We start from the raw sequence: 57,671 nt of genomic DNA on the forward strand, positions 1-57,671 counted from the left end.
AAGGATTAAGGAAAAGGATCAGGAGATGATAAATCGCTGTTTTGCGTTCGTACCAGGTATTAAGCACTTAGTTGCTTTAAGGGCGACGTGTCTTGCGATTTCTTCTCTTATGAACATCGCGTTTGTGTACATTTGCGTAGGCATGCTTTCGCCGGTGTTGCGACCAGTGCGCTCGGTAGGAACTTCGTTGATGAATTCGGTGGAATTTACCTCCTACATCATTGCCTTAGTAGCTGTTATCGTGTTTAAATACGCGGCTTTTCATACTTCATGTACCATTGCGACCGATATTGAGTCGCGTGTGGCTATGCGATTGCGGCCTAAGATGTTGCACGCTTTGCTGTCCTTGCGTTCTGCGGGAATTGAAGAACCTCAAGAGCTTGCTTCGCTTTCTGTTAACGATGATATTAATGCGTTGCAACGTTTTATTGGCGTACTTGTGCCGCAGATTGTAGCTTCTGTGCCTATTCCGGTGGTTATTGCAGCCGTGCTGTTTACTGTTAATCCGTTGATTGCTGGAATTTGTGCAGTTTCTTCTATATTTAGTGTTATTTCGTTACTGTTGGTGCTGCTGTTACGTTCGGTTGTATGGCGTTGTGTCAGCGCGTGGTGCGCATACGCCATATCTTGTGTGGCTATTGTGGCTACGGTGTGGTTGTCTTCGGTAAAAGGCGTTGGGCTTGCTGCAGCGTTGTTAACTATGCCACTGCTTATGTTGAGTGTGCAGCCGATTCGAGAAGTTGGTAAGCACCTCCACGTCGTTCAGCATGCTGTTCACGGCATGCACCATGTTGAGTCGTTGCTGCAGACGGTGAGCGCATCGTCGGCACCAATATCCTTTAGTGATGATGGCGCTACGCTCTCTCTGCCGGATGGTGCTACGGATATTGCGTTACGAATGCGTTGCGATATTGCTGATGAGCATGCTGGTAAAGACAATGAGAGACTGCGCATATCGATGATTGCGCGTTCTGGTGAGTTGCAGATAGTTCCAAGTCAGTATCAGTCAGTAATGCGCACAAATATTCTTTCCGGATGTGGATTTAATAAGACCGCTGATGTGCTGCTTTCTTATAACGATCGTTACGGAGTACACGAGGACGATATTGCTCCTTTCGTTGTGTCGGACGCTTTCGACGCAACTGAACATTCATCTTATCTGACTCTTCACGACGCAACTGTGGGGGCATTGGCGGATGTCGTTACTGTAGTGAGTGAAAGAAGCCACTTATTTGCAACTACGCTGCGTGAAAACCTGCTACTTGCGTCTCCTACGGCTACTACTACCGCAATGTGGGATGCGTTGAGAGCGGCTCGCGTAGATGGCGTTGTGTACGCAGATTATGACGGTTTAGATATGCCAATTGACCGTCTGCTTCACAATCCTGACGCGACGTACAATGCTGAAGATATTGCTCGCCGTATTATTCTTGCAAGAGCCTTACTTCGTCACACTCCCGTCTACATTTTCGATTACGCTGCGCAAACAATAAGTGAGTCTGAAGCTGCAGTGCTTACTCGAGTTTTGAGACGTTTAGCGCGTTCGGCAACGGTTATTGCATTAATGCCGAATGATGTCGGAGTTGATTCTCATGATGCGAGGATTACAGTAGAAGCGTATAAGCGTATTGCTCACGAAACTATGCGAGGTACTACAGCAGCCAAGGAATCTGTTTCTGAAGTTGTTCAACGGGATGGCAGTCGAGTACCTGCTGAAAAAATGTTAGCTTCTGCGCGCGTTGAACGCCCTGTAAGTGCTATGGCAACGGTAGTTGCTTCTACTTCCCAAGAGCACACTGTTTCGCGTCTCAAACGTGCGTTTTTTGCCATTATCTCTATGGTGGTAACCGCAATTAGTGTTGCTGCAACCGTATGTATTCCAGTAGCTATGGTGGCTGCAATGTTTGCCGTTGCCGGAAGACCTATTTTTGGTTTTGTTATGCAACAATGTGTACTGGTTGCAGTGGCTTGCATGTTCGTTCGTGCTTTTACGCTGGTACTGTTGTTTGCTGGGGTCGATATGCACCACGAGCATTTGCATAAAGCCCACATAAGTATGAATGTTGGCATGGTTTGTGCAGTTTTGCCATTACTGGTGGTGCTGTACTTCCTGGATGTTGATTTGTTGTATGTTGCAATAGTTTCTTGCGTACTTTTGGTGTTTGTGCTTCCTCGTTACCTTCTTATGCGATCGCGGCATATTGTGCAAAAAGTTCGCGTTGAACAGCATGAGGTCGAGTGTGAAGTAAGTGATATCGAGCTTGGAATTGATGAGGTACTTGCCTTCCGACAAGGTGAACATTGCGTAAAACACATGGTTGCTTCCATGAAGAAAGTGTCACAGCAGAATATGCGATTGTCGCGTAAAATTGGCGGAATCTCAGCCTTCGTGCTGGTGTTGTCATTGGTGAGTATTGCTACTTCGGCATTGTTGGTTGCTCATACTATTCATCCAGTGCCGACTAATATTCCTGCTTGGAATACGGTGTATGCTGTTATGGCCATGGTGCTGCTGGTGAGTATGATTCAGCAGGTATCCGGTGTGGTGTTGCAGCGCATACCTTCTATGGTGAAGGTTAAGTGATATTTGTTTAACAATGGTGAGCAAACGAAATTAAGCGGAAATGTTATTTACACGATACGTAGATTAGGTTGGGGGGCTGAATATGCGTTATCGCTGTACCCGGTTGGGGCATAATCGAAGTAATCAGCGCGGAAGACGTCCGCATAATCGCAGTGTTGTTGCGTTACTGTGGCTTATTGCGTGCGCGGCTTTATGCGGGGTTATTATTGGTCTGCTACTTCCTAAAATCAACCATACGGCTGGCCAGATTACGGGAGAGTATGAGGCGAGCGGTGAGGCTGCTCGTATTTTGCAACATCTTAAAGTGGCTCGAGCGCACCATGGCGGGTATGAGCGGCAAGTCTTTGGGTATCGTACTACTGACGAAGATGGCAACGGTTGTGATGTGAGAGAAGACGTATTAGCCCGAGATTTGAAGGATGTGCGATACAAGTATGCGGGATCCTGCCAGGTGAGTCTGGGGTTGTTACACGATCCTTATACGGGGCTTTTGATTCATTTTGTAAGGGGTCGTAAAACAAGTTCGCTAGTGCAAATTGATCACGTTGTTGCTTTACAAAACGCCTGGGAGTCGGGGGCTTGGAATTGGCGGCAAACTAAGCGTCTTAAATTTGGTAACGACATGCTTAATTTACTTGCTGTGCAGGGTGCTGCGAATCAAGAAAAAGGTTCCGCTTCAGCAGCATACTGGTTACCTTCAAACAAATCGTTTAGATGCGCGTATGTAGCTAGGCAGATTGCGGTGAAATATAAGTATGGTTTGTCGGTGACGCGCGAAGAAAAGCGAAGTATGGCAGGAATATTGCATAACTGCCATGCGCAAAAGCTACCAAAGTAAAAGCGACAATTCCTATACAAACATGTAAAGAAAAAATCGAAATCTCGCCAAAAACTGACAAAAACTTTACAAGCGTGTACAGAAAATGTCGAAATATCGCCAAAAAGCGATTAATACTTTACGTGAGTGTAAAGAAAATAACGAATGCGCGCGATTTAGTAGTGATGATGAGTGTGATCGTGCATAACGTCGTGATGCTCGGTTGCGTGTGGAATATGCAGTACCCGCATACGATCAATTGCTCTGCGGGCAAGATTATGCGCCGATCCAGTGCCTTCACCTTTTACTGCGACAATAACTAGTATTGCCATTACAGCGGTAATAAGCGCGCTGATGCGGAGCGTCCACTGTACGCCGAAAATACTTGCTGCAACGTCTGCAGCGTGGCCTGAACCGGTAAAGCTGTGGCGCCAAGTAGTGAGTACCGTCATGGTTACCACCAGCACTGGAGCACCTATAGCACCCCATAACTGACGCATAGTATTGGTTACTGCGGAACCGTCACCAAGTTCGTCTTTACGCAAGCAATTCAGCGACCAAGTGGTTATAGGCATCAGCAGAAAGCCCATGCCGATTTGACGCGTAAATTGCCAAATGGAAATCCACCAAATCCACGTATCCATATCGATAAGGCTCATCATTACTGTGCCAAACAGCAGGATAATAGAGCCTGCCATAGCAACCGGTCGGACACCAAAACGATCGAGCATACGGCCGCCAAAATACTGGGAAATAGCCATGCCTAGCGCGCCCGGTAGCAGTATCAGTCCGCTCATAGTGGCAGAAAAACCGCGATCAGACTGAATATACAACGGAATTAACACCATAATGGAACTGAACGCAAAAAACGTAAGGCAAGCGCAAACTGTACCAACCATAAAGTAACGGTTCTTTAATACGCTCAAACCAAGCAGCGGAACTTTACCAAGTTTTTGATGACGGAGTTGACGAATCACGAACCAAGCGATACCAAAAGCACCAATCGTCATAGGTCCCCACGACAGTGGACTATTAATACCGCAGCCCTCAATATTGGTAAAACCAAACATTAATCCGCCAAAACCAATCACTGACAGTCCAACTGAGAAAAAGTCAGCGTGTGCGTTAGGATCGTGTTCGCCAAAGTTATGTAAGAATAATGTCGCTACAATAACGGAAATCACACCGATAATAGTGAGCGAACAGAAAATAGAACGCCACCCGTTCATGTCGGTTTGTAAGCCGCCGATAGTAGGACCGATTGCCGGAGCAATACTCATAGCCATACCGACACTGCCCATGGCCATGCCTCGTCGTGTCACCGGGTACACAGAAAATACAGTAATTTGTAGAACAGGCCACATTACGCCAGTGCCAATTGCTTCCAAAGTGCGTCCTAACAACGCCATCATAAAATCGCTACTCAACCAAGCCAAAACTGAGCCGAGCGTAAAAAGAACCATAGAAGTAATAACGATTTGGCGCGTAGAAAAACGTCTCGTAAGGAACGCCGTAAGCGGCACCATAATAGCCATAATCAGCTGAAAAATAGAAGTAAGCCATTGGCCGGTGGTGACGCTAATACCAAATTCGTGAACGATAGTTGGCAGGGCGGCAGTGAGCTGAAGTTGCGCGAAATTGCCGATAAAGGTAATAAAAGTGAGAATAGCTAACGAAATAAGTGCCGGTCGTGTAAGTCGATTATTGCGATACGCTTCCTCTCCAGTCAGTGCGTGACTGAGATTATGACTGCTAGTAAGCCACGATACGTGTGTCACAATAAACATCCTTTGCTATCGTTATTTTTTTCTTAATTGTAATGTGGCAATGCTTGTGCAGGGCTGCGTTACTAATGGGATTCTTGCCAACGCGAATCACTATTTATCACTGTTTGCCACTGGTTGCCAATCACTGTTTATCACTATTCTTAATCACTGCCAACTTAGACAGCGGTCATTATATGCGCCGCTTTATATGCCGTTGCAATCATACCAATAATACGCGCAACACAAAGCACGCCTATTCCGCGCAAATGTCGCGTTTGAAAAAGTAACGACAGTTGAAATAAGTCAACAGAAATAAATTGCGGACAGTTAACTTAGTAGTTCGGTAATAGTAGCTCAGTAACTGCGGTAAGTGCGCCAATGATTGTAAGCGCCCTGGATGGAACCGTAGCGGCCGTTGCAGTAATTCCAGAACCAACGAAGCTGCGTTTGATAGTTGGTGGCCCAATCAGCGCCGGCAGAAGCCATTTTTCCACCCGGCAACGCCTGTGGCAAGCCATAAGCGCCAGAAGGATTCATAGCGTTTACGCGCCAACCTGACTCGTGCGTAATAATAAACACCGTAGCGCTAAAATCAGCCTCGCTGTAACCGTTGGAAATCAGCCAATCGTGCGCCCACTGCTGCATTTCGCCAGCAGGAACTGTGGTGCCAATAGAAGCTGCAAAACCATGTCCCGCAGAAGCGCCACCAGTACCAACAAGAATCACCTTATCTTTTGGCGCCTTTTTTACGTAAGAAGCGAAGATGTTAGAAGTAACAACCTTACCCTTAGCGCGTGTAACGATTTTCGCAGTTTCCATAACGCCATTAACGCCTTCGGACTGTACTTTCTCAGTGCCCTTTGGCAAAGCGGCAGTTTCCTTCTTTACTACGTTAAAAGCGATTGAATCGTCGGCAGTTTCCAACTTTGCTCCCACACGATTAATAGTGATAACCGTGGATTCGTCAACTTTAGCGGTTAATGAAGGAGATACCACATCGTGTGGTTCAAGCGTAATATCGCCAGCTTCAAGCACAGACTTAACGTTGGTAAAATGAGTGCCCAAAACTGTGCGACGGTGGCCATTAATAACCACTGTTACATAGGATGTGCCGCTTTTACGAAGCGCATCACGAAAAGCGCTACGGGAAACTTCCTGAGAAGTATCAGTAGCTGAATAAGCAGTAACAGGGGCCGCGTGCCCTTGCGTTGAAGTATAAAAATTGCGTGAGGCAAAGCCGAGCGTCACCAAAGCTAACACACCAACAACAACCATGCCAACCTTAGCCCACTGACGTGAACTCAGTGAACTTAATGTAGCAGTATGCTTACGGTGACTGGCCATAGCCCTCCTTACTTCTTCAATGCAATCAGTCCGCAATCGCCTGCGAACTTTCCATAACCAAGGAGCGAATAGAGTCGCTCACTTATACAAAACCGTATTCGATTATAATCCGTGGTCTAGTCCACAAGAAAATAAGTAACCAAACCTACGAGAATCCTGCCTGTATAAAAGTTGTATAAAAGTTATATAAAACCTGCTTAAATAAGACCTATATAAATCTATACAAATCTATACGAATCTATGCAAAAGCTAGTTGTTTTCCGAATCTTCAGACGGCTCGTAAGCCTGAGCTTGCTCAACTAAATCTTCCAAATCAGAAGCAAGCAAGGATCCAGCCTGACGATAAATAACCTCACCGCGCTTAATTACCATAAGTGTTGGAACTGCTTGAATCTGCGCAGCTTCAGCAATTGTGGCGCACTCATCCACGTCAACCTTAACGAAAGGAATGTCAGGATACTTGTCGCTCACTTTTTCAAAAACAGGGCCAAATGCGCGGCACGGACCGCACCAAGTCGCCCAAAAATCGACTACGACAATCTCGTGCGTTGATGCAATTTGTTCAAAATTCTCTGAACTGGCGTGTATTGCTGCCATATATTCCCCTTCATCGCGTGGATTTTTTATTCGTTCTATTATACCCTGCGGAGTGCATAAGTTTTGTACTTTGCGAATAGTTGTGCACATAAATCTGTCGCCTTGCGGCACTAGGCTAGGGTTCATGCTTGATATCCAATTTATTCGTGAACATGCCGATGTAGTCAAGGAATCCCAGCGTAAGCGTGGCGAATCCGTTGAACTTGTCGATGAAGTCTTACGTAACGACGATTTGCGTCGTACCGCACTCAAAGCTTTTGAAGCTGCCCGTGCTGAGCAGAAAGCTATTGGTAAGAAAGTTGCAACTGCTCCAGCCGAAGAGAAGGCTGCGCTTATCGCAGAAACTAAGGAACTCGCTTCGAAAGTAGCTGAGTACAAGGCTGAATCCGAAAAAGCTACTGCCGACTACACAACCGCAATGTGGAAGCTTTCCAACATCGTAGAAGATGAAGCTCCAGAAGGCGGCGAAGACGACTACGTTGTAGTTAAGAAAGTTGGGACTCCACGCGATTTTGCGGCCGAAGGTTTTGAGCCAAAGGATCATTTGACGCTTGGCACTGGCGTTGCTGGTATTGATATGCGTCGTGGTGTGAAAGTTGCCGGCTCTCGCTTCTACTTCTTGCGTGGCGCTGTGGCGCGCTTGCAAATCGCAATGCTTACTATGGCTGTAGATCAGGCGGAAGAGCACGGATTTACGCTTGCAATTACGCCAACTTTGGTGCGTCCTGAAGTAATGCGTGGCACGGGCTTTTTGAACTCGCATGCTGACGAGATTTACCGTTTGCGTGAGCCAGACGACCAGTATTTGGTTGGTACTTCCGAAGTTGCTTTGGCGGGTATGCATGAGGATGAGATTCTTGACTTAAGTAACGGTGCTTTGCGTTACTGCGGTTGGTCTAGCTGCTATCGTCGCGAGGCTGGTGCTGCTGGTAAGGATACTTCCGGCATTATTCGCGTGCACCAGTTCGATAAGGTGGAAATGTTCGTGTACTGCAAGCAGGAAGATTCGCGCGCTGAGCATCAGAAGTTGCTTGGCATGGAGCAGGAAATGCTTGCGAAGGTGGAAGTGCCTTACCGCATTATTGATACTGCTGCCGGCGATCTTGGTTCTTCTGCTGCGCGTAAGTTTGACTGCGAGGCTTGGGTGCCAACTCAGGGTCGCTACCGTGAGCTTACTTCTACTTCTAACTGCACTGAGTATCAGGCTCGTCGTTTGAATGTGCGCGAGCGTTTGGACGATGGTGCTACGCGTGCAGTGAGCACATTGAACGGTACGTTGGCTACTACGCGCTGGCTTGTGGCTATTTTGGAGAACCATCAGCATGAGGATGGTTCGATTGATATTCCAAAGGCAATGCAGGCTTATATGGGCGGCAAGGAAGTTATTGAGCCGACAAAGTGGGAAGCGTGAGCTGACGCGGTTTGAGCTGTGGTTTGCTTCGCAGTTTGAACTGCGTTTGAACTGTGGTTGAACTGATTGTTCGTATTTGCGTGCGTAAGTTTTGTGCTTACGCACGTTTTTTATTTGTTGTGTTGGTTGTGTGTTTGTGGTGTGTGTTGGTGAGGGCTGTGTTTGTGTGTTGCGTTGGTGGTGTGTGTTGTGTTCTATGCGTGCTGATATGCTTAACCCCTGTGTGCTGAAGGCGATTTAATTGTTTTCGCGCGCAGACTGGATGGGTGTCCGAGCGGTCTAAGGAGACGGTCTTGAAAACCGTTGTAGGGAAACCTACCGCGAGTTCGAATCTCGCCTCATCCGCGAATTAACCAAGCCTAAAGCATATAAAAATTGCTTTAGGCTTTTTTAATTCGCCGAGCTTGCTCAGGTTGGAAGTCCGGGGGACTTCCAACGCAAGCTCGGTCTGCCTGCGTCTCGATTGACGCAGGCAGGGCAGGTTAACGTTGCTTTGCTTAAGCTCGGTCTGCCTGCGTCTCGATTGAGCATTGCCATTTTGTGGAACATTTGCCGGAGTTTTTTCTCCGGTGTTTGCGCGACGACCTGCCGAAGCGCTTAAAGCGTAGCGCGCGAAGGCAACTCGGAGCGGAAACTCGCTTAAGTTGGAAGTCCGGGGGACTTCCAACGCGAGTTTTGTAGCGAGCGCGTTATCCGCGCGAGCGTTTTGGCCAATTTGTGGAACATTTGCGGGAAGAATTTCTCCGGCGTTTGTTGTTGTTTTAGCCGTTTTTTGGAACATTTGCTGGAGATAGTTCCGACGGTTTCTTTACATGGTTGTATAGGAATTGTCGTTTTTTGGCCGGATTTCGATTTTTTCTTTACGTTACTGTAAAGGAATAATCACTTTTCGGCTTAATTTCGATTTTTTCTTTACAAGGCTGTAAAGGAATTGTCGGTTTGGCGCTGATATGAAACATTTACGGGAGAATTTTGGCGTTCGCTTTTAGCGCGCGGAATAATGGCGCTCTTGTGAGGCGATTGCGTCGAGGAAGAAGCGCGCACCTTCGCGGTGGGATGTGCTACTTACGAAATCTTCCGGAGCGTAAGGTGCGACGCTAGAAAACATCTCCTCGTAATCGGCAACGCTTAAGCGTTCGCGCGAATCGAGCATATCAGCGTGCTCCTTAGCAAACAGCGCGTTCTTAAATCCTGGAACAAGAGTTGCACTAAATAACTCGCCAACAGCGCCGGAACCGTAAGAAAATAGCCCAATCCTATCGCCATCTTTAAGCGGAGGAATGTTACTATTTTCGTGAGTGCCGCCGTCCAACTCAAGTCCGTCTAACTCAAGCAAAGACAACAAACCCAAGTACAACGATCCCGTATAAATATTGCCAACGCGACGACTGTACTTTGTGCTGGTTTCGTAGCGAGAAAGCAAGCGCTCGCGCACGTCGTATGGGGTGTTATCGCAATCTGGGGTGTTATCGCAATCCATCGCGGCCTTAAGCGCCTTCAAACCCATTTTCGTATACGGCAAGTGGAAGCATATGGCTGCAAAATCGTTGAAATCGCAGCCGTTTTGAGCACAATATTTTTGCCACACGTCGCAGAAAAACTCTATGTACTGCTCGCTAGAAAACTTACCGCGGGCGAGTGCAGTATCCTGGTATACCGGTCGCCAAAAGTCTTGAATATCAGCGGATTTTACAACGCTATCGTCATTGATCTTAAGAACGCTCGGATTCGCGCTTACCAGCATTGCCACGGCACCAGCGCCTTGCGTAACTTCGCCGGGAGTGTTAAGTCCGTAGCGCGCAATGTCTGCCGCAATCACCAGCACTTGTGGCTGCGAATCGGCATGCGCTCGCACGTAGTCACATGCCATCATGAGTGCCGCGGTGCCGCCGTAGCAGGCTTCCTTCACTTCAGCGCAACGCAGCCATGGCGTGAGTTTTAGCAGACTTTGAACGTATAGCGCGCTGGATTTGCTGGCGTCCACGCCGCTTTCCGTACCGACGATTAGCATTTTGAGGCGATTGCTGTCGATGTATGGCAGGAGGGGGAGTGCGGCTTCGGCTGCGAGTGTTACGATGTCTTGGTGATTTGGCGGCACTGCCTGCTGGCTTTGGCCGATGCCGATGGTGAATTTGTTGGGGTCTATGCTGCGCGCGTGTGCAAGGTCAGTGAGGTCGAGGTAGCAGTGCGGGGTTGCGAAGTTGATGCGGTCGATGCCGACGGCGAGTGGGGAGGTTTTTGCGTTATTTGTAGTGTTCATTTTTCTCAATTTTTTCTCAATTTTTTCTTAATTTCTTAATTTCTTAATTTCTTAATTTCTTGATTTCTTGATTTCTTCTTAATTTCTTATTTTTTAATTTTTATCTGATTCGCGCAATTGTTTAAGCAGTTGCGCAACTTTTTCAGTGGTGCGTTCTGCCGTGGTAAGTTGTAGAAGATTGTGCGCGATTTTTACAATTTCGTCGCCTTTGGCGCCGGCTGCGATTGCTAGATTTGACGCGTGTAGTTTCATGTGACCAGCTTGTATGCCTGAGCTTGCGAGCGCGCGGAGAGCTGCAAGATTTTGTACGAGACCGAGGGCTGCAAGTGTGTTGCGAAAATCGTTCGCGTTTTTGTATTTTCCGATTTTGATTGCGAGTTGCGCCATTGGTAGCGATGAGATTGATCCGCCGACGATACCGATTTGCAGGGGGATTTCGATACGACCATGGAGTATGGTTTGTTCGTTTAAGACTTCAGTTTTCCACGTTGACAGCGGTAGGTAGCGACCGGAGCGAGCCGCCCACGCGTGCGCTGCTGCTTCTAGCGCTCGCGTATCATTTCCTGACGCGAGCGCGGCCCCTGCAATACCGTTTAGGATGCCTTTGTTGTGCGTGGCGGCTCGCGCTGTGTCGCTGGCGGCTAGCGCGCTTAATGCCGCGATGCGGCTGGCGAGGCGCTTGCCCTCGCTTTCGCGTTCGTCTAAATTTTCCAGCCGCGTGGATGCTAGGGCTGCAGCGGGTATGTGTACTTCGGCTGTGGTGGCAACGCGGCTGGTGTTGGTGAGGATGGCTGCAAGCGCCTCGACACCGAGCCAGCTTTCCAGCTGGGCTTTGACGGCTTCGCCCATAGTGTTTACTGTGTTGGCGCCCATGGCGTCGCATGTGTCTACGTCAATCTCGAGTTTGGCGAAGCCGTTCAAAGCTACAGCGCGGCATTTTCGCGCGCCGCCGCCCCTTTTCATCATTGATGGGTGTGACTCGTTGGCAATGCGCAGCAGCTCTTCAACTTTCCCAGAATCTTCAACAATTTCGCGCAATTGCGCAGCTACGTTCCCGTCTGTGTTTTCAAAAGCAATTTGCGCAGTTGTTACGTATTGTGGCGAGTTTGCTACGATACAGCCTTCAATACTTGTTGCGGCAATTCTTGCTCCGTTGCATGCTGCCGCGATTACGGATGGCTCTTCCGTTGCGACGAGTACGTTTCGCGTTTCGCCGTTGATAATCAGCCCGCGTACAACGCCAACCGGCAGCGTATACTTTCCAATCTGATGTTCAATCATACAATTCGCAACGTCTGCTGGTATTGTTGCGTCGGAACTTTCCGCAAGCTGCTTAAGCAAAAAAGTTGCGTCAGACTCGTCTATCGCACCCTCGTTTTGTAAAGTTTTTATGCGTTTTTCTACGCTCAACTCACGAAAAGCAGTTTCACGAAAAGCAGTTTCACGAAAAGCAGTTTCACGAAAAGCAGTCATCGAAATCACCTCATGATTTGTAGACTACGAATGCTTCTGGTCGCTTTGCATTCTGACTTGGTTGTTTTGCATCCTAATCTGCATCGCCACGCCAATTCCGCCGCCCACGCACAGCGCGGCAACGCCATTTCGCTGATTACGATCGCGTAGTGCGTATATAAGCGTCGTTAAAATTCTCGCTCCGCTGGCTCCCAGTGGGTGACCGAGTGCGATTGCGCCGCCTCGCACGTTGAGCTTTGCTTCGTCAATATGCAACTGCTCCGAAACGGCGATGCTCTGTGCGGCGAAAGCTTCGTTAATTTCAAATAAATCAATGCTGTCAACGTTACTTCCGGTAGCTTGCAGCATGCGTTCCATCACATGTTTTGGCGCGTATCCCATTAGGTCTGGGTCGATGCCGCCTTCTGCAAATCCTACGATTTTGGCGAGGTACTCGATTCCGTGCGCTTCCGCATAATCTTTGCTCATGAGCACGAGTGCTGCGGCTCCGTCGTTGATTCCGCTTGCGTTGCCTGCGGTTACGGTTGATTGATGTGAGCCGTTGACAGTGTCCGAAGCCGTGAACAGTGTGCGCAATTGTGCTAAACGTTCCATGGACGTATCGGCGCGCGGATGTTCGTCTCGCGTTATTACTGTGCCATCTGACAGCGTAACTGGCGTAATTTCAGCTTCAAACTCGCCTTGTTGCCACGCTTTGACAGCTTTTTGGTGAGATTTAAGCGCAAAAATATCTTGTGCTTCGCGCGTAATATTAAATTTCGCTGCTACGTTTTCTGCGGTAACTCCCATTGCGTCATCGGTAAAAGCGTCGTTTAGACCGTCGCGCTGCAAGCCGTCAATAAGCGTAAAGTTTCCGTAGCGGTGTCCGTTAAATCGCGAGTTGGTTGCGTAAAATGGCACGTTGCTCATGCTTTCGGTGCCGCCTGCTACTACTACTTGCGCGTCGCCCATAACGATTGCGGCTTGTGCTAGTCGCACTGCTTTTAAGCCTGATCCGCACACTTCGTTAATAGTCATTGCGCAACTAGAAGTGTCTAATCCTGCTCGTAATGCGATTTGACGAGCCACGTTTTGACCGCTTCCCGCCTGCAGAACGTTACCAAAAATGGCTTGATCTACGTCATGTGCGTCGATTCCGGCGCGTTCGATTGCAGCTTTGGCTGCGATTGTTCCTAAATCAACTGAGGAAAGCGAAGATAAGCTGCCGCCGAACTTGCCAATAGGCGTGCGTGTAGCGCTTGCAATCACCACTTCAGTCATAAGTTTAGCCACCTAATAAATTGTTTGTTGCAATCATATTGCACCTATACCAACCGGACTACTTTATCGTACTTGAGCGCAAAAACGGTAATTGTGTGAAATTTTTCTCGTTTCTTTCACATTTGCACTTGCTTCAGCGAGTTTACTGATATGCGCAAAGCGACAGTTTCTTTACAGTTGTGTATAGGAATTGTCGGATTCTCGCCAAAAAGTGACAGTTGCTTTACAGTTGTGTATAGAAAATGTCGGATTCTCGCCAAAAAGCGACAGTTACTTTACAGTTGTGTATAGGAAATAACGAACTCGCTACTTACGGAACGCAATAACTTACTTACGGAACGTAATAGAGCCGTCGCTAGGGTCCATTGAGTCAACGATAGCCAGCGAATCCAAATCATACCCAGCTTCGCGAAGTGCGTCGCCGCCGCCCTGGAATCCTTTTTCAATCGCAATACCAATGCCGGCAACCGTAGCTCCCGCGTGGTGACAAATATCAATCAAACCTTGCAAAGCATTACCATTAGCTAAAAAGTCGTCAATAATTAGCACGCGATCGTCGGCACTCAAATATTTACGCGATACGATTACCGGAAATTCACGTTGCTTTGTGAAAGAAAACACAGTAGAAACGTACTGGTCGCCATCGAGATTAATAGACTGAGCTTTTTTCGCAAAAACTACCGGAACATTCCCAAAATGACGCGCTACTACGCAAGCAATGCCAATTCCCGAAGCCTCAATCGTAAGAATTTTATTAACGCCCGCTTCGCGAAAATGCTCAGCCCAAGCCGCACCCATGTTATCAAAAAGTGACACATCGCACTGGTGGTTCAAAAAAGCGTCCACTTTCAAGACATTACCAGGTTTTACGATACCGTCTTGGCGGATGCGATCTTCCAATTCTTGCACGATGAATCTTCCTTTGCGTTGTTTAGCAGCCACGCGCCATGTGTAGCATAGTTATGGACGTTCAGTACGCTTAAGCATACCCTAATCCGTGACACAATATTGTTAAAAAACGACGGCAGTATGTGGTAAACCTGATTAAATGTGCTAAATGCGCTTATAGGCAAAACGGGGGAGTTTTGTGGGGAGTGGTTACGGAGAGTGAAAATGTGCGATTACGGGTATGTGAGTGATTTATTAGGTGATCCTGTGGATAATGAGGCGGGGTCTGCGAGTGCGCAAGCGAACGATAGTGAGGCTTACCAAAATAGCGGGGCTTACCAAAGTGATGAAGACGTGTACGCAAATGCTGCGGATATAAGCGATTACTCTAATTACGGATATGACGAATATGCCGACGCGTATGCGCAAGAATACGCGCCTTCAAGCGTTCCTGCGGAAGATTACGTTCCAGCAGAAAATTACGTTCCAGCAGAAGGTTACGTTCCAGAGGAAGGTTACGCTTCCGTAGCTGAAAATTCCAACGCAACTGCCACTAATTTGACTGCCGCTAATTCAGTTGCCGATTATCCAGACGTCACTTATCCAACTGTTTCCAGTCCACGAATCGTCGTCGACGCAAGCACTCTCATAGAGGGCCTCAATCCGCAACAATCTAAAGCAGTGCAGTACGATGGCCCGGCGTTACTTATCGGCGCAGGCGCAGGCAGCGGCAAAACGCGAGTACTCACGCGCAGAATCGCTTGGATTTTAAGCCAAAAAGGTGCGTGGCCAAGCCAAATTCTCGCCATCACTTTTACTAACAAAGCCGCCGCAGAAATGCGTGAACGCCTTGCTAAGCTCATCGGCAGCGAAGCGAGTAGTATGTGGGTTTCGACTTTCCATTCTGCGTGCGTGAAAATACTTCGCAGGTCCGGCCAAAGCATTGGCTTAACCTCAGGATTTTCTATATACGACACCGCTGATTGCGAACGTTTGATAAAAATTATTGCAACCGAGTTGAACGTAGATATTAAACGTTTTACGCCGCGCAGTATTTTGGGGAAGATTTCGGATTGCAAGAACAGTTTGATTAGTTGGCGTGAGCAGTTGGATATGTATGCCAATGATTACAAGCCGGGAGTTTTGGGGCAACAGATTGCGCACGCAGGCAACGCTGATGCCGTGTATGCCACGATTTACGCGGAATATCAGCATCGTTTAGCACAAGCGAACGCCGTTGACTTTGATGATTTAATTATGCGGACCGTGCAGCTTATGCGCGAAGCTCCGGAAGTTGCTAAATATTACCGCCACAAGTTCCGTTATATTCTGGTTGACGAGTATCAGGATACGAACCACGCGCAATACGAGCTTATTCGTGAGCTTGCTGGCGTTGACGTAAAGCAGAATAGTGCAAACGTTACGCAAAGTAGTACAAACGTTGCGCAACAACAGCGTGCTGATTCACCTGCTTCAATCACCGTTGTTGGCGACTCCGACCAGTCGATTTACGCTTTCCGCGGCGCAGACATTCGCAATATTCAAGACTTTGAGAAGGATTTTCCAAACGCTACGACTATTATGCTGGAGCAAAACTATCGCTCTACTCAAACAATTTTGGACGCTGCAAACGCCGTTATTTCGCATAACCAAGGCCGCAAACCTAAAAAATTGTGGACGGCATTAGGTCAGGGCGCTCCAATTACCGGTTACGCTGCAGATAGTGCTCAGCAGGAAGCAGCTTGGGTTGCGCAGGAAATAGCGCGATTGGCTGGCGAGGAAGGCGTTGCGTATTCGGATATGGCAATTATGTACCGCGCTAATGCTCAGTCGCGTTCGCTGGAAGATGCTCTTATGAAAGCAGGTCTTCCGTACCAACTGGTTGGCGGCACAAAGTTTTACGAACGTCGCGAAGTAAAAGATGCGCTCGCATACTTGCAGTCTATGGCAAATCCGGACGACGACGTGAATATGCGCCGAATTTTGAACGTGCCAAAGCGAGGTCTTGGCGCTCGAGCAGAAGCCTTGCTAACTCTTTACGCGCAAACGCAAGGAGTGAGCTTCTGGCAAGCTTTGGAACATTTGGAGTCAATCGATGGCATGCCAACTCGCACAGCATCCAAGCTTAAAGAATTCCGCGAGCTTATGCACAATTTGATGACGTGCATGAAAGACAACGATTCAAAACCTTCTAAAGTTATTGACAGCATTTTGAAGGACAGCGGTTTGCTGGAAGATCTGCAGCGTTCGGAAGATCCGCAGGATGCTGCTCGAGTGGATAATTTGTCGCAGTTGCAGTCGGTGGCTGCCGAGTATGAGCAAAATACTCCGGATGCTAGCGTGGCTGGTTTCCTTGAAACGACGGCGCTTGTGGCGGATTCGGATCAATTGCCGGACGAAAGTGAGGACACTGGCAAGGTTACGTTGATGACGCTTCACACGGCTAAAGGCTTGGAATATCCGGTTGTGTTCCTAACTGGCATGGAGCAGGGCACTTTTCCGCATGCGCGTGCGTTGGAAGACGATGGCGAGCTTTGTGAGGAGCGCCGACTTGCTTACGTTGGTATTACGCGTGCAAAACAGCGTTTGTATGTAACGCGTGCTGCTGTGCGTGCGCAGTGGGGGCAGGCTCAAGATATGCTTCCAAGTCAGTTTTTGGATGAGATTCCAGATAATTTAATTGATTGGAAGCGTAGGGAAGCTGACGTTGAGCGTTTAGGTGTTTCTGGCATGCGTCGAGGCGATTCCGATTTTGGCGGCGATTCTGATTTTGGTGGCGATTTTGGCGGCTGGGATGACGACTATAGTGACGCTTTTAGTGACAAAACAACGTTTGGAGGAAGTGCTTACGGTTCCGGCAAGTCCTACGGAAAAAGCAAGTCCTACGGTTCTAAGTCGCATAGTTCTTCTTACGGAAGTTCTTACGGATCTTCTTACGGAAGTTCCTACGGTTCTTCGCGTGGATCTTCTTACGGATCTTCTTACGGAAGTCCCTACGGTTCTCGTTCGAAATGGTCTAAGTCAAGCGCTGTAACAACACGCAAAACCACTGCGCGATCTGCCACAAAACCACTGGCAAAATCAGGTTCCATGTCCGCAATTGCCTCATCTTCCGCATCTTCCAAAGCGGTGGATAAAGACAACAATCTCAATATTCAAGACTTCCAAATCGGCGACAAAATTACGCACGATACTTACGGTTTGGGCACTATTGTTGCCACGCAAGACAAAGGTCGCAACTCTATTATTACCGTTGATTTTGGTTCTGACGGTGTAAAACGACTTATGTTGCGCGTAGCTCCTATAGAGAAACTATGAAATTTTGTTTTACGTAGCTTACTTTACGTAACTCACTTTTTTGTAGCTTACTTTACGTAGCTTGTTTTACGTAGCTTACTTTACGTAACTCACTTTTTTGTAGCTTACTTTACGTAGCTTGTTTTACGTAGCTTTAGCAACAGCGACTATTGGTAACAGCGACTATTGGTAATAATGTCATAATTAGCGCTGTAATTATATACACGAAAACAAAATATTCAAGACTTGTTTTCTCTTAAACTATACGAAAAAATGTAAAAGTAAACGAAAATATAACTTCAAAACATTAATAGTTGAGGGGAACTATTGCGGGCGCTTGGGTGCGGGTGCTTGATTGTGAATATTGGAAAGTTATCGATTTTCGTACACGCAAAATAAAGATGTAACGAAGGCGTGGTGCTCGCAAACGTGAGTGCCGTAAGGCGTGTGACATTAAAGACAATGTGACACTGAAAGATTAATAACATACATGTAATGAGGTTATTATTATGAAGAATAAATTATTCGCATCAATTCCAGCTATTATTTTCGGCGCGTTGATTGCTATTGCGCCATTAACGTTTGCGAAACCATGCGCAACCGGAGGAATGGGCAAAGGCGGAAGTATGCACAAAATGCCTATGATGATGCAGCCTATGGCCTGCTACTATACGGGCCGTGCAGCTATTGGAATTGGCGTAGTTATTGCAGTTCTTGGCATTATTGCGCTGTTTGTTAAAGAGCAGATTCGCGCCGGCTTGAACATTGCTGTAATTGTGAACGCTTTGCTTATGCTTTCTGTCACAACATTCCTTATTGGCGTATGCAAAAGTCCTATGATGCACTGCGCGTCGGTTATGCGTCCAACGTTGATTGTGTTTTCCGCGCTGGCATTGGTGTTCGCAGCTGTTTCCGTGTATCTCGACACCAAGTCTTCTTGCGAGTGTGCAGCTAAGTAATAACGAAGCTAAGTAATAACGAAGCTAAGTAATAACGAAGCTAAGTAATAACGCAATTAATTAAACAAATATAGAAAATTTTAGTAAGTATTTACTATGCGCACTATTACATTGAAGCGATTGCCGCTGGAGAATATTAAACGCAAACCTTTACGCACTTGCGCACTTATAGTGGTAGCTGCATGCTTGTCCGCAATATTTTTTGGCGGCTCGCTTCTTTCCATGAATCTTGCGCAAGGTTTAAACAGTATGCGCGCCCGCATGGGAGCCGACATTATGGTTATCCCAAACGGCACGCATACTAAAGCCGAGGCGCTTCTAACAAACGGTGGATCAAGTACTTTCTATTTCACCAACGATATTGAGAGTTTAGTGAGACGTTCGCCGGGCGTTCAAAAAGCTAGCGCTCAAACCTATATTTCCTCACTTTCTGCAGGATGCTGCGCTGAAAAGCTGCAAATAATCGGTTTTGACCCGGATTCAGACTTTGTTATTGGTCCTTGGATTTATTCGCAGCACAAAAAAACTCTACAAAAAGGCGAGATGATTGCTGGAGCAAACGTACTCGTTTCCTACATGCATACGGTTCGTCTTTTTGGACATCAGTGGCCCGTAGTTGCGCAGCTTGCAAAAACCGGTACAAGCATTGACAATTCAGTATTCGTGCGTCGCGAAAGCGTGCCGCAAGTAGTCGAGTACTCTACAAAAGTGCACCACACCGCCATTCCTAAAGAGTACGCAAAAAAAGCAATTTCTGCGGTTTTAGTAAAAGTGAGCAAAGGTTACAGTGCTAAACAAGTTGCGGAAAATATTCGCAAAACAACCGGGATACCTAGCATAGGTATTGTATTCCCAGGTGGCGTTACGGCTACGACTCAAGCTAATCTTGGCGTATTTACGCGCACGCTAACTTTTGTAATTGCGGTGTTCTGGATTGTGGGGCTGCTGGTTTTGATTGCGGTTTTTGCAACCTCAGTAAACGAACGCAAAAAAGAGTTCGCATCTTTGCGCATATTAGGCGCAACTAGAAAAGTGCTGTTAGGAATAGTCGTTCGAGAATCCGCAACGCTCGGTTTTGTAGGCGGGGTGATTGGAGTTGCTTCGGCAAGTCTCATACTTTTCCCTTATAGTTCGCTTATTGCGCAACAATTGCAGCTTCCGTATTTGGAAGTGACGGCACTGCCTGTAATAGCGCTAATGCTGGCAAGCGTGCTGCTTGCGCTTGTTGCAGTTATTGTAGCTTCCGCGCTCACAACATTGCGCATTGCAACTACAGAAACGTATTTAACTTTACGAGCTGGGGAATGAATAGCATGTGCGAAAAATCGGTATCAAATAGCGCAAAGTCGCATTTTGAAGTGCTTAAATTACGCAATGTAACTCGAGAATTTGTGCGCAGAAAGCACAGATTTGCCGCAGTCAACAACGTAACTTTCTCACTAAACAGTGGCGATTTCGTTGCGATTGTAGGAAAATCCGGAAACGGAAAATCTACTTTACTAAATCTGATTGCCGGATTACTTAAGCCAACTCACGGAAGCGTAACGGTTTTAGACAATGAGATTTCCTCGCCTGAATTTAGTGATGTGGAAATTTCGAAGTTGCGCGCGAAAAATATAGGTTTTGTAACGCAATCGCAAACCTTATTGCCAAATATTACCGTTTACGACAACATCCTTTTGCCGGTTGAGATTGCGAAAAGCGACGAAATATCGCAAAAAAGTGGCGAGCGTAAAGGTGAGAATGCTGGCGGTGAGAATGCCGAAGGTGAGAATGCTGGCGGCAAAGATTACTATTCGGATCGCGCGCTTAATTTTTGTAAACGCCTGAATATTGAAGATTTACTGTGGTGCTACCCAAAGGAGCTTTCCGGAGGCGAAATGCGACGCGTAATGATTGTGCGCGCACTGATCAATAATCCGCAGTTGCTTATTCTCGACGAGCCTACGGGAGATTTGGATTCCGAGCATACACACATAGTGTTAGAAATGTTGCGCGAGGCTGCAAATAGCGGTGCGGCTGTGCTTATGGTAACGCACGATTCCGATGCTGCAAGTTGCGCGGACTGCACCTACACGATGGACTTCGGATCTCTCCGCTAATTTATTCTTACTGGTGTGTAGAATCAGAAACGATGCCTATTTTGTGTAGGTATCATCTGGAGCCTTAGCCCATCAGTGGGTCGGCGCGCGGGAATTATGGCGTTATTTCAACGTTTTACTACTTGCGCGTTCGTGTGTTAGCACGAAGAAGCACTGGAGAGGCCGGCTCAGCGTGAGTAATTTTTAGGCGATTTTACGATCGAATAAAAACTTGGCTCGCGTTCCGTTCAGATAACGACAGAATTAAAGGATTAGTTATGACTAACATTCAGCGTTCTCGCCGTCAGGTGCGTCTTTCTCGCGCCCTCGGCATCGCTTTGACCCCAAAGGCTCAGCGTATCTTCGAGAAGCGCCCATATGCTCCAGGTGAGCACGGCCGCACTCGTCGTCGCACCGAGTCCGATTACGCAGTACGTCTTCGCGAGAAGCAGCGTCTTCGCGCTCAGTACGGCATCTCCGAGAAGCAGCTTCGTGCTGCTTATGAGAAGGGTACGCACACTGCAGGCCAGACCGGTGACGCAATGCTCACCGATTTGGAAACTCGTCTTGATGCTTTGGTTTTGCGCGCAGGCTTTGCTCGCACCACCGCCCAGGCTCGTCAGTTTGTTGTACATCGTCATATTTTGGTTGATGGCAATCTTGTTGATCGCCCATCTTACCGTGTCAAGCCAGGCCAGACCATTCAGGTTCGTGCCAAGAGCCAGACCATGGTTCCATTCCAGATGGCTGCAGAAGGCGTTCATCGCGACGTTTTGCCAGCAGTTCCTGGTTATCTCGATGTGAATCTTGCCTCTTTGAAGGCTACTTTGACTCGTAAGCCGGAAGTCGATCAGATTCCAGTTGAAGTCAACATTCAGTACGTCGTCGAATACTACGCTCGTTAATTCGCCGATTTAATTCTTAAGGACATACCGCTTGACCCCTGTTGCGCATTCGCGTGGCAGGGGTCAATGCGTTTTATGGAACATTTGCCGGAGTTTTTTCTCCGGGGTTTGTAGCTGTTTTGGCCAATTTGTGGAACATTTGCGGGATAATCTCCGGTGTTTGTTGCTGAATTTGCGTAATTATGGAACATTTGCGGGATAATCTCCGGTGTTTGTTGCTGTTTTGGCCGTTTTTTGGAACATTTGCCGGGGATAGTTCCGACGGTTTCTTTACAAGGCTGTAAAGGAATTGTCGGTTTGGCACTGATATGAAACATTTGCTGGAAACCTGCACGGCTATGTACCGCTTAGTGCAATAATGGAATTATGTTGCTGCATCTTTATTTAGTGCGTCATGGACAGACGCTATTTAATCGCTACAATCGCTTGCAAGGCTGGTCAAATTCGCCGCTTACGGAAAAAGGTTTGAGGGATGCCGACAGAGCTGCAAAAAAGCTAGAAAATATTACTTTTGCTGCAGCTTACTGTTCGGACACTACGCGTGCGCAAATCACGGCTCAGCGTATTCTTGACGCAAACGAGGCCGCTGGTAACGTGCGTCCGAATTTAGTTAGTGATATGCATTTTCGCGAGCAATGCTACGGCTATTTTGAAGGCCAAGATATGCAAATGGCTTGGTGGGCTGCGGGAGCGCCGCACGGAGCGAATACTTATAACGAAATTGTGGAAAAGTTTGGGTTGGCAGCAACTCGCGACATGCTTAAAGAAGCGGATCCTTTCCACGATGCCGAGTCGGATATTGAATATTGGACTCGCGTAGAAGGCGGTTTTGCGTTGATTGCTGCTAATTCTTCACTTAACGACGGAGATAATGTGTTGCAAATTTCGCACGGAAATACGCTTTTGAGTATTATGCACCGTTTTGCGCCTGCCGGCTACGATTTAAGCGAGCGCCCAGCGAACGGAAGCGTAACTAGACTCGATTTTGACACTGCTCAGCCTATTGATCAGGCTATTACTATTCAAGGCTACAATGAGTAGATTTTGCTTTTACTTGCTTAAGTTATATGCGTCTTTACCGTTCGTTAGTCTTAAGTCATTGCAAAGGGTTGAGCATGTAGTCTGATTTGCTGTGTTAGCTTTTGACGCGGTGAGATCTTAAGCAAATGTGGTATAGAAAGAGGTTACGATGAGCGTTGGAGACATAGCCGCTCTTATTGCTGCAATCTCGTTTGCAGTTCTTTCGGGCTTTTTGATTTATCCGTTATTCCGGTTGGGTAGGTTGTTTGATCAGATTGCGGAAACGGTTAGAAAGTCAGGAGAGCATGCGTTGCCTGCAATCGACGAGTCGGTGACGACTATTAAGCAGGTGAATAAGACGTTAGAAGACGTGAATGCGGTTTCTGATGCCACACGCACAACGGTTACGAATATTGGTGCTCTTACCGATTTGTATGGTGCCTTCCTCGGTAAGCCGATTGTTAAGATTGCTGCCGCAGGCTACGCTCTTAAAGATACGCTTGCTTCTTTCTTCAACAAGCCAACAGTACCAACGGACGCGTCTAGCGTTGGCCGTCATGCTGCAAAAGAATCTTACGATAATTCTGCGAGCAAGGAGGCGTGATGTTTAAGCGTTTATTCTGGATGTGCGTTGGCATTGTTGTTGGTGTACTTGCGGTGACGAAGGCTCGTGCCTACGTGAAAGCGAAAGTTCCGTCTTCTGCGCGTAAGTTTTTGTTCGATCAAGATCCTGAAAATATTACCGTGCGCACTGTAATCGGCTTGTTGAAGGATTTTAATACGAGTCGTAAGACACACGAGAAAGAACTTAATGCTCGTTACGCGCGTCGGCAATGAGAAGCACCCATATACTAACATCGCGCTACGTAAGTCGTACTTCTTTACGCAGCGCGTTGAAATTTTACTTAAGTAACATTGCCAACTTTACTTATTCGCCGCTTAATTTTTAGTTAAGTTAAGTGGTGAAGTACTATATTGAATGTTTGCATGATTGCGTCGCGCATCATGCGGCACGATTACATGCGACTTATCATACGACTGTTGCGTGTAGATCTTGCTAACAATTACACAAGGAGTTCGTACGTATGCGCACAGCAGAAATTGCAAAGCGTTATCTTGACTATTTTGCTAAGAATGGTCATATGGTCGTTCCTTCGGCTTCTCTTATTTCGCCGAACCCGACGACATTGTTTACTATCGCCGGCATGGTGCCGTTTATTCCTTACTTGCTTGGTGAGCAGACGCCTCCTTCGCGCCGTATGGCATCGAATCAGAAGTGCGTGCGTACGCTCGATATCGACGAAGTTGGTAAAACCACTCGTCACGGTACCTTCTTCCAAATGGTTGGTAACTTTAGTTTTGGTGACTATTTTAAGGAAGAAGCAATTCATTACGCTTGGGAGCTTTTAACCACTCCGCAAGACAAGGGCGGCTACGGTTTTGACCCTGAAAAGCTTTGGGTTACTACTTACACTGACGACGATGAGGCTCGTGCGATTTGGAAGAACGAAGGCTTCGACCCAGAGCACATGCAAGTGTTCGGTATGGAAGATAACTTCTGGACTACCGGCGGCCCTGGTCCTGGCGGCCCATGCTCCGAAATTTACGTGGATCGCGGTCCGGAATATGGTCGCGACGGTGGTCCTGCTGCGGACGAATCCCGCTTTATTGAGATTTGGGATTTGGTTTTTGAAAACTACCAGGTAGATAACGTCAAATCTAAGACTGATTTGCATATTGCTGGCGAACTCGATCAGAAGAATATTGATACCGGCGCTGGTTTGGAGCGTTTGGCTTACCTTATGCAGGGTAAGGAAAATATTTATGAAACTGACGAAGTTTACCCTGTTATTGAAGCTGCAGAAAAGCTCAGTGGCGTAAAGTATGGCGATAATAACGATGCTGACGTGCGTTTCCGCGTTGTTGCTGACCATGTGCGTTCTGCTTTGATGATTATGAGCGATGGCGTGCGCCCAAGTAATGTTGGACGTGGCTATGTGCTCCGTCGTTTGCTTCGTAGAACTGTTCGCGCAATGCGTATGCTCGGTGTGCAGGATCCGGTTTTGCCAACCTTGTTCCCAGTATCTAAGGCTGCTATGGAACCAAGCTATCCGGAGCTTAACGATACTTTCCATGAGGTGAGTGAAGCTGCTTACGGTGAGGAAGACGCTTTCCGCAGGACTCTTGAAAAGGGTACGACTATTCTCGACTTGGCTGTTGAAAAAGCTAAGAAAGAGCACACGGACGACCCTATGGTTGGTGGCGCAGACGCGTTTACTTTGCACGATACTTACGGCTTCCCAATCGAGTTGACTCTTGAGATGGCAGCCGAGCAGGGTGTTAAGGTTGACGAGGCTAAGTTCCGCGAGCTTATGAGCGAGCAGAAAGGTCGCGCTCGCGCTGATGCTTTGAAGAAGCGTCACAATGTGGATGTGAGTGTTTACGACGATATTAAGAAAGAACTTGAAAAGCCAATTGACTTCCTCGGTTACACTGACTTCTCCAGCCGTTCCAACGTTTTGGCAATTGTTGAGGCAGGTAAAGGTTCTGTTAAAAGTGTCACCGCTCCTGCAAACGTTGAGGTTATTCTCGATCGCACGCCATTCTACGCTGAGCGTGGTGGTCAGATTGCAGATCAGGGCGAGATTATTTCCGACGACGGCGCAATTTTGGAAGTTGACGATGTTCAGCGTCCAATCAAGGATTTGATTGTTCACAGCTGCCGTTTGACTGAAGGTACGCTTAACGTTGGCGCTCCTGTAAACACGAATATTGATCAGGTCCGTAGGGCTGCTTTGGCACGAAGCCACACAGCTACACATACTCTTCACAAGGCTTTGCGTGAAGAGCTTGGTCCTCAGGCAACTCAGCGCGGTTCCGTGGTTGATCCAGACCGCTTGCGCTTCGACTTCCAGTGGCCAAAGGCTGTTGATAAGGATGCGCTTTCACGCGTTGAAGCTCGTGTCAACGAGCGTATTCGCGACGATTTGCAGGTTGTTCCTAAGGAAATGCCAATTGACGACGCTTTTAAGCTTGGAGCAATGCACTTGTTCGGCGAAAAGTACGGCGATGTTGTGCGCGTGGTTGAAATTGGCGACGGTTGGAGCCGCGAGCTTTGCGGTGGCACTCACGCTAAGAGCACCGGCAAGATTGGTATGGTCACTATTCTTTCGGAGTCTTCCATTGGCTCTGGTGTTCGTCGTATTGATGCACTTTGCGGCGAGGCAGCGTACGAGTATGGCGCTCGCGAGCACGCTTTAGTTGCTCAATTTGCAGACATGGTGAACGCTCGCCCAGACGAGTTGGTTGAACGTTTGGAATCCTTGCTTAACAAGATGAAGGATTCGGATCGTAAGCTCGCTGCAGTCTATGAGTCTCGGCTCGCTAATTCCGTTCCAGCTCTGATTGAGGCTGCTAAAGCTGCTGCCGGAAACATTAAGTTGGCTGTTAAGAACGTTGGTAACTTTGGTTCCTTCGATACGCTCCGTAAGACGGTGCTCGACGTTCGCTCTCGCCTAGGTGAGGATGCTCCTGCAGTAGTAGTTTTGAGCGGCGTAAACGAGGATGATAAGCCAATGGTTGCTGTGGCCACAAACGAGGCTGCGCGCGGACTTGGAGCTAAGGCTGGTGACTTGGTTCGCATTGCTTCTAAGGTTCTCGGCGGCGGTGGCGGCGGCAAGCCGGACTTCGCTCAGGGCGGCGGTACGGATGCTTCTAAGATTGACGAAGCGTTGGAAGCTGTGAAGCGCCAGTGTCTAAGCTCGCATAATGCGTAGCTATCCGCTTAAAACAGAACGATATAATCTTTACCAAAAGCAGCACAAAATTCATGGTGTGGTTAGGTATTGATTTGGGTGATGCTAGGGTCGGACTTGCTCTTTCCGACCCTGAGCTCACTTTTGCGCACCCGATTGGCAATGTGCAAGTTTTCGGAGATTCTTTTAGAGCTATTGACGACGTGATGGATCTTATCGAAAAAGAGAAGGTTCGTCGCGTTGTAATTGGCTTGCCGTTGCAACTCGACGGATCTGAAGGGAAATCTGCAAAAAAAGCGCGTCGTTGGGGCAAAAATTTAGCTAAACGCATTGAGTCAGCAAAAAATGAAGGTGACTGGCTGCTTTCTTACGTGCCTGATATTGTTTGGAAGGATGAGCGTTTGACTACGGTAAGTGCTCACCGTCAGTTATTGCAGGCTGATTTTTCTTCCAAGCAGCATCGTCCAATGGTAGATCAGCAGTCGGCAGTGCTTATTTTGCAGTCTGCGCTTGATGCGAACCATTGCGAAGCAGATTGTTGCAGCGCGAATTGCGCGTAAAAGCGTGCGCAATTGAGCGTGTAATAAAATATTGGTAGAGGCCAAGACTATAAGAGGAGCGTTACGTGTCTGAAAGTTTTGACGATTTCTTTGAACATCATGCTCAATGGACTGAGCACGACGGTTCCACTTCCCACACTACTTCGCAATCTTCTGCAGACTCATCGAACCACTCTTCTAATGGCGTAAGTTCACGACGTAAAGCTAAGGCTCGTCTTAAGGCGAAGCGCCGCAAACGTCGTTCAATGATAGTTTTGACGATACTACTCGTATTTGTTGTGTGCGTTATTGGTTACGCCGGTAACAGCATGGTGCAATCGTTGCGTTCGTCTAACGATTCTACGGCAGTGGCTGATTGGTCAGGACCTGGTTTTGGTTCCGTTGAATTTACGGTTGATACTGGTGAAGGTGCTATGGCAGTCGGCTCGAAACTTGTAAAAGCCGGAATAGTAAAATCGCAAGCCGCTTTTACGTCTGCTGTTGCCGCAAATAATAAAATCCTGTATCCCGGAGTGTATGTGCTTAAAAAACACATGGCTGCTATTGACGTCGTAGATATTCTTTCGGATCAAACCAAGGCTGGAGGCTTCCTTGAAGTTCGTGCGGGAGATCACGCTTTGGACGTTTTGCAAAAAGCTTCGGAACTTTCTGGCATAAGTTTGGACAATTTTAAAACCGTTCTTTCCACAGGCGCCTCGGGAATATTGCCTCCGGAAGCGCATGGCAATATTGAGGGATGGTTTGAACCAGGCGTTTACAATGTGAAATCAATGAAAAGTGCGGAAGCTATTCTTTCAGCAATGGTCAAGAAACGCATTGCTAAACTGGACGCTCTTGGTATTCCTCAAGGTGAGAATCGTGAAAAAGCACTGATTATCGCTTCTATTGCCGAAGCAGAAGTGAATAATCGCGAATATTACGGCAAAGTGGTGCGCGTAGTACTGAATCGTCTTGCAAAAGATATGCCATTGGGAATGGATTCGACAGTGGGCTATGGTGCTGGAGTTAAGCCTATAAAGCTTACGCAAGCGATGCTCGACGATGCGAATAATCCGTACAACACTCGTATTCACAAGGGCTTAACGCCTACGCCTATTGGCATCGCGGGAGACAATGCGCTTTTGGCAGCTAACAAGCCTAAAAATGGCCCATGGTTGTACTTTGTGACTACCAATTTGAAGACTGGCGAAACAAAGTTTACGGACAATGAGCAGGAGTTTATGAAGTTCCGTGACGAGTACAAGCGCAACAATCCCGAAGGAAACTAAGCTGTTAAATAAAATCTAACTTTTAACCACATACATGTATTTATGTTGCAAAAGTTTTATGAGTTTTCGTAATCTGCTTTAATGAAGCAATTAATTATTACGATAATATCTGCGTTGCCAACGCTTGCGTGCTCAGTTTCAGTTTGCGTAACAGACATAAAAAGTCGCGTAGTTCCAAGACTTTGGATTATTATTGCGATATTTGTTCAGTCTTTAGCGAATCTAATATGTTCCATTATTTTGTTTGGAAATATTAGTTTGCTTATTTTTGGCTGGATTTCTTGCGTATTTGCTTTTGCAATTTATTGGATTATGCGAAAAATCGCACCGCAAAATTCCCTTGGATTCGGTGATGTTACAAGTGCGGCAATGATTGCGCAAGCATTAATATTATTCGGTTTCGACTGCCTGATTTACTGGTTTGCTTTAGTCGGAATAGTTGGTTTAGTTTGGCTTTTATTATGGAAGATTTACTGCAAAATCTTCTCACCAACCAACGCATCAATACCATTCGTACCAATCGAAGCATTATCTGCCATACTTGCAGCATTGCTGTCAATAACAACCCGCTCAATACTTAGTAGTTAGTCAATACTTAGTAGTTAGTAGAGTAGAGTACTTAGGCGCGTAAATTACGTAAGAATGGAGAATGGCATGCTTAGGTGGCAAACGGCAGGGGAATCGCACGGTGAAGCGTTAGTGGCAATGATAGAAGGTTTGCCAGCTGGTGTGCATGTTACGAGTGACGACGTGGTTGCGGCTCTTGCGCGTCGTCGCCTTGGCTACGGTCGCGGCGCTCGCATGAAGTTTGAGCAAGACAAGGTGCGTTTGCTCACTGGAGTGCGTCACGGCGTAACGCTTGGTTCTCCTATTGCTGTGGAAATTGCGAATACTGAGTGGCCAAAGTGGACGGAAGTTATGAGCGCAGATCCTTTGGATCATGAGCTGCCAGAAGAAGGTCGCAATGCTGCGCTTTCTAGGCCGCGTCCGGGGCATGCAGATTTAACTGGCATGCGAAAGTATGGTTTTGATGATGCGCGCGAGGTTTTGGAACGTTCAAGTGCCAGGGAAACGGCTTCGAGAGTTGCTTTAGGTGCGATTGCAGATAAGTTTTTGCAGCAGGCGTTGGGTGTGCGCACTGTTGCGCATGTTGTTGGAATCGGCGGCGTATACGCTAACAAAAGTTTAGATTTACCAACACCTGACGATGTTTCGGCTTTGGATGCTTCACCAGTGCGCACTCTCGATAAAGATGCCGAAGCGCGCATGATGGCTCGTATTGACGAAGCAAAGGCGAATGCGGATACGCTCGGTGGTGTAGTGGAAGTGCTCGCGTATGGTATGCCAGCAGGCGTTGGAACATACGTGGAATCAGACCGTCGCCTGGATGCAGCGCTTGCTAGTGCGCTTATGGGAATCCAAGCTATTAAAGGCGTGGAAATTGGCGACGGATTTTTAGAGGCAGATCGCCCTGGATCGGCTGCGCACGACGAAATCGTAACCGACGAAAACGGCAAAATTACGCGTCTTACTAACCGTGCCGGGGGTATTGAAGGTGGCATGTCAAATGGCGAAATCATACGCGTGCGTGCTGCAATGAAACCAATTCCTTCCATTCCGCGCGCTTTACGCACTGTTGACGTACTCACCGGCGAAGCTGCTCAAGCAATCAACCAGCGTTCTGATTTCACGGCTGTTCCCGCAGCTTCCGTAGTTGCAGAAGCAATGGTGAGACTTACTTTGGCAAAGTACGCTTTAGAAAAGTTTGGGGGAGATTCGCTAGAAGAAACGCGTCGCAACGCCGAATCTTACGTAACTTCCTGGCCGGAGTATATGCAGTGAGCGGGAAAGTCATGCCTTTAGCCGTTATTATCGGCATGCCAGCAGCTGGAAAAACTAGAGTCGGCCGCGAAGTAGCGCATCTTATGGACGTTCCATTCCTCGACACGGACGCCATAATTGAAGACGAGATCGATATGCCGATTACCCAATATTTTGAACAATATGGGCAAGAAACATTCCGGGATGTAGAAGCGCGTATTGTGCGCGAAACAATCTTAGGAAGCCGAGCTGTACGCGGTATTGTTTCCCTGGGTGGCGGCGCTCCCATACGCAAGGAAACGCAGGAAGTTTTAAAAACATACGAATGCTTAGGTGGGCGTGTAATTTACTTGCAAGCAAGCCCTAAAGAAGCTATTGAGCGCGCAAGTTGGAACAATAATCGACCAATGCTTATCGGGGATGACGCGGAAAAACGGTGGATGGCACTATATGAACAACGCAATCCTATTTTTTGTGCGATTGCCAATATTCACATGCCAACTCGAGGATCTACGCCAATTATGGCGGCAGAAAAATTAAGGAGCATGATTATGCAACGCATAGTGCATGTAACTGGCGAAAGTATTGAACCGTACGACGTACGCATTGGTGACGCAGCTATGCAACTGTTGCCGCAAATGCTTGGAAATAAGCCGGTTCGTGTGGCGCTAATCCATACACAGCCGGTGCAGCGTCACAGCGACAAAGCGCGCGCAATTTTGCGTCAAGCAGGTTACGAAGTTTTCGATATGCTAGTGCCAGACGCTGAGGCCGGCAAAACCATTCAGGTTGCTACCGGATTGTGGACGAGACTTGGAGAAGCTGGGTTTACGCGCTCTGACGCAATCGTAGGCTTGGGTGGCGGCGCTGCAACGGATGTGGCCGGTTTCGTCGCAGCAACGTGGATGCGCGGAATTCGTTACGTGAATTGCCCTACTTCGCTGCTCGCTATGGTGGACGCTTCTACAGGCGGGAAAACTGGTATTAATACTGAGATTGGCAAAAATCTGGTTGGCAGTTTTTACACTCCGGCGGGTGTGCTAGCGGATACTTCGACGTTGGCGACTTTGCCAAATGACATTCTTATTGAAGGCTTGGGAGAGGTTGCAAAATCTGGGTTTATTCGCGACGGCGAAATTTTGAAAATCCTTAGCGACTCCAATAACGCTAAGCTTTTGCGCGAATTTAACGAGACACAATTAGAGTGCAATGAGACGCTTTACGAACTATTGGTAGAGCTGATTGAGCGTACGGTTCGTGTGAAAGCGTATCACGTGTCGAAAGATTTGAAAGAACAGGGTTTGCGCGAATTTTTGAACTACGGGCATACGCTTGGGCATGCGATTGAACAGATTGAACACTTCCGCTGGCGTCACGGGAACGCTGTGGCAGTTGGCATGGTTTTTGCGGCGGAACTTGCGCAAATTTTGGGATATTTGGATGCTGAAGATGTTGCCTACCATCGTTCACTTTTGGATTCGCTTGGGTTGCCAACGTCTTGGAACGCAAGTGCTACTTGCGGAAACGTAGAAAACGCTTGGCAGCGCGTGCTCGATCTTATGCATCGCGATAAAAAAGCGCGCGGCAACATGCTACGTTTCGTAATTTTGGATGGTATTTCAAATCCTATTCATCTTGATAATCCGCCTATTGAAGCAGTTAAAGAAGCGTTTGAGCGAGTTTATAAAAAATAATTAATCTTGTGAGGAAATTATGGAAAATCAACAACCGAAAAAAGTGCTTGTAGTTAACGGACCGAATTTAGGTCGACTTGGCGTGCGTCAGCCAGATGTGTACGGTAGCGAAAATTTTGAAACTTTGTGCGAATATTGCCAAAAGTGGGGGGCGGAGCTTGGCTTCAAAGTAGAAGTTCGCCAAAGTGACGACGAAGCGCAAATGGTTCACTGGATGCACGAAGCTGCCGATACACATACGCCGGTTGTTATGAACCCTGCCGCTTTTACGCACTACAGTTATGCGCTCGCGGATGCAGCTCACATGGTTTTGGACGCTGGTGTGCCGCTAATGGAAGTGCATATTTCTAATCCTGCTGCGCGCGACGCTTTTCGTAAAATAAGCGTAATTAGTCCTGTTGCAACTGGCACTATTACCGGCATGGGATTGTATGGTTACAAGCTTGCTTTAGAGGCTGTTGCGCATATTGTGCAGTAGAGTAGGGCTTGCGCGTGTAGATTAGAAGTTACGCAATTCGTAAGGTTACGCAATTCGTAAGGTTACGAAATACGTAAGGTTACGAAATACGTAAAGTATTAAAATTGCGAAATCTTAAAAATCGCGAAATCTCACAAAATCAACACCCAGCGTCGAGGCTCGAAGATACTATGGAGTTCCATGGTTAGAAGCAAACATGGTAACTCTCAGGAGCATATTACAAAGCATATTTTTGTCACTGGTGGCGTAGTTTCGTCCCTAGGAAAAGGCCTTACAGCATCTTCGTTAGGCCGACTTTTACGCAGTCGCGGACTGCACGTATTGCAGCAAAAACTCGATCCTTATATCAACGTAGATCCGGGAACTATGAATCCGTTCCAGCACGGTGAAGTCTACGTTACAGAAGATGGTGCAGAAACAGATCTCGACATTGGTCATTACGAGCGATTCCTCGATGTTTTCTTAAGTCAGAAAGCAAATGTTACAACTGGTCAGATTTATCAGTCGGTGCTTCGTAAGGAGCGCGCTGGCGAGTATTTGGGTCAGTGTGTGCAGGTTATTCCGCATATTACCGGCGAAATTAAGTCGCGTATGCGCGCGCAGGCTTCCGACGATGTTGACGTTATTATTACGGAAATTGGCGGCACTGTTGGCGATATTGAATCCCAGCCGTTCCTTGAGGCGGCTCGCGAAGTTCGTCGCGATTTGGGTCCTGAAAACTGCATGTTTGTGCACGTTTCTTTGGTGCCTTATATCGCAGCAGCTCACGAATTGAAAACTAAGCCAACTCAGCATTCCGTAATGATGCTTCGTCAGCTTGGTATTTCTCCAGACGCGCTCGTTTTGCGTTCGGATCGTCCGCTTAACCAGAGCATTAAAGACAAGATTTCGCTTATGTGCGATGTTGATGCTGAAGGTGTGGTGAACTGCGTTGACGCCCCAAGCATTTACGATGTGCCGAAGATTTTGTTCAATGAAGGTTTGGACGCTTACGTTGTGCGCGAGCTTGAGCTTCCGTTCCACGATGTTGATTGGGACGAGTGGGAAGATTTGCTTGAGCGCGTGCATCATCCAAAGCATGAGCTGAATATTGCGATTGTTGGTAAGTATATTGATTTGCCAGATGCGTACCTTTCCGTTACCGAGGCTATTAAGGCTGGCGGTTTTGCTAACTGGGCTAAGGTGAACGTGCGCTGGGTTGCTGCCGACAGGTGCGAAACGCAAGAAGGTGCGGCCGCGGCTCTCGACCAAATGGACGGCATGGTTATTCCAGGCGGCTTTGGTATTCGCGGTATTGAAGGTAAGATTGGCGCTTTGCGTTATGCTCGCGAGCACGGTTTGCCAACGCTTGGTCTTTGCCTTGGCTTGCAGTCTATGGTTATTGAGTACGCTCGTCACGTGCTTGGGCTTGAGGATGCTAATTCCACAGAGTTCGAGAAGGATTGTGGCGATCCAGTAATCGCAACTATGGAGGAGCAGAAGGATATTGTGGCCGGTAAGGGAGATATGGGTCACACAATGCGACTTGGCTCTTACCCTGCAACGCTCGAGGAAGGCTCTATTGTTGCTGAGCTTTATGGCTCTACGCATGTTACTGAGCGTCACCGTCACCGTTACGAGGTGAACGTGGCTTATAAGGATCGTTTGCGTGAAGCCGGCTTGCGTATTAGCGGCCAAAGCCCGGATGGTAATTTGACTGAGTTTGTGGAGCTTCCAAAGGATATTCACCCATTCTATGTGGCAACTCAGGCTCATCCAGAGTTTAAGTCTCGCCCAACTAAGCCTCATCCACTGTTTGCTGGCTTGGTTGCAGCGGCTCTTGAGCATCAGGCGGCTGCTCAAAATAGCAAAGCAGATAAGTAAGCTTAAGTAAGATTTACATAGGTCAATCTTAAGTAAGTTAAATAAAACTTAAGTAAGTAAAGTCAAGCGGTAAAGCTGGGTTTTCCTAAGTTTTGCCGCTTATTTATTTTACAAATGTATTTGTCGCCTCGTGCGCGTTATTTCCTTTACACCGCTGTAAAAGAATTGTCGGTTTTTGGCTTGATTTTGACATTTTTTATACGTGCTTGTAAAGTTTTTGTCGGTTTTTGGCTTGATTCCGACATTTTTTATACGTGCTTGTAAAAGAATTGTCGCTTTTCGGCTTAGTTGATTGTGAGGAACATTACGTTTTGTACGTAACATGGCTATACCAGGAAATCGCATTACGCGGTACTCTTAAATAGGTAAATAATTTGAGTGGCTAGAACGCAAAAGTAACGTTGGGGAATGCTTTTGCGATTACGCGCGCAAGTAGGAGCGTGGCAGCGTTATGCATGGAGGTGCTATAGGCGTATGAACGATACTAGCAATATTAGTCATACAAGCGTTACAGCAAGTGATGGTAGTATTCCAGCAAAAAATAAGGCTGCAGACGTTGAAATGAGCCAGTATGTGGCAGATCGCGCGCGAGTAAATGAAGAGAAAATTCGCCAAGACGAGCAGATTGTTGCCGAATTTGGTGAGTACAATTACGGCTGGCACGATTCGGATGCTGCAGGCGAGGCTGCGAAAAAGGGTATTGACGAGTCGGTTGTGCGCGCAATTTCCGCAGATAAGCACGAGCCGGAATGGATGCTAAACCTCCGTTTGCAAGGCTACCGCGCGTTTTTGCAAAAGCCTATGCCGGATTGGGGTGTAGATTTAAGCGGTTTTGATGCGGATGATTTTAAGTATTACGTTCGTCCAGTTCACGATCAAGCGAAAACTTGGGACGATTTGCCGGAAGATATTCGCAACACTTACGATAGGCTTGGTATTCCGGAAGCGGAGAAAAAGCGCTTAGTTTCAGGCGTTGCAGCGCAGTATGAGTCGGAAGTTATTTACAATTCGATTCGTGAGGATTTAGCAGCTCAGGGCGTGATTTTCGTTGATACGGATACGGCAGTGCAGAAGTATCCGGAGCTTGTAAAAAAGTATTTTGCAACCGTGATTCCGGTTGACGACAATAAGTTTGCGGCTTTGAATACGGCGGCTTGGAGTGGCGGCTCGTTCGTGTACGTTCCAAAAGGCGTGCATGTTGATATTCCGCTTCAGGCTTACTTCCGCATTAACACGCCGAATATGGGTCAGTTTGAGCGCACGCTGATTATTGCAGACGAAGGCTCGTACGTGCATTACGTTGAGGGTTGCACGGCTCCAATTTATTCCACGGATTCGCTTCACGCTGCAAATGTTGAAATTGTGGTGGAAAAGCATGCTCGCGTGCGTTACACAACAGTGCAAAACTGGTCGAATAACGTGTACAACTTGGTAACTCAGCGAGCTTACGTGCGCGAAGGCGGCACAATGGAGTGGGTTGACGGCAATATCGGTTCCAAAGCTACTATGAAGTATCCTGCTTGTATTCTTGCCGAGCCTTACGCAAAAGCAGAAACCATGTCTTTGAGCTTTGCTGGTCGCGGCCAGTACCAGGATACGGGTGCGAAGATGATTCATTTGGCTCCACACACGAGTTCCACGATTGTTGCGAAGTCGATTTCTCGCGGCGGTGGTCGTTCTGCTTACCGCGGTCTTGTGAAGATTATCAAGGGTGCGAAGGGCTCAAGTTCGTCAGTTGTGTGCGATGCTTTGCTTGTTGACGATTTTTCGAGGTCTGACACTTATCCGCATGTTGACGTGCGCGAAGACGACGTTTCTATGGCTCACGAAGCCACTGTTTCCAAGGTCTCCGAAGATCAGCTTTTCTATTTGATGAGTCGCGGGCTTGAAGAAAAAGAGGCTATGGGCATGATTGTGCGCGGCTTTGTGGAGCCGATTAGCCGTGAGTTGCCGATGGAGTACGCGCTTGAGCTTAATCGCTTGGTTGAGTTGCAAATGGAAGGATCCGTGGGCTGATGAGCGAAGATTTTGAAAAGAATGTAGGCAATAATATGACGGAAAAAGAAATTAGTATTCCCGTAGCAGACCCTGATGATCCTTACGCTGTTCCTGCAGCAATGCCTTCTAGCGCCGACAAATCCGTGCGCTCGTTTAACGTGGAAGATTTTGCGATTCCAACGCGCAAGCAGGAAGATTGGCGATACACTCCAGTTGAGCGAATTTCCGAGTTTTTTGAGTGCTTTGAGCCGGCTAATAGTATTAAAGTAACGCTTGAAGGCGTTGGTGGAGCCGCTTTGGATGATTCTTACGTTGGTAACGAAGGTTCCGTAAGTTTGCAAATAAAGCCGCAAAACGAGGCGCCTCACACCGATATGAAGCCGTCTGATCGCGTAGCTGCTGTTGCTTGGAATGTTGCGAAATCTGCATACGTACTGCACGTATCTGGCGAAATCAAAAAGCCAATCGTACTGAAAATTCAGGGTAATCTCGCGAATAGCGCGAATGAAAACGCTGTACAATCGCTTGACGCATTGCACTTAGTAATCGAAGCAGATTCGCGCTCGAACGCTGACATTATTATCGAACATACCGGAATTGCAAAACTTGCTGAAGGTGTGGAAATCATCCTCGGAAAGCACGCGCACGTTTCTACTACATTTATTCAAGAGTGGGATTCGGGCAGCAAACACGTTGGAAATCAGCGTATTCACGTGGGCGAAGGTGCTTCGCTTCGTCACACAATGGTCACTCTTGGTGGAGATGTTGTGCGCATTCGCATGGATCAAGATTTTGGCGGCGAACAGGGCGATTTGAACATGCTCGGCATGTATTTTGTGGATCCAGGCGAGCACGTGGAGCATCGCACGATGGTTGTGCATAATTATCCAGAATGCAAGTCCAGAGTTGTGTACAAGGGTGCTTTGGAAGGGAAGGGTGCGCATTCGACTTGGGTTGGAAACGCGCTTATTAAGCCGGAAGCGCCTGGCACTGATTCGTACGAGTTGAACCGTAATTTGGTGCTCACTCCTGGAGCAATTGCCGATTCGGAGCCGAATTTGGAAATTGAAAACGGCAATATTATTGGTGCCGGCCACGCAAGTTCGGTTGGTCGATTTGATGACGAGGAGCTTTTCTACTTGCAATCGCGCGGAATTAGTGAGATTGAGGCAAGAAAGCTTGTTGTGCGCGGATTCTTTAACGAGCTTATTGAAGAAATTGGCGTGCCGGAAATTGTTGATCACTTAATGAAGGCGATTGAGCGGCGTCTTGCAAGAACGGAAGAGCCTGCGAAAGTAGAAGAGCCTGCACAAAACTGACTTGCAAGAACGGAAGAATAGGAGAAAAACATGTCAACTTTGGAAATTAAGGATTTGTACGCTTCTGTAGAAACAAAAGAAGGACGTAAGCAAATCTTAAAAGGCGTAAATCTTACGGTTAATTCTGGAGAAACTCACGCAATTATGGGTCCTAACGGATCTGGAAAGTCTACTCTTGCCTACACTTTGGCAGGTCACCCAAAGTATGAAGTCGATTCCGGTCAGGTGCTTCTCGACGGCGAAGATATTTTGAAAATGACTCCTGACGAGCGTGCAAAAGCGGGATTATTCCTTGCAATGCAGTACCCGGTGGAAGTACCGGGTGTATCTATGACGAACTTCCTTCGCACCGCAAAAACCGAAGTTGACGGCAAAGCTCCATCTTTAAGAAGCTGGGTTAAAGAACTTAGCGAAGCTATGAAAAAGCTGCGAATGGATCCAAAATTCGCGTCGCGTTCGGTAAACGAAGGCTTCTCCGGCGGCGAAAAGAAGCGTGCGGAAGTGTTGCAATTAGAGCTTTTGAAACCAAAGTTCGCAATTTTGGACGAAACTGATTCCGGCCTCGACGTAGACGCGCTTCGAATTGTGTCGGAAGGCGTGAATCGTGCCAAAGAGAACACTGGTTTAGGAATTATGATGGTTACGCATTACACGCGAATTCTTAAGTATATTAAGCCAGATATTGTGCACGTTTTTGCGCAAGGTCACTTTGTAAAGACGGCTGGCCCGGAGCTTGCGGACGAGCTGGAAGAAGAAGGTTACGACAAGTATTTGCCGGAAGGCGCAACTGAGTCGGCGTTGGCTTAAGTGCAGCTTAGGTGACGTTTTAATCGGTTTATATATTCGTAAAAATAGCGTAAATAGCGTAAAAAATAGCGGTTGAATATGACTACAGAAAATATTATGCGAGAATTTAGCGATTTGCGCGCAGAATTTCCGATTTTGCGTCGTACGGTTCACGGCACTTCGCTTTACGATACTGTGCACGGAAAGTCCTTGATTTACTTGGATTCTGCAGCAACTTCGCAAAAACCGCAGGTGGTAATCGACACCGAAAAAGAGTTTTACGAAACGATTAACGCCGGCGTGCACAGGGGAGCGCACGAGTTGGCGGCACTTTCGACGGTTGCGTTTGAAGAAGCGCGTGCGAAAGTTGCGCGTCTTGTTGGAGCGTGTGCGAAAGCTGGCGGCGAGGAAATTGTTGTCACGCCAGGAGCGACGGGCGCTCTTAATCTTCTCGCAACTGCTATTGGTAACGCTAGTGCGAAAACAAAAATTTGCAAAATAAGTGGTAGCGCTTCTGTTGATTTAGTTGGTGCTGATAATTTCCGCCAAAATTTCGCGCTTCACGAAGGTGACGTAATAGTCGTGTCGCGGGCAGATCATCACTCTGTTTTGCTGCCATTCCAAGAGCTGGCCTTTCGCACGAGAGCGGAACTTCGTTGGATTGATGTATCAGAAGACGGTCGCGTGCGCACGGATGCGGATTATTTACGAACGATTATTGACGAGCACACGAAAATCGTTGCTGTTACGCATATTAGCAACGTTACTGGCGCTATTACGGACGTTTCGCCGATTTGCGAGCGCGCTCACGAAGTTGGGGCGATTTTTGTGCTCGACGCATGCCAGTCCGTGCCGCATATTCCGGTTGATTTTCACGCTTTAAACGTTGATTTTGCAGCTTTTAGTGCGCATAAAATGTACGGGCCAACGGGAGTTGGATTCTTGTACGGTCGCCGCGAGCTTTTGAACGCGCTTCCGCCAGCAAGTTTCGGAGGTTCAATGGTGGAGCTTGCCTGGCTTAACAAGCCGGCGCAATACATGGATGCGCCTTACCGTTTTGAGGCTGGGACTCAGCCGGTTGCACAAATGGTTGCGGCGGGAGTGGCAGCGGATTGGTTGCGCGCGTTGGGAATGAACCATGTTGCAGAACATGAGCAGGAAATTGCTGCAGAATTGCTAAAATTGCAGGATGTTCCGGGTGTTCGCATTTTGGGACCGACTAATTTAGAGAATCGAATTGGCACGGTTGCTTTTGAAGTTGAAGGCGTGCATCCGCACGACGTTGGCCAATTTTTAGACGCACAAGGCATTGCGATTCGCGTTGGGCATCATTGCGCTCAGCCGATTCACCGTCATTTTGGCGTGTATGCGTCGAATCGCGCTTCCGTCGGCGTCTACAATACAGTTGACGAGGCTCGTGCGCTTGTTGAAGCAGTTTCTCACGTTCGCGCCTACTTTGGCGCATAATATTGCTAGCAAGTCAGCAAGTTAGTCGAGCAAGTTAGCAGGTAGGTAAGGAGTGCGTATGTTTGATATGGGTTTTGGTGCGGGAACTGGTTTTGGTGCGGGTGCCGGTTTTGGCGGCGCTGGTGATACGTCTGGTGACGGTTTGGAAAGCATGTACCAAGAAGTGATTTTGGATGCCGCACGAAATCCGCACGGAAAAACTCATTTCGAAAGCACGGCCGCGCTCGCACAAGCCGAACTGCAGGAAGAATCTGCCGAATCTACAAAAAATACAGAATCTACCGAAATCACACTAAACAATACTCACGAAAGTTGCGCTGTAGCAACCGACGCAAACACTCATCCTTTTGGCCAATCGCACCAATTCAATCCAACTTGTGGCGACGAAGTAACTATGCGCGTGGAACTTTCCCGCAGCAATAATTCCGAAAAACCAACTGTAGCAAGTGTTAAGTGGGATGGTCACGGCTGCTCAATTTCGCAAGCGAGCCTTTCAATGATGGTTGATTTAGTCGAAGGAAAGTCGGTTGAAGAAGCCTTGCGATTAGACGCACTATTCCACAAACTTATGGAATCTCGCGGCGCAGGTTTGCAAAACGAAGAAGACGAAGATGCGCTAGAAGACGCGATGGTTCTGCAAGGCGTATCGCGCTATCCAATGCGAATTAAGTGCGCGCTTTTGGCGTGGGAAGGCTTAAAAGACAGCATTGCCAAAGCAATGAGCAGTTTCTAACATAAATTCTGCGTAGTTTGTAGAATCGAACTTTGGTACAAGCAAAGCAAGGAATATTATGGCAGAAAATCAATCGGCGGTTGAGCTGGCACAGTCGGCGCCTTTAAGTGCGAACGATATTGGCAGAGTTACCGAGGAAGATATTCAGGAAGCGCTTCACGACGTAGTGGATCCGGAATTAGGTATTGACGTGGTGGATTTGGGCTTGGTGTATGGCATTGAGCTTGACGAGCTGGGTCGCGCGATTATTACCATGACGCTTACTACGCCTGCTTGCCCGCTTACGGATTTGATTGAGGACGAGTGTGCGAATGCGCTCGCAGGGCTGGTTGATGAGTTCCGCATTGATTGGACGTGGAAGCCGCGTTGGACGGTTGATAACATTAGCGAAGATGGACGCGCGCAGCTTGAGGCGCTCGGTTACAATCTTAATAATTTGCAAACGAACTTTGCGATGGGTGCAGTTGGCGCGTATGGAATGTATGGCGACGCATACGATAATTCGATGAGTGCTGGCATTCCTCCGACCGCGTAACTTGGATTATTTTAACGTTTGTTTTAGTGTTCTCCTTAATATCGTTAATATCGTTAATATCGGCATAAACAAGTGGGAAGTATGTGCGCTGAAATAAAAGCAGTTAGTGCAAGCGGAATTTGTGATATTAGTGCTATTTGCGATACAAATAGTGTGCGCGAAAATAGTATCCGCGAGTATGTTGCGCGCGGAATTTCCGACGTTGTTTTCGACTTGAATTTGCTGGTTGATTGGGATGCGCGCCGCACGTTGGCTGAGGATTATCCGGATTTTATTGAGGAAGTGCTGTTTAGTTTCGAGCCGGAATGGGGATTTGAGTTTCATGAGGCTCTGCGCGAGGCTGGGTGGAGTATTGATCGCGCGCTTGAATCGTTTAGTGAGCATCACGGGCCGGCAGTTACGTGGCTATATCGCTTGTATTTTGAACGTTTTGGGCGCGGTTTTGCGGGTGAGTGTGCGGATACTTCGGCCGCGGCGCGTGAGTTGATTGCTAGCGGTGTGCGCGTGTGGGCGCTTGGTAACGCTTCTAGTGATTGGCTCCGCTGCGCTCGCAAAACTTGCCCAATACTTGGCGAACTAAACGGCGTTTGCGCATCTTACGAAACGCATTTACGCAAGCCGGACGTAATGCTTTACCGCGCGTTTTTGCAACAAAACTCCCTTTCTTGTGCTTCTACGCTTTTCCTCGAAGGCGACTCTCGCGCCGCTTCTGCAGCGTCTCTGCTCTATTCTTAATCGGCATTCTTAATCTGCACTAGTGTCTCTGCTTGCCTATTTTCGGACACTGGTGCAGTAATTAATCTGCGTTAGTGTCCCAAAACAAGCAGAATGAGACACTAGTGCAGAAATCGTACTGCGCGAGTGTCTGAAGAACGTAGTCAAGAGACCTTAACGCAGTAACTAATCTGCGTTAGTGTCTCAAAAAAAGCAAAATGGGACACTCGTGCAGCGCTCAGGCAGGTCGTCAGCGCACACCAGTCACAACCACAATCCCAATGGGCTACCACACTAACCTGCCCTGCCTTCGTCAATCGAGACGAAGGCAGACCTCGCTTGCGTTGAAAGCACCCCGTGCTTTCAACTTGAGCAAGCTCGGCGCTCCGAGTTGCCTTCGCGCGCTAAATCGCAGCGCTCAGGCAGGTCGTCAGCGCACACCAGTCACAACCACAATCCCAATGGGCTACCACACTAACCTGCCCTGCCTTCGTCAATCGAGACGAAGGCAGACCTCGCTTGCGTTGAAAGCACCCCGTGCTTTCAACTTGAGCAAGCTCGGCGCTCCGAGTTGCCTTCGCGCGCTAAATCGCAGCGCTCAAGCAGGTCGTCGCGCGCTCTCAGCCGCTTCGAGCGAATCGTAGCCGTACATGCGCACAGTATTAACAATTATCATTTGCGTAAGATTGCGGTTTTCTGCGCGCAAGTTATTTACAAAACGCTGGTATTTTGCGAAAGTTGCGTCAGAATACGTGCTTAATTCGCCTCGCAAATACGTTTCAAAAGACGTATTTTCTGCCGTATCCTTGCTAGTTTTAAGCACGCGCATAGCAAGTCCCAAATGCGGGTAGTGCTCGCGAAAATCCGCAGCCCACTCAACTTGCGTTGAAATAATCTGCTCCTGCGCACTTTTTCTAGGCTCCAAAATCGGCTTAATATAAGGCTTAATCGTGCGCTCAAAAATTTCCGGCGCAGTCGACTCCATCATTCGCGCATATTTTTCCGTAATCAAATTGCGTCCATCGCTATTCGCGCACTCAAGATCCTGCTTATAAGACTCCTGCAAATCAAGCGGCCACGTCAAAAACTGGCTCATGCGCATAATGCGAAAAGTCGGCCAATTTCCTTGACAATTCGCGCGTCCGCCTTCGTTGTGCGTTTGCTGGAACTGGTCCCACTCGAGTTTGGTAATTTCTGTGCCCATTTCTTCCGAAAGATTTTCTGATTTTTGATTTTGCGCTTCCGGATTTTGCGCTTCCGTTGCTGATAAATCGCACATCATAAGCTCCTTAAGCACGCAGCGCGCGAATTAATATGCGCTTCAACGTACGGCCGCTGCCATTCCAAAAAAGTTTCGCTGCAATCGCTTAAGCCCTCGTATTGCAACTCGCGCACAATATCCTCGCAAATGCTGTCAATTATTTGCGTAACTTGCTTTTGCGCAATTCCCGCGCCCTTGCCGCCTTCTCCAAAACTGTCGCCGCCGGAACCATCGCCACCAAAGCACGCAGCGGAAGAAAGTCGCATTAACGACTCGAGTTTTCCACACACTTCTGGAAGTCTGGAAGCCATGCGATTGCTGAGCTTTCGTAACGCTGCAAACTGCCACTTGTAGTACGGCAAGTAGCCTGCAGTTACGGGATTGTTTAGCAGAAAAACGAGGGAAGCGGTTGCGTGCACGAATTCGTTAATAGAAAGCCACGCCGCCGCAGAGTCTTTGCGTGCAAGCATGCGTGGTAAATTGTATTGGCCGGCTTGCGAAATCATGCCAAGTCTTCTGGAGATTAGTGAGATTCGCACGTCGTCCGGCATGAGTTTGAAGCTTTGGCGCGCTTTTGAAAACTCGCCAAGAGGATCCGCGAAAATTTTGCCGTTCGTCGCTGCGGCCAGCGTGCTTTCGTTTAGTGAGAGCCATAAGTGCGGCTCGTTTGCGGCTGGGGCAGTGGGGAAGCCCGTAATATTTTGGAAGAATTCGCTTATGCTGAACACTCCGACTCGCTTGCTACTTTCGCAAGATTTAGCGCGCGGCGTTTCGTTGCGAGAGCCAAAACCGGCGTATTCTTTCGGAAGTGCGTCGTAAGCTGACTGCAAATCCTCGCCAATTTCCGCGTAATCTTCGTCGGTAAGCCACAAGCAGAAGCCCGGTCCAAAATCGTGGTCGCGCGAAATCTCGTCGTCAAAACCGTAGCATTCCGAGCCGTGACCAACTAATCCGGCTGCAATGCGATTTTTGTATTCTGCAAATTTTGGCTGATCAAGTAACGGTTTTCCGTAAGTTTGCCAATACGATTGCGCTAATTGCATGCCGTTTGCTATGCGTTGGCTTGGCGATTGTGGGGTTGGTGATTCGGGAAGTTCTTTAGATACTTCTATAGATTCTTCCGTAACTTTTTCCGTAACTTTTTCCGCTAACTTACGTGTCTGACGCAAATTTTCCGCAGTAATCGCGTAAGATTCGCTATCTTTTCCGTAATACTCAGCAATCAAATCGAGCGCTTTACTGTAACTTTCCGCCGCCTGAGCGTACTCGCCGCGCGCGCACTGCACTTGCGCAAATCCTGCCAAGGCAGAAGCGTAGTGTGGCTGATCCTCATTGTTTCCAGCGACGTACATGCGAACGCTGGTCGAAGCGTGATTAAAAGCGGATTCAAGAACGTCAGTAGTATTCACGGCTGAGTTTTGTGAAAAATCCTGCAGCATCGCAAGCGCAAGATTCGTGTGCGTAGCAGCAATGTCGATGTCGCAATCAGGATCCGTGCTCGTATTTTGCAAAATCTCAAGTGCCTGATTGAGCTCCTCTATTGCTTCACTCGTGCGACCGGTTTCACTGTAAAGCATCGAAAGATTATTGTGAAGCGCTGCGAGCTTGCGATTTTTAGCGCCGAGCGTTGCGGCTGATTCGTTAAGAGCTTGAGTGTAAATTTTTTCGGCTCGATTGTAGTCGTCTGCCGCACGAAGGCTTGTGGCGGCGTTAATTAGCGTGGTTGTGCCGGCTTCGGTGCCGGCTAGGTGCATGGAATCGGCTAGATTTAGAGCGCGATTTATGATTGGCTGATTTTTTGCGTGCTCTCCGCGCGAACGGTAAAAGCCCATGAGTTCGTTGAGAATGGAAAGCTGCAGGGGATTGGTTTCGGCGTTTGCTGCGGATGTTTTGGTTGCTGCAGTTGATGCGGCGGCAAGTTTGGTTTCGTCGGTTGCTGCAACTTTTGCGGCTTCTTGTTGTGACTTTGCATCTGCCGTAATTTCGGAACTTACCTGCGTTTCGGCAAGTTTTCGCAAAAGGTACGATTCAATCGCGTCAGCGCCCGCGTGATTCGCGAACATTTCGTCAAGCTCGCTATAAAATTGCGCAGCGTTCTGCATCAAAGCCCCCTTGCTATTGCGCTCGTCCAATCAATCGACTTTAACTTTACAGCCACGTAAAGAAACTAGCGCTATCTCGCCTAAAAACGACGGTTACTTTACAGCCGTGTGCAGTAAATGTCGGAATCTCGCCTAAAAACGACGGTTACTTTACAGCCGTGTGCAGTAAATGTCGGAATTTGCGGGGGGGGGGGGGGGATTGTGATGCGAGAAATCAAAAGTCGGGCTGGCGGGATTTGAACCCGCGGCCTCTTCGTCCCGAACGAAGCGCGCTACCAAACTGCGCTACAGCCCGATGTTGAATCTGCTGAAAAGGCGTGGATTTAGCCAAGCCAATTGTGTAAGCCAATTGTGTAAGCCAATTACAGCACTCCAACAACGTCGCAATATTAGCGTGAGCTTGCTACAAATTTTCAACGTGTGTCGTTATAAAATAAAATTTCTTAAATCTTTTGTAATGTTTCTAAAAATTTTCTTATTTAACTGTAACTTTTTCACTTTGCTTTTTCTGACTTACTTCTGACTTACTTTTTACCTACTTCCGGCTTACTATACGCAATCAAAAATCCGCAACATTTGCCAAAAAATACCACTTTTCGTAAATAATTTCGTATATTTTCCATAAAATAGTAAAACTTTTCCTTATCAAGCTATTTTCGTATAGAAAACAGAAAAATGTAAATATCTCTGCAAAAACATAGATTTTTACCGTATTAACTTGCAAAACCGCGAGCAAAATTGTGAGAAAAACCGTTTTCAGCGCGCTCATTTAGCGCATATCTGTATTACCTACTGGCTACAATAAGCGTTTATGACTGACACCAATACTGCAATGTCTGCCGCGCAAAATGCCGCAGAAAATGAAGCAACAGATACCGTCAATGAAATTGACACCGTCGAGCATGCCGAAATGCTGCTCGCTCAAGACGAGGCAATTGCCAAGCGTGTAAACGAAGGCGCAACCCTCGACGAAGCTATCGATCCAAGCAATAAAGAATTTGGCCCGCAGGCTCATCCGGAGCAGGTCCAGATGCGCGTTGCTAAGCGCGCGATGATGCTTAAGGAAGGCGTACAGCCTTACCCGGTGCATCTCAACGTTACGGATACTATCGAAAAGGTGCGTGCTGATTTCGACGGTAAGCTTGAAGCTGGCGAGGAAACTGATACCGAGGTTGGTATTGCAGGACGTGTGCTTTTCTTGCGTAATGCAGGCGGCTTGTGCTTCGTTCAGCTTTCGGCTGGCGACGGAACTACGATTCAGGCCATGGTTTCCAAGAAGGAAATTGGTGAAGATTCCATTAAGAATTTCAAGCAAATGGTTGATTTGGGTGACCATTTGTATGTGCGTGGTCGCGTGATTTCGTCTAAGACTGGCGAGCTTTCCGTGTTTGCAACTGAGTGGGCGATTGCAGCTAAGGCCTTGCAGCCACTTCCAGCTTTGCACAAGGAATTAAGCGACGATACTCGTACTCGCAAGCCTTATATTGGTATGATTGCGGACGAGAAGATTCGCGATATGGTTCGTAGGCGTTCGCGCGCTGTAGCTTCGCTTCGTCGCACTTTCGAAACTCACGACTTCCTTGAGGTTGAGACTCCAATGTTGCAGACGGTTCACGGCGGCGCTGCTGCTCGTCCGTTTACCACTCACATGAACGCTTTCGACATTGATCTTTACTTGCGCATTGCTCCAGAACTGTTCTTGAAGCGCTGCTTGGTTGGCGGCATTGACCGCGTGTTTGAAATCAACCGTGATTTCCGCAACGAAGGCGTAGATGCAACTCACGCTCCAGAGTTTACAATGCTCGAGGCTTACCAGGCTTACGGCACTTACGATACGATTGGTGATCTTACTAAGGAGCTGATTCAGAAGGCTGCGGTTGACGCTTTTGGTTCCACTAAGGTGACTTTGCTTAACGGTGAAGAATACGATTTTGGTGGCGAATGGAAGCAGATTACCATGTACGGCTCGCTTTCCGAGGCTTTGGGTGAGGAGATTACGCCGGAAACTTCCGTTGAGCATTTGGGTGCGATTGCGGACAAGCTTGGCGTTGAGCGCGATGACGTGGAGAATCACGGCAAGTTGGTGGAGCACTTGTGGGAGCACTTCTACGAGGATAAGCTTTACGAGCCAACGTTTGTGCGTGACTTCCCAGTGGAGACCAGCCCGCTTGTTAAGGGTCACCGCACGAAGCCTGGAATGGTGGAGAAGTGGGATTTGTACGTGCGTGGCTTTGAGCTTGCGACCGGCTATTCCGAGCTTAACGACCCGGTTGTGCAGCGTGAGCGTTTTGTAGCTCAGGCTAAGGACGCTTTGGCTGGCGACGTTGAGGCAATGGATATTGATGAGGACTTCATTGAGGCTCTCGGCGTTGGTATGCCTCCTGCCGGCGGCATGGGCATGGGTATTGATCGCTTGCTGATTGCTCTTACGGGTGCAACTATTCGCGAGACGATTACCTTCCCACTCGTAAAGCCACTTCGCTAGTTGATAATTTTTAGTAGATAAAGCCGTTGAATGCTATTTAGTGTTCGGCGGCTTTTTCTATTAAATTTTTCGTGTTTGTTTACTTTTATGCAAGTAGTCTTACGAAACGAATAGACTGGGTAGTTATGACATACAAATTAGTATTGCTCCGACATGGTCAGAGCGCATGGAATAAGACCAATCAGTTCACTGGTTGGGTTGATGTACCGCTGACTGAGCAGGGTGTTGAGGAAGCTAAGCATGGTGGCGAGCTTCTTAAAGAGAAGAACGTTCTTCCAGACATCGTGTTCACTTCTTTGCTTCGTCGCGCTATCAACACTGCGAATTACGCGCTTGATGCAGCCGACCGCTTGTGGATTCCAGTTCGTCGCAGCTGGCGTTTGAACGAGCGTCACTATGGCGCTTTGCAAGGTAAGAACAAGTCTGAGATTCGTCAGGAATATGGCGATGAGAAGTTCATGATTTGGCGTCGTTCTTACGCAACTCCGCCTCCTGAGATTGATCCAAACGATGAGTATTCTCAGACTAACGATCCTCGTTACGCAGGCGATCCAGTTCCAGAAACTGAAGCTTTGGCAAACGTTGTGACCCGCGTAACCCCTTACTGGGAGTCGGAGATTATTCCAGAGCTTAAGTCTGGCAAGACTGTAATGATTGCAGCTCACGGCAACAGCTTGCGCGCAATCGTGAAGATGCTCGACGGCTTGAGCGAGGAAGAGATTTCCAAGGTCAATATTCCTACTGCTATTCCGCTGCTTTACGAGTTGGATGAGAATTTCAAGCCAATCAAGCCTCGCGGTGAGTATTTGGATCCAGAAGCTGCCGCTGCCGGTGCTGCCGCTGTTGCTGCTCAGGGCCAGAAGTGAAATTTGACTAGATTAAGTTAGATAAAAAGTAGGTCTGCAATTAATCTTGCGGACCTACTTTTTTATAGTTATTTATTTGAGTAACGTCTTTCGTTATTTTCGTTACTTTCGTTACTTTTAATACTTGCGCTACTTTTGCTACTTAATCCTCGCGAATCAAGCCACAACCGTGTCTTTATCTGGTTCCGGCTTCTTTGACGGGTCAAATCCCGAAACAATGAACAGCACTTGTCTTGCGGCAGCCACGGAATGATCGCCAATGCGTTCAATAAAACGGCTCAGCAGCACAACGTCGATAAGCTGTTTGCGCGTGCCGTGCCACGCTTCGCCTTCAACTAGTTCAAAAATTTTCTCATGTAATGTATCAAGCGTATCGTCGCTGGCAATAATAGTTTCTGCCATGCTGACATCGCGGCGAGAAAGCATGTCGGTTAAGCGTCCAGAAAGTTCGCGCAGGAAGTCAATCATAGCCACAATCGTTTCGCGTGCTTCGTCTGGTATGGCTGAATCTGGCCATGTGCGTCTTGCAATTTGCGCAACGTGGCTTGTTAAATCTCCCATGCGCTCAAAAGTGGCAGCAAGTCGCATGGTTGCCACAACTTCGCGCAGGTCCGTTGCCACTGGGTTTTGGCGTGCTAAAAGGGTGAGGCATTGGTCGATTACGCTTGATTCTAAAGCGTCCAAATTCGCGTCGTTGTCGATAACAGTTTGTGCAGCGTCCAAATCCGCGTTAATTAACGCGTTGCCAGCGTCGTTCATGGCTTTTGCCACAAGTTCAGCCATGCGCTCAATGTTGGTTGCCACGGACTTCATCTCTTCGTTGAAAATTACTCGCATGGTGCATCCTTTCTTTGGTGGTCGCAGACAGCCTTAGCAGACAGCCCTATTTGCAGACGTCATTATCGGCAGACATCCTTATTTATTATAGAGGACGTTCGTAACACCGCGGCATCCCTCTTGCGGTTGCGTTTGCGGTTGCGTTTGGTGATCCCGCTTCTGTTGTGTTTGCTGTTGTGTTTTCTGTTGTGTTTGCTGTTGTGTTTGCTGTTGTGTTTACTGTTGTGTTTTCTGTTGCGTTGCGGTTGTGTTTGCGATTGCGTTTGCGATTGTGTTTGTGATTGCGTTTGCGATTGTGTTTGTGATTGTGTAAAGAAAAAGTCTGAATTTCGCTGAAAAGTTACGAAAACTTGCGAAATATGAGATTATAAGAATATGCCTCAAGATTCTTCAGCAGTGGTGTTTATTGCTTTTGGCGTGTTGGCGCTGTGCGTTGTGTTGGCGCTTGTTGTGTTGATGTCGGATTGGTTGTTGCCGTGCTTGCGTCGTGTGTTGCGCGGCGTTAGCGGCGTTTGTAGCGCGTTGATGCGGAGTTTTGGGGGATTGATTAAGGTTCTTAGATTGCGATCGTTTTTAAAAAGTGCAGATTCTGGTGATGCGTACGATTCTGACGATGCGTACGATTCTGATGTAGATGGTGTTTCTGCCGACGATGTGAGTTCCGATGCTGCGCAAGTTTTGGCTATGCTACAAACGCCTACGATTGTGATTGACACCGACAACGATGTAGTCCGCGCAAGTTCTGAGGCGTATTTGCTTGGCGTAGTTAGTGACGATTCGTTGGCGCAACCGCGCGTTTTGCAGGCGGTAAATAGTGTACGTGCTTCGGGTGGTTTTGAACGTTTTACTATGGTTACTGATACCCCAGAGCGGTACGTAACTATCGGTGAGGAAAGTAGCGATTACTCTTCTTCCGCAACTTCTTCCAACGCAAGTTCCACATATCAAACTACTGTTTCTCGCCCAAATTGGCTTACTGCCACCGTTGGTAGCGTTGGACGCGGCATGGTAGTTGTGGTGATTGAAGATACGAGTGCGTCTCGTCGCTTTGCGCAAACGCGTGACGACTTTATTGCCAACGTTTCTGAGCAGCTTATGAGTTCAACGCGCACAATCACTAATCTTACGAAAGTTCTTCAAAGTGAAAATGTTACTGCGCAAAAAGTTAAGGATATTGCGCGAGTTGCCGGGAAATCTTCCGAACGTCTTGAACATATTATGAAAGATTTAATGTGGTTGTTGCGTGCGCAGTCGCCTATAGATGTAACGCAGGCTGATGTACTTTCGATTGACGATCAGCTTGTCAGGGTACAGCAGCAAGTTGCTTCATTTGCTGCTACGAGTAAGGTTCGCGTGATTGTGAAAACTAATTCGTCACTGCGGGTTCGTGGCGATGCTGAGCAGGTTTGTGCTGCAGTGAGAAAGTTGGTTGAGAATGCGATTGCGTATTCTCCAGCAAATTCTGTAGTCGCCGTGTCTGCAGAACTTTCGTCAGATGGCCAGTATGCGGTGATTCGTGTGGTTGATAGTGGCGTCGGTATTGACGTTCGCGAGCAGCCGCGCGTTTTTGAGCGTTTCTATCGTGCGCATAATCAAAATAATCGTAGTAAAGATGGCGTTGGTTTAGGTCTTGCTATCGCTAAGCATGTGGCACTTACGCATCGTGGCAATATTACTTTGTGGAGCAGGCCGGGGCAGGGCACTACGGTAAGTTTTGCGCTACCGCTTTTGAAGAATTAATTTACTTACCTAAGCGGCGATAGTCCCAACGGTCGAAATGTTCCCAAATTAGCATAAGTACGCCAATAATCATTCCGGACACGCACACGTCTACCGAAAACCACGTTGTTATACGCAATATCGCAAGGAATAACGCAACTATGGTTGCTGCAATCCATATAGCGGTGCCTATAGTAAAAATCTTACGCAAATCCACGCGCAAAGGCTTCGGTGCCTTCTTGCGCACATCGGGGTTAACTATAGGTGCAAATTTCATACTCTTAACCATACAACTGAGTGAAGTCTAACTGTGTAAGAAGCGAAAAAACGCGCGCAAAATCCTTATAGATTGCCTGTAATTGCCCATAATTAGCCGTGTCATCCTAACCACGTTGTAGAGTTGTGCACTGTGAGTGGTGGTGTTTGGCTACCTCTGTCCGTGAAGTTACTGTTAGAAAGTGATTTTTATGAAGCATGCTGCACATGGTGCTCCTAAGGCGAAAAAGGGTAATGATACACTTTTTTCGCTATTTGTAGCACACCGTGGCTCGCATGGAGCTCATGGAGCTCATGCTGCTTCTCGGAATGTGCTTCGGGGCGTGCAGAATAGTCCTGTAGTTGCTGCAAGCAATGGTGCTGTGGTGGAGCTTTCTGATGAGGTGCGCGAACGTTTACAAGCATTAGTTCCTCAGAGTAGACGTGATTTTCGTTTGGCTCGTCTTGCTGGTGAGCGTCGCCGTTTGCTGATGCTTTCGACTTCTTTGGTTGCTTTGGTAGGCACTGTTACGGCAACGATGTCGTTTACGAAAATTAATTCTTCAGATACGCATGCGGCCGAGTTTGTGCCGGAATTTTCTGCTATAGACGATGAACCTTCCATGGTTTCACGTTCTAGCCGGCGTGAATCTTTGGATGCTAACGCTCGTGCTAGGGCTATTATTAACAATGCTGTGGATTCGTTGGAGCATCCTTATGGTAAGCATGCTGCTCCGGTGATGACTCAGCTGCAGCTCGGCACTGCGTCGACTGCTTCTTCTAAGGCAGACTCTTGGAATCTTGGTTCGGACGCAAGCTTTAATATTGCGGAAATGTCTCGTTCTGCGGCTGATAATCCGCAGGTTGCTTTGTTGGTAGACAAGGACGCTGCTTCGTTGCCGAAGGGCTTTAATGCCAATCACGATTCTGGCGATACTGGCAATGCCTACGAGTTTAGCCAGTGCACTTGGTGGGTGTATGTGCGCCGTCACCAGCTCGGTTTGCCGGTTGGTTCAAATTTTGGTAACGGTAGTATGTGGGCTAATTCGGCTCGCGCTATTGGCTATTGGGTTGATCGTACTGCCCGTCACGTAGGAGATATTATTGTTTTCCAGCCGCATCAGGCTGGTGCGGATGCGCGTTATGGTCACGTGGCGATTGTTGAGAAGATTAATCCTGATGGTTCAGTTGAGACTTCCGAGTCTGGTGAGTCTTATCGCGGTCGTACATTCTCTCGTAAGTTTAGTGCTCAACAGCTTTCGCAATATCAGTTTATTCACTACTAAATTTTATTTACTACTAAATTTTATTTGTTAGTAAATTAATTTGTTGCTGCTACGGCTGCCGTTACTGCTGTTGCTGTGTTGTTACTATTGCGGTTACTGTGGTTACTGTTGTTACTACGGTTACTACGCGTGATTACCCAGCATGTAAGCAGCGCATGATATGCTGCAAGAGATGTTGAAACGCGGAAAAATTTCTTCAGTTATTGCATCGGCTGTTATTGCTGTTTCGTTGCTTGCTGCTATGACCCCAATGGCCATGGCGGATTCTTCGCGCGTGTCTACGGAGCAAGCTGTTACTTCCACACGCTCGTTCCCTAAAGTTACGAATGTGCGTCGCGATATTCTCGTCGAATCCACCGCAACTGACGTAGATGCCAGTTCGCACTGGGGTAGCATTGAAAACTTGAATGTTCCGCAAACTCAGACTCCTTCAGAAGCCGCAGCAGATCGTGCGCGTAGGGATTTCGCTGATGCTGCAGCGAACCGTTCTTCAGTCCGCGGCGAACTCACTGGAGCGCCGCTTAGCGTTATAGTTCCTCCTGACGGAAATTCTGCTTCAGCATTGTTGAATTTTGCTAGCCAGTTCTTAGGAAAGGTGCCGTATCGTAGTGGCGGTACAACTCCTGCCGGATGGGATTGCTCTGGCTTTGTACAGTACGTTTTCGCTCATATTGGCGTTGCGTTGCCACGAACTTCCGGAGCGCAGGCTACGGTAGGTACGCTTATTCCAAGCTTGGACCAGGCTCAACCGGGTGACATTATTGCCAATGCAAACCACGCTTCTATTTACGTTGGTAACGGCATGATTATTAACTCTCAGTTTGGCGGCACTCGTTACGATGCAGTGCGTTACATGTTCCGAACTGGTTATTCGATTCGCCGCGTGTTGTAAAAATATAGCTCTCTTAAGAATGTTGCGCTTTAGTGCGTAAGCTTTTGTTATGGCGTGTTATTTATAAAATTGCCGCTAAACAGCCGACAGTCAAACGAAAATTAGGATACAATAGTACGTACGTATTGTGCATGAGTGACGCTGCTGCCACGAATGCCCGTTTTGAGGAGGTTGGTGATGGTCCCTGAAACAATGGTTCCTGAGAAGGCTGTGTTGGTTGGAGTTGACGGCTCTCACGCGAGTTACAAAGCTGTGTGGTGGGCGGCAAATTACGCAAAGCATGCTGGCTTGCAGTTGCAAATAGTGTGCGCTTATTCTTTGCCAAGCTATGCTGCTGTTTCGTTTGATGCTACTTACACCGCTATTGGCGACGATAACGCGGCTCATCACGATGCCCAAGAAATACTTTCTAAAGCTAAAGCGGTTGCACTTGAGCAGGGCGTTGACGCAACTACTTTGATTGTTACAGGCGATCCTTCGTCGGTTTTCGTGGAGCTTTCGCGCAACTATCAACTTATCGTAATCGGTAATCGTGGTAAGGGTGGGCTTGCTGAACGTTTGCTCGGCACTACGAGTTCGTCGCTTCCTGCTTATGCTTACTGCCCGATTGTGGTGGTGCCTTATACTGACGACGACGGCCAGCGTATTCATTTAAACAATACGATTACGCGTGTGGCTGTGGGTTCTGACGAGTCGAAGTGGGGGCTTAAAGCGCTGGAAATTGCTGCGAATTTGGCAGACAGTTGGAATGCTGAGCTCGATGTTATTTCTGCAGTTCCGAGGGTGCAAGGTGCGGAAGGCGACACTGCTGTTATGGGATCGTATATGGAAGATCTTGAGGAGCGTGTGAAGCCGATTTTGAAGGATCTGCCGAATTTGAAGATTCATCGCACGGTTGTGCCTGGTTCCGCTGTAGATGCGTTGACTCAGGCGAGTTTGAACCATGATTTAGTGGTGGTTGGCTCGCGTGGGCGTGGTGGTTTTACCGGTTTGTTGCTGGGTTCGATTAGCCAGGGCTTGTTGCAGCATTCGTCGAGGCCTGTGTACGTGGTTCCGCGTAAGTACGTGGAATTTAGTGCAGCTCAGGTTGCGCAGGCGCAGAAGCAGGTTTCTGAGGCTTCTATTGAGGATATTTCCGGCGTGCATGAGGTTGATGTGCCAAAGGCTGGTGCGGATGCGGCTAAGGAGATTGAGCAGACAATTGATCCGCTGCACTAGAATTCCAGCCGGTCAATGTGCAGTTTGGTTTCTGCGTTAACGTGACGACCTGCTTTCGCGCTGTGATTTAGCTCGGAAGCAGGTCGTTACACAATTTCGGGGAAGTGCGCGAGCTTTGGTGGTTTTTTGGAACATTTGCCGGAGTTTTTTCTCCGGCTTTTGTATTTTTGGTGTTTTAAGAGACCCTAATGCAGTATGCAATCTGCGCCAGTGTCTGAAGATAGGCAGAATGTGACCCTAATGCAGTATGGAATCTGCGCCAGTGTCTGAAGATAGGCAAAATGTGACCCTAATGCAGTACGCAATCTGCGCCAGTGTCTGAAGATAGGCAAAATGTGACCCTAATGCAGTACGCAATCTGCGCCAATGTCTGAAGAATGGGCAGCGCGCGCAATGCTGCGCGGAAGCAAGGTCGTCACGTATGTCAAGATTTCTTCTTAGCGATCTTCTCGTTATTCATTTCGATCGCGCGCTTGTAAATCTTAAGAAGCTCAAGCGCTTGGTTCTTAAAATCGTTATTCTTTGAATACTCAAGCACATTCGCCTTAAGCTGAGCCTGCTCAGCCTCGCTCATATTCAAAACCTTACTGAAAACGGCTTTAAAATCTTCCTTAGTATCCCACTGATAACCGTTCTTGCCGGCAATAATCTGATTCTCATTCGGCGCGTCGTGTTTCACAAGCGCAAACAAGCCGGAAGCCATCGCCTCAAGCATCGACAGCGAATGCATTTCGGAAAGTGAGGCAGTAGTGTAGTAATCCATTGCGTGCAAATACTTTGGAATATCCGTGTGCACAACAGGCCCCAGCAAGCAAATTCTGTCGTCAAAACCGTTGTCTGCCACGCGCTTTCGCAAGTCTTCCAAATCCGGACCGCCGCCAATTACAAACAGCCGCGCTTTTTCCTTTGGAAAATCGCAGTACATAAAGTTATCAATCAGCTCCGCAATATTTTTTTCGGCTCCAATTCTGCCAACGAATACAAACAGCTTAGTCGAATCCGAAACACCATATTTTTCGCGGAAAGCTTTACGGAAGGCGAGTCGCTCAGGCGTTGGCAGGAACTTTTTATATTCCACAGCGTTGCTGAGCACAACCACCTTTTTATCAACTTTCTGACGGTCAATATAAGCCTGCGCTTTAGCAGACATGCTCGTAATAATTGTGGCATTTTTTGAGAATCGCATAAAATATTTCGCCGAAAGGTTGCGCGAAAACTCAGTAAAATGCTTCAAACCAATGTAAAACAGGAACTTATCGTATTCGGTGTGCAGCGTATAAATAACCGGAATATGCTCTTTTTTCGCCACTTCCAAGCCGATTTCGCCAATGCCGAACTCGTTTTGAATATGAATAACGTCCGGCTTAAATTTAAGCGGAAGCTGCTTGCGCATGTGTCCGATTGGAAGTGCCACGCGATATTTGTAAAGCTTTTTTAGTAAGATGCCTGGCACATAAACGACGCCGTCTTCAAGCTTGGTTTTGCGTTGCTTTTCGGAGCCAACCGTGACCACAAGCACTTCGTGCCCAAGCTCCTCGTACATTTTTTTAAGCATATAAGACTGTGTTGCGACGCCATTAATGTAAGGTGGATACGTTTCAGTAAAAATAGCGATTTTCAAAGTTTCCTCCGGTTACGTGCATAGCGTCGATGCTAGCGGATTGCGATAATTGCGCGGGCATCATCCAACGTATTCGTGCAAGTCGCTGCGTTCGCGCGCCTATATGACGTGCGTGAATCGCCTGTGTGACGTGGACGTGTGCGTCTCGCAGAGACCTGTACGAATTACGACAGTGTACTCAATTGTGCCACATGTGGTGAATTTTGAGTAAATTTTACGGTATTTTTTGTCGGTTTTGGTGACGTTGGGTTGATTTTAGTGGCGAATTGTAACGTTGACGCGAACTGCGGCACCTTTTTCAAGCGTGTGTTTTACCGTGCAACCTTTGGAAATATGACGTTCCATGCGATCTTTGAGTGCGTTTGCGTCTTCTTCGCTGAGTGCTGGCTTAACTGAGGTGGCATCAACGGTAACGTCTTCTTGGAAACGCAAGTAGGTGCCTTCTTCTGCATCGTAAGTGCCGTCAACTACCACGCGCGCGCCTTCGCCTTCACCAATTGCGTGTTCGACAGCGTACTGGCTGCTCAATGCGGTGCAACCGGCCAATGCAATCTGCATAAGCTCAACCGGGTTGAACATGCCTTCGCCGTGGCCAAATTTCAAGCTCGCACCGTCGTCGCTGTGTGCTTCCCAAGTGCCATCTTCTCCGCGCTCAACCCACAATCTTCTGGACATTTTTGCTCCTTTGCTGTTGTTCTACTTTAACTATCTTACGCGATTCTTTGCGCTGTAGTGCGTAGGTTTCGACTTTTCCTTTACAACGCTGTAAAGTATTAATCGCTTTTCGGCAAGATTTCGACTTTTCATTTACACGTGCGTAAAGAAATTGTCGCGACAGCCCGTTTCTTACCGAGCAATTGTTACCATTAAAGCATGGCTTTAACAGAAGAAGAACTCGCGGCTATTCGCGCACGTGTACCACAAAAACCGCTTTCCAGCATTCCTACTCCTTATGAGGATTTAGTGCGAAAAATCCTTACGGAAGGCACTCTAAAATCTGATCGCACCGGCACTGGCACAATCTCACTTTTTGGCCAGCAAATCCGCTTCGATATTAGTAAATACTTCCCGCTGATCACCACAAAAACCGTGTTTTTCAAAGGACTTGCGTACGAGTTACTTTGGTTCCTTAAGGGTTCGAGTAACGTGCGTTGGTTGCAGGAAAATGGCGTTCATATTTGGGACGAGTGGGCGGATGAAAACGGCGATTTAGGACCGGTTTACGGCGTTCAATGGAGGAGTTGGCCGGCGCCTACGGCGGAAAATCCAAATCGCACAATCGACCAAATTGCGAACGTTTTGGACCTTATGAAGCATCATCCGGATTCCCGCCGCATGATTGTTAGCGCTTGGAATCCTGCGGAAGTTGAGCGTATGGCGTTGCCGCCTTGCCATTCGCTTTTCCAGTTCTACGTTGCCGACGGCAAGCTTTCGTGCCAGCTTTACCAGCGTTCTTGCGATATGTTCCTCGGCGTG

The 57,671-nt window shown here is 47.8% G+C and carries 47 protein-coding genes and 2 tRNA genes (1 of these 49 cut by a window edge); 34 read left to right on the forward strand and 15 right to left on the reverse strand.

The genetic code is table 11. The features are described from left to right. Positions 1–25: 25 nt before the first annotated feature. A complete protein-coding gene (locus tag HXT56_RS00510; protein ID WP_421778155.1) occupies positions 26–2,584 on the forward strand; it encodes an ABC transporter in 2,559 nt (852 codons plus the stop codon). Between the two features lie 82 nt (positions 2,585–2,666). Further along, positions 2,667–3,422, forward strand: a complete 756-nt coding sequence (locus HXT56_RS00515; protein WP_421778156.1) for an HNH endonuclease family protein — start codon at positions 2,667–2,669, stop codon at positions 3,420–3,422. 155 nt (positions 3,423–3,577) lie between these two features. Here HXT56_RS00515 and HXT56_RS00520 read toward each other — a convergent pair whose 3' ends face one another. The 3 genes from HXT56_RS00520 to trxA form a co-directional block, all read right to left on the reverse strand. Next, the gene (locus HXT56_RS00520) at positions 3,578–5,188 is read right to left on the reverse strand and encodes an MDR family MFS transporter (protein ID WP_421778157.1); all 1,611 of its coding nucleotides are present in this window, start codon (positions 5,186–5,188) and stop codon (positions 3,578–3,580) included. Positions 5,189–5,521: 333 nt separating this feature from the next. Then, on the reverse strand, positions 5,522–6,511 hold the full coding sequence (locus tag HXT56_RS00525; RefSeq protein ID WP_421778158.1) for a G5 domain-containing protein: 990 nt from the start codon (positions 6,509–6,511) through the stop codon (positions 5,522–5,524). Positions 6,512–6,760: 249 nt separating this feature from the next. After that, complete coding sequence (gene trxA / locus HXT56_RS00530) at positions 6,761–7,108, reverse strand: thioredoxin (protein WP_116712547.1); 348 nt, start codon at positions 7,106–7,108, stop codon at positions 6,761–6,763. Between the two features lie 124 nt (positions 7,109–7,232). Between trxA and serS the strand changes: the two genes are divergently transcribed. Together serS and HXT56_RS00540 are read left to right on the forward strand one after the other, a co-directional pair. Then, positions 7,233–8,519, forward strand: a complete 1,287-nt coding sequence (serS, locus tag HXT56_RS00535) for a serine--tRNA ligase (protein ID WP_116712511.1) — start codon at positions 7,233–7,235, stop codon at positions 8,517–8,519. Positions 8,520–8,779: 260 nt separating this feature from the next. Beyond that, positions 8,780–8,864 (forward strand) — tRNA-Ser (locus HXT56_RS00540). 4 nt (positions 8,865–8,868) lie between these two features. Here HXT56_RS00540 and HXT56_RS00545 read toward each other — a convergent pair. The 5 genes from HXT56_RS00545 to HXT56_RS00565 all read right to left on the reverse strand — a co-directional run bounded on the left by HXT56_RS00545 (position 8,869) and on the right by HXT56_RS00565 (position 14,421). Beyond that, positions 8,869–9,300 carry a hypothetical protein gene (locus tag HXT56_RS00545; RefSeq protein ID WP_421778159.1) on the reverse strand — a complete coding sequence of 144 codons (432 nt, stop codon included), beginning with the start codon at positions 9,298–9,300 and terminating at the stop codon, positions 8,869–8,871. A 204-nt stretch (positions 9,301–9,504) separates the two neighbouring features. After that, a complete protein-coding gene (locus HXT56_RS00550; RefSeq protein WP_421778160.1) occupies positions 9,505–10,779 on the reverse strand; it encodes a hydroxymethylglutaryl-CoA synthase in 1,275 nt (424 codons plus the stop codon). A gap of 93 nt (positions 10,780–10,872) precedes the next feature. Beyond that, positions 10,873–12,252, reverse strand: a complete 1,380-nt coding sequence (locus tag HXT56_RS00555) for a hydroxymethylglutaryl-CoA reductase, degradative (RefSeq protein ID WP_421778161.1) — start codon at positions 12,250–12,252, stop codon at positions 10,873–10,875. Positions 12,253–12,276: 24 nt separating this feature from the next. Beyond that, complete coding sequence (locus HXT56_RS00560; RefSeq protein ID WP_421778162.1) at positions 12,277–13,512, reverse strand: thiolase family protein; 1,236 nt, start codon at positions 13,510–13,512, stop codon at positions 12,277–12,279. Between the two features lie 327 nt (positions 13,513–13,839). Continuing rightward, a complete protein-coding gene (locus HXT56_RS00565; protein WP_165846095.1) occupies positions 13,840–14,421 on the reverse strand; it encodes a xanthine phosphoribosyltransferase in 582 nt (193 codons plus the stop codon). Positions 14,422–14,625: 204 nt separating this feature from the next. On the opposite strand from HXT56_RS00565, the gene HXT56_RS00570 reads away from it, so the two are divergent. The 23 genes from HXT56_RS00570 (at position 14,626) to HXT56_RS00680 (ending at position 41,674) form a co-directional block, all read left to right on the forward strand. Further along, entirely contained in the window at positions 14,626–17,718 is a 3,093-nt protein-coding gene (locus HXT56_RS00570; protein WP_421778163.1) for an ATP-dependent helicase, read from the forward strand. Positions 17,719–18,206: 488 nt separating this feature from the next. Beyond that, a complete protein-coding gene (locus HXT56_RS00575) occupies positions 18,207–18,656 on the forward strand; it encodes a DUF4418 family protein (protein ID WP_116712518.1) in 450 nt (149 codons plus the stop codon). A gap of 96 nt (positions 18,657–18,752) precedes the next feature. Then, a complete protein-coding gene (locus HXT56_RS00580) occupies positions 18,753–19,964 on the forward strand; it encodes an ABC transporter permease (protein WP_421778164.1) in 1,212 nt (403 codons plus the stop codon). Positions 19,965–19,969: 5 nt separating this feature from the next. Then, positions 19,970–20,758, forward strand: a complete 789-nt coding sequence (locus tag HXT56_RS00585) for an ABC transporter ATP-binding protein (protein WP_421778511.1) — start codon at positions 19,970–19,972, stop codon at positions 20,756–20,758. Positions 20,759–21,015: 257 nt separating this feature from the next. Continuing rightward, positions 21,016–21,642: a 30S ribosomal protein S4 gene (rpsD, locus tag HXT56_RS00590; protein WP_004105277.1), complete on the forward strand. Its 627-nt coding sequence runs from the start codon at positions 21,016–21,018 to the stop codon at positions 21,640–21,642. Positions 21,643–22,008: 366 nt separating this feature from the next. Further along, a complete protein-coding gene (locus HXT56_RS00595) occupies positions 22,009–22,683 on the forward strand; it encodes a histidine phosphatase family protein (protein ID WP_116712520.1) in 675 nt (224 codons plus the stop codon). A gap of 148 nt (positions 22,684–22,831) precedes the next feature. Then, positions 22,832–23,266 carry a DUF948 domain-containing protein gene (locus tag HXT56_RS00600; RefSeq protein ID WP_116712521.1) on the forward strand — a complete coding sequence of 145 codons (435 nt, stop codon included), beginning with the start codon at positions 22,832–22,834 and terminating at the stop codon, positions 23,264–23,266. Beyond that, entirely contained in the window at positions 23,266–23,499 is a 234-nt protein-coding gene (locus HXT56_RS00605; RefSeq protein ID WP_116712522.1) for a hypothetical protein, read from the forward strand. The genes HXT56_RS00600 and HXT56_RS00605 overlap by 1 nt, the downstream gene beginning before the upstream one ends. Positions 23,500–23,747: 248 nt before the next feature. Next, positions 23,748–26,438, forward strand: coding sequence for an alanine--tRNA ligase (gene alaS, locus HXT56_RS00610; protein ID WP_421778165.1), 2,691 nt, complete (start codon positions 23,748–23,750; stop codon positions 26,436–26,438). Positions 26,439–26,491: 53 nt separating this feature from the next. Continuing rightward, positions 26,492–26,977 carry a Holliday junction resolvase RuvX gene (gene ruvX, locus HXT56_RS00615; RefSeq protein WP_421778166.1) on the forward strand — a complete coding sequence of 162 codons (486 nt, stop codon included), beginning with the start codon at positions 26,492–26,494 and terminating at the stop codon, positions 26,975–26,977. 65 nt (positions 26,978–27,042) lie between these two features. Then, positions 27,043–28,245 (forward strand): endolytic transglycosylase MltG, encoded by a 1,203-nt coding sequence (gene mltG / locus HXT56_RS00620; protein ID WP_421778167.1) that lies wholly within the window; start codon positions 27,043–27,045, stop codon positions 28,243–28,245. An 81-nt stretch (positions 28,246–28,326) separates the two neighbouring features. Further along, the gene (locus HXT56_RS00625; protein ID WP_421778168.1) at positions 28,327–28,833 is read left to right on the forward strand and encodes a peptidase A24; all 507 of its coding nucleotides are present in this window, start codon (positions 28,327–28,329) and stop codon (positions 28,831–28,833) included. 66 nt (positions 28,834–28,899) lie between these two features. Continuing rightward, positions 28,900–30,087 carry a chorismate synthase gene (gene aroC / locus HXT56_RS00630; protein ID WP_116712527.1) on the forward strand — a complete coding sequence of 396 codons (1,188 nt, stop codon included), beginning with the start codon at positions 28,900–28,902 and terminating at the stop codon, positions 30,085–30,087. Positions 30,088–30,098: 11 nt separating this feature from the next. Next, positions 30,099–31,760, forward strand: a complete 1,662-nt coding sequence (locus HXT56_RS00635; protein ID WP_421778169.1) for a bifunctional shikimate kinase/3-dehydroquinate synthase — start codon at positions 30,099–30,101, stop codon at positions 31,758–31,760. A gap of 19 nt (positions 31,761–31,779) precedes the next feature. Beyond that, a complete protein-coding gene (locus tag HXT56_RS00640) occupies positions 31,780–32,238 on the forward strand; it encodes a type II 3-dehydroquinate dehydratase (RefSeq protein ID WP_116712529.1) in 459 nt (152 codons plus the stop codon). A 180-nt stretch (positions 32,239–32,418) separates the two neighbouring features. Beyond that, a complete protein-coding gene (locus tag HXT56_RS00645) occupies positions 32,419–34,101 on the forward strand; it encodes a CTP synthase (protein WP_116712530.1) in 1,683 nt (560 codons plus the stop codon). A gap of 474 nt (positions 34,102–34,575) precedes the next feature. Beyond that, the gene (gene sufB / locus HXT56_RS00650) at positions 34,576–36,117 is read left to right on the forward strand and encodes a Fe-S cluster assembly protein SufB (protein ID WP_284346614.1); all 1,542 of its coding nucleotides are present in this window, start codon (positions 34,576–34,578) and stop codon (positions 36,115–36,117) included. Continuing rightward, positions 36,117–37,418 (forward strand): Fe-S cluster assembly protein SufD, encoded by a 1,302-nt coding sequence (gene sufD, locus HXT56_RS00655; protein WP_421778170.1) that lies wholly within the window; start codon positions 36,117–36,119, stop codon positions 37,416–37,418. The genes sufB and sufD overlap by 1 nt, the downstream gene beginning before the upstream one ends. Before the next feature lie 30 nt (positions 37,419–37,448). Next, a complete protein-coding gene (sufC, locus tag HXT56_RS00660) occupies positions 37,449–38,225 on the forward strand; it encodes a Fe-S cluster assembly ATPase SufC (protein ID WP_116712533.1) in 777 nt (258 codons plus the stop codon). Between the two features lie 96 nt (positions 38,226–38,321). Continuing rightward, the gene (locus HXT56_RS00665; protein WP_421778512.1) at positions 38,322–39,671 is read left to right on the forward strand and encodes a SufS family cysteine desulfurase; all 1,350 of its coding nucleotides are present in this window, start codon (positions 38,322–38,324) and stop codon (positions 39,669–39,671) included. A 58-nt stretch (positions 39,672–39,729) separates the two neighbouring features. After that, complete coding sequence (gene sufU / locus HXT56_RS00670; RefSeq protein ID WP_421778171.1) at positions 39,730–40,404, forward strand: Fe-S cluster assembly sulfur transfer protein SufU; 675 nt, start codon at positions 39,730–39,732, stop codon at positions 40,402–40,404. A gap of 58 nt (positions 40,405–40,462) precedes the next feature. Next, positions 40,463–40,939 (forward strand): metal-sulfur cluster assembly factor, encoded by a 477-nt coding sequence (locus HXT56_RS00675; protein ID WP_116712535.1) that lies wholly within the window; start codon positions 40,463–40,465, stop codon positions 40,937–40,939. 81 nt (positions 40,940–41,020) lie between these two features. After that, a complete protein-coding gene (locus HXT56_RS00680; protein ID WP_421778172.1) occupies positions 41,021–41,674 on the forward strand; it encodes an HAD family hydrolase in 654 nt (217 codons plus the stop codon). A gap of 577 nt (positions 41,675–42,251) precedes the next feature. On the opposite strand, the gene HXT56_RS00685 is transcribed toward HXT56_RS00680, so the two are convergent. The 3 genes from HXT56_RS00685 to HXT56_RS00695 all read right to left on the reverse strand — a co-directional run bounded on the left by HXT56_RS00685 (position 42,252) and on the right by HXT56_RS00695 (position 45,311). After that, positions 42,252–42,935 carry a DUF4125 family protein gene (locus HXT56_RS00685; RefSeq protein ID WP_421778173.1) on the reverse strand — a complete coding sequence of 228 codons (684 nt, stop codon included), beginning with the start codon at positions 42,933–42,935 and terminating at the stop codon, positions 42,252–42,254. Next, positions 42,932–45,016: a DUF4037 domain-containing protein gene (locus HXT56_RS00690; RefSeq protein ID WP_421778174.1), complete on the reverse strand. Its 2,085-nt coding sequence runs from the start codon at positions 45,014–45,016 to the stop codon at positions 42,932–42,934. Before HXT56_RS00690 ends, HXT56_RS00685 begins: the two co-directional genes overlap by 4 nt. Positions 45,017–45,237: 221 nt before the next feature. Further along, a tRNA-Pro gene (locus tag HXT56_RS00695) sits at positions 45,238–45,311 on the reverse strand. A gap of 537 nt (positions 45,312–45,848) precedes the next feature. Here HXT56_RS00695 and lysS point away from each other — a divergent pair. Both lysS and HXT56_RS00705 read left to right on the forward strand, forming a co-directional pair. Then, positions 45,849–47,501, forward strand: a complete 1,653-nt coding sequence (gene lysS / locus HXT56_RS00700) for a lysine--tRNA ligase (RefSeq protein ID WP_421778513.1) — start codon at positions 45,849–45,851, stop codon at positions 47,499–47,501. A 125-nt stretch (positions 47,502–47,626) separates the two neighbouring features. Further along, complete coding sequence (locus tag HXT56_RS00705; protein WP_116712089.1) at positions 47,627–48,367, forward strand: phosphoglyceromutase; 741 nt, start codon at positions 47,627–47,629, stop codon at positions 48,365–48,367. Between the two features lie 156 nt (positions 48,368–48,523). On the opposite strand, the gene phoU is transcribed toward HXT56_RS00705, so the two are convergent. Then, positions 48,524–49,204 carry a phosphate signaling complex protein PhoU gene (gene phoU, locus HXT56_RS00710; RefSeq protein ID WP_421778175.1) on the reverse strand — a complete coding sequence of 227 codons (681 nt, stop codon included), beginning with the start codon at positions 49,202–49,204 and terminating at the stop codon, positions 48,524–48,526. A 375-nt stretch (positions 49,205–49,579) separates the two neighbouring features. Between phoU and HXT56_RS00715 the strand changes: the two genes are divergently transcribed. Continuing rightward, the gene (locus HXT56_RS00715; RefSeq protein WP_421778176.1) at positions 49,580–50,944 is read left to right on the forward strand and encodes a sensor histidine kinase; all 1,365 of its coding nucleotides are present in this window, start codon (positions 49,580–49,582) and stop codon (positions 50,942–50,944) included. A gap of 1 nt (position 50,945) precedes the next feature. On the opposite strand, the gene HXT56_RS00720 is transcribed toward HXT56_RS00715, so the two are convergent. Continuing rightward, positions 50,946–51,200 carry a DUF2530 domain-containing protein gene (locus tag HXT56_RS00720; RefSeq protein ID WP_250310108.1) on the reverse strand — a complete coding sequence of 85 codons (255 nt, stop codon included), beginning with the start codon at positions 51,198–51,200 and terminating at the stop codon, positions 50,946–50,948. A gap of 190 nt (positions 51,201–51,390) precedes the next feature. Between HXT56_RS00720 and HXT56_RS00725 the strand changes: the two genes are divergently transcribed. From HXT56_RS00725 to HXT56_RS00735, 3 genes are all read left to right on the forward strand, one after another. After that, positions 51,391–52,464: a CHAP domain-containing protein gene (locus HXT56_RS00725; protein ID WP_421778177.1), complete on the forward strand. Its 1,074-nt coding sequence runs from the start codon at positions 51,391–51,393 to the stop codon at positions 52,462–52,464. Positions 52,465–52,636: 172 nt separating this feature from the next. Next, the gene (locus HXT56_RS00730) at positions 52,637–53,356 is read left to right on the forward strand and encodes a C40 family peptidase (protein ID WP_421778514.1); all 720 of its coding nucleotides are present in this window, start codon (positions 52,637–52,639) and stop codon (positions 53,354–53,356) included. A 192-nt stretch (positions 53,357–53,548) separates the two neighbouring features. Next, positions 53,549–54,574 (forward strand): universal stress protein, encoded by a 1,026-nt coding sequence (locus tag HXT56_RS00735; protein ID WP_116712092.1) that lies wholly within the window; start codon positions 53,549–53,551, stop codon positions 54,572–54,574. Positions 54,575–54,998: 424 nt separating this feature from the next. On the opposite strand, the gene HXT56_RS00740 is transcribed toward HXT56_RS00735, so the two are convergent. Continuing rightward, positions 54,999–56,195, reverse strand: a complete 1,197-nt coding sequence (locus HXT56_RS00740) for a glycosyltransferase (RefSeq protein WP_421778178.1) — start codon at positions 56,193–56,195, stop codon at positions 54,999–55,001. Positions 56,196–56,450: 255 nt separating this feature from the next. Next, a complete protein-coding gene (locus HXT56_RS00745) occupies positions 56,451–56,870 on the reverse strand; it encodes an OsmC family protein (RefSeq protein WP_421778179.1) in 420 nt (139 codons plus the stop codon). A 198-nt stretch (positions 56,871–57,068) separates the two neighbouring features. On the opposite strand from HXT56_RS00745, the gene HXT56_RS00750 reads away from it, so the two are divergent. After that, on the forward strand, positions 57,069–57,671 hold the 5' portion of the coding sequence (locus HXT56_RS00750) for a thymidylate synthase (protein WP_421778180.1). Its footprint extends 270 nt past the window's final position; only the first 603 of its 873 coding nucleotides appear in the window; its start codon is at positions 57,069–57,071; the stop codon falls past the right edge of the window.

The organism is Gardnerella nova, assembly GCF_049244055.1.
Taxonomy (GTDB): Bacteria; Actinomycetota; Actinomycetes; order Actinomycetales; family Bifidobacteriaceae; genus Bifidobacterium; species Bifidobacterium vaginale_H.

Coding starts and splice junctions, on each gene's coding strand:
- HXT56_RS00510 (WP_421778155.1), top strand. CDS start 26: ATGATAAATCGCTGTTTTGCGTTCGTACCAGGTATTAAGCACTTAGTT.
- HXT56_RS00515 (WP_421778156.1), top strand. CDS start 2,667: ATGCGTTATCGCTGTACCCGGTTGGGGCATAATCGAAGTAATCAGCGC.
- HXT56_RS00520 (WP_421778157.1), bottom strand. CDS start 5,188: ATGTTTATTGTGACACACGTATCGTGGCTTACTAGCAGTCATAATCTC.
- HXT56_RS00525 (WP_421778158.1), bottom strand. CDS start 6,511: ATGGCCAGTCACCGTAAGCATACTGCTACATTAAGTTCACTGAGTTCA.
- trxA (WP_116712547.1), bottom strand. CDS start 7,108: ATGGCAGCAATACACGCCAGTTCAGAGAATTTTGAACAAATTGCATCA.
- serS (WP_116712511.1), top strand. CDS start 7,233: ATGCTTGATATCCAATTTATTCGTGAACATGCCGATGTAGTCAAGGAA.
- HXT56_RS00545 (WP_421778159.1), bottom strand. CDS start 9,300: ATGTTCCAAAAAACGGCTAAAACAACAACAAACGCCGGAGAAATTCTT.
- HXT56_RS00550 (WP_421778160.1), bottom strand. CDS start 10,779: ATGAACACTACAAATAACGCAAAAACCTCCCCACTCGCCGTCGGCATC.
- HXT56_RS00555 (WP_421778161.1), bottom strand. CDS start 12,252: ATGACTGCTTTTCGTGAAACTGCTTTTCGTGAAACTGCTTTTCGTGAA.
- HXT56_RS00560 (WP_421778162.1), bottom strand. CDS start 13,512: ATGACTGAAGTGGTGATTGCAAGCGCTACACGCACGCCTATTGGCAAG.
- HXT56_RS00570 (WP_421778163.1), top strand. CDS start 14,626: ATGTGCGATTACGGGTATGTGAGTGATTTATTAGGTGATCCTGTGGAT.
- HXT56_RS00575 (WP_116712518.1), top strand. CDS start 18,207: ATGAAGAATAAATTATTCGCATCAATTCCAGCTATTATTTTCGGCGCG.
- HXT56_RS00580 (WP_421778164.1), top strand. CDS start 18,753: ATGCGCACTATTACATTGAAGCGATTGCCGCTGGAGAATATTAAACGC.
- HXT56_RS00585 (WP_421778511.1), top strand. CDS start 19,970: ATGTGCGAAAAATCGGTATCAAATAGCGCAAAGTCGCATTTTGAAGTG.
- rpsD (WP_004105277.1), top strand. CDS start 21,016: ATGACTAACATTCAGCGTTCTCGCCGTCAGGTGCGTCTTTCTCGCGCC.
- HXT56_RS00595 (WP_116712520.1), top strand. CDS start 22,009: ATGTTGCTGCATCTTTATTTAGTGCGTCATGGACAGACGCTATTTAAT.
- HXT56_RS00600 (WP_116712521.1), top strand. CDS start 22,832: ATGAGCGTTGGAGACATAGCCGCTCTTATTGCTGCAATCTCGTTTGCA.
- HXT56_RS00605 (WP_116712522.1), top strand. CDS start 23,266: ATGTTTAAGCGTTTATTCTGGATGTGCGTTGGCATTGTTGTTGGTGTA.
- alaS (WP_421778165.1), top strand. CDS start 23,748: ATGCGCACAGCAGAAATTGCAAAGCGTTATCTTGACTATTTTGCTAAG.
- ruvX (WP_421778166.1), top strand. CDS start 26,492: ATGGTGTGGTTAGGTATTGATTTGGGTGATGCTAGGGTCGGACTTGCT.
- HXT56_RS00625 (WP_421778168.1), top strand. CDS start 28,327: ATGAAGCAATTAATTATTACGATAATATCTGCGTTGCCAACGCTTGCG.
- aroC (WP_116712527.1), top strand. CDS start 28,900: ATGCTTAGGTGGCAAACGGCAGGGGAATCGCACGGTGAAGCGTTAGTG.
- HXT56_RS00635 (WP_421778169.1), top strand. CDS start 30,099: ATGCCTTTAGCCGTTATTATCGGCATGCCAGCAGCTGGAAAAACTAGA.
- HXT56_RS00640 (WP_116712529.1), top strand. CDS start 31,780: ATGGAAAATCAACAACCGAAAAAAGTGCTTGTAGTTAACGGACCGAAT.
- HXT56_RS00645 (WP_116712530.1), top strand. CDS start 32,419: ATGGTTAGAAGCAAACATGGTAACTCTCAGGAGCATATTACAAAGCAT.
- sufB (WP_284346614.1), top strand. CDS start 34,576: ATGAACGATACTAGCAATATTAGTCATACAAGCGTTACAGCAAGTGAT.
- sufD (WP_421778170.1), top strand. CDS start 36,117: ATGAGCGAAGATTTTGAAAAGAATGTAGGCAATAATATGACGGAAAAA.
- sufC (WP_116712533.1), top strand. CDS start 37,449: ATGTCAACTTTGGAAATTAAGGATTTGTACGCTTCTGTAGAAACAAAA.
- HXT56_RS00665 (WP_421778512.1), top strand. CDS start 38,322: ATGCGAGAATTTAGCGATTTGCGCGCAGAATTTCCGATTTTGCGTCGT.
- sufU (WP_421778171.1), top strand. CDS start 39,730: ATGTTTGATATGGGTTTTGGTGCGGGAACTGGTTTTGGTGCGGGTGCC.
- HXT56_RS00675 (WP_116712535.1), top strand. CDS start 40,463: ATGGCAGAAAATCAATCGGCGGTTGAGCTGGCACAGTCGGCGCCTTTA.
- HXT56_RS00680 (WP_421778172.1), top strand. CDS start 41,021: ATGTGCGCTGAAATAAAAGCAGTTAGTGCAAGCGGAATTTGTGATATT.
- HXT56_RS00685 (WP_421778173.1), bottom strand. CDS start 42,935: ATGATGTGCGATTTATCAGCAACGGAAGCGCAAAATCCGGAAGCGCAA.
- HXT56_RS00690 (WP_421778174.1), bottom strand. CDS start 45,016: ATGCAGAACGCTGCGCAATTTTATAGCGAGCTTGACGAAATGTTCGCG.
- lysS (WP_421778513.1), top strand. CDS start 45,849: ATGTCTGCCGCGCAAAATGCCGCAGAAAATGAAGCAACAGATACCGTC.
- HXT56_RS00705 (WP_116712089.1), top strand. CDS start 47,627: ATGACATACAAATTAGTATTGCTCCGACATGGTCAGAGCGCATGGAAT.
- phoU (WP_421778175.1), bottom strand. CDS start 49,204: ATGCGAGTAATTTTCAACGAAGAGATGAAGTCCGTGGCAACCAACATT.
- HXT56_RS00715 (WP_421778176.1), top strand. CDS start 49,580: ATGCCTCAAGATTCTTCAGCAGTGGTGTTTATTGCTTTTGGCGTGTTG.
- HXT56_RS00720 (WP_250310108.1), bottom strand. CDS start 51,200: ATGAAATTTGCACCTATAGTTAACCCCGATGTGCGCAAGAAGGCACCG.
- HXT56_RS00725 (WP_421778177.1), top strand. CDS start 51,391: ATGAAGCATGCTGCACATGGTGCTCCTAAGGCGAAAAAGGGTAATGAT.
- HXT56_RS00730 (WP_421778514.1), top strand. CDS start 52,637: ATGTTGAAACGCGGAAAAATTTCTTCAGTTATTGCATCGGCTGTTATT.
- HXT56_RS00735 (WP_116712092.1), top strand. CDS start 53,549: ATGGTTCCTGAGAAGGCTGTGTTGGTTGGAGTTGACGGCTCTCACGCG.
- HXT56_RS00745 (WP_421778179.1), bottom strand. CDS start 56,870: ATGTCCAGAAGATTGTGGGTTGAGCGCGGAGAAGATGGCACTTGGGAA.